The organism is Janibacter melonis (assembly GCF_020567375.1).
In the GTDB taxonomy this organism is placed as follows: Bacteria; Actinomycetota; Actinomycetes; order Actinomycetales; family Dermatophilaceae; genus Marihabitans; species Marihabitans melonis.
On sequence record NZ_JAJBZM010000002.1, the window covers coordinates 171,034 to 227,037 of the forward strand.

At 71.4% G+C, this 56,004-nt stretch carries 54 protein-coding genes and 1 riboswitch (2 of these 55 cut by a window edge); of the genes, 38 read left to right on the forward strand and 16 right to left on the reverse strand.

Annotation, left to right across the window (positions count from 1 at the left end):
- From LIV55_RS06865 to LIV55_RS06900, 8 genes are all read left to right on the forward strand, one after another.
- Positions 1-21 carry the 3' end of a transglycosylase domain-containing protein gene (locus tag LIV55_RS06865; protein ID WP_229299717.1) on the forward strand. It extends 2,340 nt beyond the left edge of the window, so the window shows 21 of its 2,361 coding nt (coding positions 2,341-2,361); its start codon lies beyond the left edge, outside the window; the stop codon is at positions 19-21.
- A gap of 1 nt (position 22) precedes the next feature.
- Complete coding sequence (locus LIV55_RS06870) at positions 23-1,342, forward strand: glycosyltransferase family protein (RefSeq protein WP_229299718.1); 1,320 nt, start codon at positions 23-25, stop codon at positions 1,340-1,342.
- A 145-nt stretch (positions 1,343-1,487) separates the two neighbouring features.
- Positions 1,488-1,775, forward strand: a complete 288-nt coding sequence (rpsF, locus tag LIV55_RS06875; RefSeq protein ID WP_068270775.1) for a 30S ribosomal protein S6 — start codon at positions 1,488-1,490, stop codon at positions 1,773-1,775.
- Positions 1,776-1,854: 79 nt separating this feature from the next.
- Positions 1,855-2,481 carry a single-stranded DNA-binding protein gene (locus tag LIV55_RS06880; RefSeq protein WP_123093498.1) on the forward strand — a complete coding sequence of 209 codons (627 nt, stop codon included), beginning with the start codon at positions 1,855-1,857 and terminating at the stop codon, positions 2,479-2,481.
- 81 nt (positions 2,482-2,562) lie between these two features.
- The gene (gene rpsR / locus LIV55_RS06885; protein ID WP_068270764.1) at positions 2,563-2,799 is read left to right on the forward strand and encodes a 30S ribosomal protein S18; all 237 of its coding nucleotides are present in this window, start codon (positions 2,563-2,565) and stop codon (positions 2,797-2,799) included.
- 33 nt (positions 2,800-2,832) lie between these two features.
- The gene (rplI, locus tag LIV55_RS06890; protein ID WP_191565087.1) at positions 2,833-3,279 is read left to right on the forward strand and encodes a 50S ribosomal protein L9; all 447 of its coding nucleotides are present in this window, start codon (positions 2,833-2,835) and stop codon (positions 3,277-3,279) included.
- Positions 3,280-3,421: 142 nt separating this feature from the next.
- Positions 3,422-5,038: a DUF3352 domain-containing protein gene (locus LIV55_RS06895; protein WP_229299719.1), complete on the forward strand. Its 1,617-nt coding sequence runs from the start codon at positions 3,422-3,424 to the stop codon at positions 5,036-5,038.
- Positions 5,039-5,112: 74 nt separating this feature from the next.
- Positions 5,113-6,645 carry a gamma-glutamyltransferase gene (locus LIV55_RS06900; RefSeq protein ID WP_229299720.1) on the forward strand — a complete coding sequence of 511 codons (1,533 nt, stop codon included), beginning with the start codon at positions 5,113-5,115 and terminating at the stop codon, positions 6,643-6,645.
- A 76-nt stretch (positions 6,646-6,721) separates the two neighbouring features.
- Here the strand turns inward: LIV55_RS06900 and LIV55_RS06905 are convergent, their stop codons facing one another.
- From LIV55_RS06905 to LIV55_RS06940, 9 genes are all read right to left on the reverse strand, one after another.
- On the reverse strand, positions 6,722-7,624 hold the full coding sequence (locus LIV55_RS06905; RefSeq protein ID WP_229299721.1) for a TauD/TfdA dioxygenase family protein: 903 nt from the start codon (positions 7,622-7,624) through the stop codon (positions 6,722-6,724).
- Positions 7,621-8,979, reverse strand: a complete 1,359-nt coding sequence (locus tag LIV55_RS06910; RefSeq protein ID WP_191564510.1) for an LLM class flavin-dependent oxidoreductase — start codon at positions 8,977-8,979, stop codon at positions 7,621-7,623. Before LIV55_RS06910 ends, LIV55_RS06905 begins: the two co-directional genes overlap by 4 nt.
- A gap of 29 nt (positions 8,980-9,008) precedes the next feature.
- Positions 9,009-9,878, reverse strand: coding sequence for an ABC transporter permease (locus LIV55_RS06915; RefSeq protein ID WP_229299722.1), 870 nt, complete (start codon positions 9,876-9,878; stop codon positions 9,009-9,011).
- Entirely contained in the window at positions 9,878-10,723 is an 846-nt protein-coding gene (locus LIV55_RS06920) for an ABC transporter ATP-binding protein (protein ID WP_123093491.1), read from the reverse strand. Before LIV55_RS06920 ends, LIV55_RS06915 begins: the two co-directional genes overlap by 1 nt.
- Complete coding sequence (locus LIV55_RS06925) at positions 10,720-11,760, reverse strand: ABC transporter substrate-binding protein (RefSeq protein WP_372456510.1); 1,041 nt, start codon at positions 11,758-11,760, stop codon at positions 10,720-10,722. The genes LIV55_RS06920 and LIV55_RS06925 overlap by 4 nt, the downstream gene beginning before the upstream one ends.
- Complete coding sequence (gene ssuE, locus LIV55_RS06930) at positions 11,760-12,341, reverse strand: NADPH-dependent FMN reductase (RefSeq protein ID WP_229299723.1); 582 nt, start codon at positions 12,339-12,341, stop codon at positions 11,760-11,762. Before ssuE ends, LIV55_RS06925 begins: the two co-directional genes overlap by 1 nt.
- 170 nt (positions 12,342-12,511) lie before the next feature.
- The gene (locus LIV55_RS17315) at positions 12,512-12,616 is read right to left on the reverse strand and encodes a putative leader peptide (RefSeq protein ID WP_318183129.1); all 105 of its coding nucleotides are present in this window, start codon (positions 12,614-12,616) and stop codon (positions 12,512-12,514) included.
- Positions 12,617-12,647: 31 nt separating this feature from the next.
- A riboswitch (SAM riboswitch) is annotated at positions 12,648-12,763 on the reverse strand.
- Positions 12,764-12,903: 140 nt separating this feature from the next.
- Positions 12,904-14,589 carry an alanine/glycine:cation symporter family protein gene (locus LIV55_RS06935; protein WP_229299724.1) on the reverse strand — a complete coding sequence of 562 codons (1,686 nt, stop codon included), beginning with the start codon at positions 14,587-14,589 and terminating at the stop codon, positions 12,904-12,906.
- 102 nt (positions 14,590-14,691) lie between these two features.
- The gene (locus LIV55_RS06940; RefSeq protein ID WP_229299725.1) at positions 14,692-16,017 is read right to left on the reverse strand and encodes an MATE family efflux transporter; all 1,326 of its coding nucleotides are present in this window, start codon (positions 16,015-16,017) and stop codon (positions 14,692-14,694) included.
- Positions 16,018-16,332: 315 nt separating this feature from the next.
- Between LIV55_RS06940 and LIV55_RS06945 the strand changes: the two genes are divergently transcribed.
- From LIV55_RS06945 to LIV55_RS06970, 6 genes are read left to right on the forward strand one after another with little or no spacing between them, the layout of a single operon-like run.
- Complete coding sequence (locus tag LIV55_RS06945) at positions 16,333-17,325, forward strand: AAA family ATPase (RefSeq protein WP_123093486.1); 993 nt, start codon at positions 16,333-16,335, stop codon at positions 17,323-17,325.
- A 17-nt stretch (positions 17,326-17,342) separates the two neighbouring features.
- Positions 17,343-18,224: a DUF58 domain-containing protein gene (locus tag LIV55_RS06950; RefSeq protein ID WP_191564506.1), complete on the forward strand. Its 882-nt coding sequence runs from the start codon at positions 17,343-17,345 to the stop codon at positions 18,222-18,224.
- On the forward strand, positions 18,214-18,684 hold the full coding sequence (locus tag LIV55_RS06955) for a hypothetical protein (RefSeq protein ID WP_229299726.1): 471 nt from the start codon (positions 18,214-18,216) through the stop codon (positions 18,682-18,684). The genes LIV55_RS06950 and LIV55_RS06955 overlap by 11 nt, the downstream gene beginning before the upstream one ends.
- Positions 18,675-19,655 carry a vWA domain-containing protein gene (locus LIV55_RS06960; protein ID WP_123093484.1) on the forward strand — a complete coding sequence of 327 codons (981 nt, stop codon included), beginning with the start codon at positions 18,675-18,677 and terminating at the stop codon, positions 19,653-19,655. Before LIV55_RS06955 ends, LIV55_RS06960 begins: the two co-directional genes overlap by 10 nt.
- The gene (locus tag LIV55_RS06965) at positions 19,652-20,647 is read left to right on the forward strand and encodes a vWA domain-containing protein (RefSeq protein WP_229299727.1); all 996 of its coding nucleotides are present in this window, start codon (positions 19,652-19,654) and stop codon (positions 20,645-20,647) included. The genes LIV55_RS06960 and LIV55_RS06965 overlap by 4 nt, the downstream gene beginning before the upstream one ends.
- Positions 20,644-21,381: a hypothetical protein gene (locus tag LIV55_RS06970; protein ID WP_229299728.1), complete on the forward strand. Its 738-nt coding sequence runs from the start codon at positions 20,644-20,646 to the stop codon at positions 21,379-21,381. The genes LIV55_RS06965 and LIV55_RS06970 overlap by 4 nt, the downstream gene beginning before the upstream one ends.
- A gap of 20 nt (positions 21,382-21,401) precedes the next feature.
- Here the strand turns inward: LIV55_RS06970 and efeB are convergent, their stop codons facing one another.
- From efeB to LIV55_RS06995, 4 genes are all read right to left on the reverse strand, one after another.
- A complete protein-coding gene (gene efeB / locus LIV55_RS06975) occupies positions 21,402-22,673 on the reverse strand; it encodes an iron uptake transporter deferrochelatase/peroxidase subunit (protein WP_229299729.1) in 1,272 nt (423 codons plus the stop codon).
- Positions 22,674-22,687: 14 nt separating this feature from the next.
- On the reverse strand, positions 22,688-23,824 hold the full coding sequence (gene efeO / locus LIV55_RS06980; protein ID WP_267492672.1) for an iron uptake system protein EfeO: 1,137 nt from the start codon (positions 23,822-23,824) through the stop codon (positions 22,688-22,690).
- A gap of 48 nt (positions 23,825-23,872) precedes the next feature.
- On the reverse strand, positions 23,873-24,718 hold the full coding sequence (efeU, locus tag LIV55_RS06990) for an iron uptake transporter permease EfeU (protein ID WP_229299730.1): 846 nt from the start codon (positions 24,716-24,718) through the stop codon (positions 23,873-23,875).
- 246 nt (positions 24,719-24,964) lie between these two features.
- Positions 24,965-25,705: a GntR family transcriptional regulator gene (locus LIV55_RS06995; RefSeq protein WP_123093480.1), complete on the reverse strand. Its 741-nt coding sequence runs from the start codon at positions 25,703-25,705 to the stop codon at positions 24,965-24,967.
- A 143-nt stretch (positions 25,706-25,848) separates the two neighbouring features.
- Between LIV55_RS06995 and LIV55_RS07000 the strand changes: the two genes are divergently transcribed.
- From LIV55_RS07000 to LIV55_RS07045, 10 genes are read left to right on the forward strand one after another with little or no spacing between them, the layout of a single operon-like run.
- Positions 25,849-26,883, forward strand: a complete 1,035-nt coding sequence (locus tag LIV55_RS07000) for a Gfo/Idh/MocA family protein (protein ID WP_229299731.1) — start codon at positions 25,849-25,851, stop codon at positions 26,881-26,883.
- A gap of 8 nt (positions 26,884-26,891) precedes the next feature.
- Complete coding sequence (locus LIV55_RS07005; protein ID WP_201468082.1) at positions 26,892-27,788, forward strand: TIM barrel protein; 897 nt, start codon at positions 26,892-26,894, stop codon at positions 27,786-27,788.
- Between the two features lie 7 nt (positions 27,789-27,795).
- Complete coding sequence (gene iolC / locus LIV55_RS07010) at positions 27,796-28,761, forward strand: 5-dehydro-2-deoxygluconokinase (protein WP_123093477.1); 966 nt, start codon at positions 27,796-27,798, stop codon at positions 28,759-28,761.
- Complete coding sequence (locus LIV55_RS07015) at positions 28,758-29,660, forward strand: class I fructose-bisphosphate aldolase (RefSeq protein WP_123093476.1); 903 nt, start codon at positions 28,758-28,760, stop codon at positions 29,658-29,660. Before iolC ends, LIV55_RS07015 begins: the two co-directional genes overlap by 4 nt.
- A complete protein-coding gene (gene iolB, locus LIV55_RS07020) occupies positions 29,657-30,616 on the forward strand; it encodes a 5-deoxy-glucuronate isomerase (RefSeq protein ID WP_229299732.1) in 960 nt (319 codons plus the stop codon). Before LIV55_RS07015 ends, iolB begins: the two co-directional genes overlap by 4 nt.
- Entirely contained in the window at positions 30,613-32,553 is a 1,941-nt protein-coding gene (gene iolD, locus LIV55_RS07025) for a 3D-(3,5/4)-trihydroxycyclohexane-1,2-dione acylhydrolase (decyclizing) (protein ID WP_229299733.1), read from the forward strand. Before iolB ends, iolD begins: the two co-directional genes overlap by 4 nt.
- A 34-nt stretch (positions 32,554-32,587) precedes the next feature.
- On the forward strand, positions 32,588-33,568 hold the full coding sequence (locus tag LIV55_RS07030; protein ID WP_198150281.1) for a sugar ABC transporter substrate-binding protein: 981 nt from the start codon (positions 32,588-32,590) through the stop codon (positions 33,566-33,568).
- Position 33,569: 1 nt separating this feature from the next.
- On the forward strand, positions 33,570-34,637 hold the full coding sequence (locus tag LIV55_RS07035; RefSeq protein ID WP_068270704.1) for an ABC transporter permease: 1,068 nt from the start codon (positions 33,570-33,572) through the stop codon (positions 34,635-34,637).
- Positions 34,634-35,521 (forward strand): ATP-binding cassette domain-containing protein, encoded by an 888-nt coding sequence (locus tag LIV55_RS07040; RefSeq protein ID WP_229299734.1) that lies wholly within the window; start codon positions 34,634-34,636, stop codon positions 35,519-35,521. Before LIV55_RS07035 ends, LIV55_RS07040 begins: the two co-directional genes overlap by 4 nt.
- Positions 35,518-37,017: a CoA-acylating methylmalonate-semialdehyde dehydrogenase gene (locus tag LIV55_RS07045; protein WP_201468067.1), complete on the forward strand. Its 1,500-nt coding sequence runs from the start codon at positions 35,518-35,520 to the stop codon at positions 37,015-37,017. Before LIV55_RS07040 ends, LIV55_RS07045 begins: the two co-directional genes overlap by 4 nt.
- Positions 37,018-37,185: 168 nt before the next feature.
- Here LIV55_RS07045 and LIV55_RS07050 read toward each other — a convergent pair whose 3' ends face one another.
- Together LIV55_RS07050 and LIV55_RS07055 are read right to left on the reverse strand one after the other, a co-directional pair.
- Positions 37,186-38,406, reverse strand: coding sequence for an NAD(P)/FAD-dependent oxidoreductase (locus tag LIV55_RS07050; RefSeq protein ID WP_229299735.1), 1,221 nt, complete (start codon positions 38,404-38,406; stop codon positions 37,186-37,188).
- A 50-nt stretch (positions 38,407-38,456) separates the two neighbouring features.
- The gene (locus tag LIV55_RS07055; RefSeq protein ID WP_229299736.1) at positions 38,457-39,482 is read right to left on the reverse strand and encodes a Gfo/Idh/MocA family protein; all 1,026 of its coding nucleotides are present in this window, start codon (positions 39,480-39,482) and stop codon (positions 38,457-38,459) included.
- 264 nt (positions 39,483-39,746) lie between these two features.
- On the opposite strand from LIV55_RS07055, the gene LIV55_RS07060 reads away from it, so the two are divergent.
- From LIV55_RS07060 to LIV55_RS07110, 11 genes are all read left to right on the forward strand, one after another.
- Complete coding sequence (locus tag LIV55_RS07060; RefSeq protein WP_229299737.1) at positions 39,747-40,448, forward strand: FadR/GntR family transcriptional regulator; 702 nt, start codon at positions 39,747-39,749, stop codon at positions 40,446-40,448.
- 185 nt (positions 40,449-40,633) lie between these two features.
- Positions 40,634-42,754, forward strand: a complete 2,121-nt coding sequence (locus tag LIV55_RS07065; protein ID WP_229299738.1) for an acetate--CoA ligase family protein — start codon at positions 40,634-40,636, stop codon at positions 42,752-42,754.
- Positions 42,755-42,756: 2 nt separating this feature from the next.
- Positions 42,757-43,602, forward strand: a complete 846-nt coding sequence (locus LIV55_RS07070) for an enoyl-CoA hydratase/isomerase family protein (RefSeq protein WP_229299739.1) — start codon at positions 42,757-42,759, stop codon at positions 43,600-43,602.
- 8 nt (positions 43,603-43,610) lie between these two features.
- Positions 43,611-44,519 carry an ABC transporter permease gene (locus LIV55_RS07075; RefSeq protein WP_229299740.1) on the forward strand — a complete coding sequence of 303 codons (909 nt, stop codon included), beginning with the start codon at positions 43,611-43,613 and terminating at the stop codon, positions 44,517-44,519.
- Between the two features lie 80 nt (positions 44,520-44,599).
- Positions 44,600-45,406 (forward strand): ABC transporter permease, encoded by an 807-nt coding sequence (locus tag LIV55_RS07080; RefSeq protein ID WP_229299741.1) that lies wholly within the window; start codon positions 44,600-44,602, stop codon positions 45,404-45,406.
- Between the two features lie 29 nt (positions 45,407-45,435).
- Complete coding sequence (locus tag LIV55_RS07085) at positions 45,436-46,986, forward strand: ABC transporter substrate-binding protein (protein WP_229299742.1); 1,551 nt, start codon at positions 45,436-45,438, stop codon at positions 46,984-46,986.
- 31 nt (positions 46,987-47,017) lie between these two features.
- A complete protein-coding gene (locus LIV55_RS07090; RefSeq protein ID WP_229299743.1) occupies positions 47,018-48,148 on the forward strand; it encodes an ABC transporter ATP-binding protein in 1,131 nt (376 codons plus the stop codon).
- Positions 48,141-49,145 carry an ABC transporter ATP-binding protein gene (locus LIV55_RS07095; RefSeq protein ID WP_229299744.1) on the forward strand — a complete coding sequence of 335 codons (1,005 nt, stop codon included), beginning with the start codon at positions 48,141-48,143 and terminating at the stop codon, positions 49,143-49,145. Before LIV55_RS07090 ends, LIV55_RS07095 begins: the two co-directional genes overlap by 8 nt.
- Before the next feature lie 50 nt (positions 49,146-49,195).
- On the forward strand, positions 49,196-49,600 hold the full coding sequence (locus LIV55_RS07100) for a hotdog fold domain-containing protein (protein WP_229299745.1): 405 nt from the start codon (positions 49,196-49,198) through the stop codon (positions 49,598-49,600).
- Between the two features lie 60 nt (positions 49,601-49,660).
- Entirely contained in the window at positions 49,661-50,785 is a 1,125-nt protein-coding gene (gene solA / locus LIV55_RS07105; protein ID WP_229299746.1) for an N-methyl-L-tryptophan oxidase, read from the forward strand.
- Between the two features lie 226 nt (positions 50,786-51,011).
- Positions 51,012-51,245 (forward strand): hypothetical protein, encoded by a 234-nt coding sequence (locus tag LIV55_RS07110; protein WP_229299747.1) that lies wholly within the window; start codon positions 51,012-51,014, stop codon positions 51,243-51,245.
- A gap of 47 nt (positions 51,246-51,292) precedes the next feature.
- Here the strand turns inward: LIV55_RS07110 and LIV55_RS07115 are convergent, their stop codons facing one another.
- The gene (locus tag LIV55_RS07115) at positions 51,293-53,044 is read right to left on the reverse strand and encodes an alkaline phosphatase D family protein (RefSeq protein ID WP_229299748.1); all 1,752 of its coding nucleotides are present in this window, start codon (positions 53,042-53,044) and stop codon (positions 51,293-51,295) included.
- 109 nt (positions 53,045-53,153) lie between these two features.
- Between LIV55_RS07115 and LIV55_RS07120 the strand changes: the two genes are divergently transcribed.
- The 3 genes from LIV55_RS07120 to LIV55_RS07130 form a co-directional block, all read left to right on the forward strand.
- Positions 53,154-53,429 carry a DUF2277 domain-containing protein gene (locus LIV55_RS07120; RefSeq protein ID WP_229299749.1) on the forward strand — a complete coding sequence of 92 codons (276 nt, stop codon included), beginning with the start codon at positions 53,154-53,156 and terminating at the stop codon, positions 53,427-53,429.
- A gap of 315 nt (positions 53,430-53,744) precedes the next feature.
- Entirely contained in the window at positions 53,745-55,127 is a 1,383-nt protein-coding gene (gene dnaB, locus LIV55_RS07125; protein WP_068272272.1) for a replicative DNA helicase, read from the forward strand.
- Between the two features lie 47 nt (positions 55,128-55,174).
- A protein-coding gene (locus LIV55_RS07130) for a serine hydrolase domain-containing protein (RefSeq protein ID WP_229299750.1) crosses the window boundary here: on the forward strand, positions 55,175-56,004 show its 5' portion. 43 nt of this gene lie beyond the right edge of the window; the window shows 830 of its 873 coding nt (coding positions 1-830); the start codon lies at positions 55,175-55,177; its stop codon lies off the right edge, out of view.

Genomic DNA, 56,004 nt, shown 5'->3' on the forward strand with positions numbered 1-56,004 from the left:
ACGAGCGGCACGCAGGACTGACGTGGGGCAGGACCTCCTGCCCGCCCCGGTGAGCGCGATCATCGGCGGGCCCCTCGGCCGGCGCGCGAGCGAGCGCGCCTCGTCGCTGGCCCAGCTGCTCTCGCTCGTCACGGCGATGACGGCGATCCCGCTCGTCCTCGGCGTGGCCCGGCAGGGGCACTGCGTGGCGAAGGGGTGGTCCGGCGACGAGCAGTTCTGGCGCGGCTGCTTCTCCGACCTGCCCGCGCAGTACCAGATCGCCGGCCTCGACCGGGGCGTCGGCGCGTGGGTGCGCGGGGACGTGCCGCTCGAGCCGCTCCCGGTGCTCTCGGGGGCCATGGCGGCGGTCGCGACGCTCGTGCCCGACGGGTCGTGGCTCGCCCAGACCCGGTGGTACTTCGCGCTGTGGGCGGTGCTCGTCGCCGTCCTCGCGATGTCGTGCGTCGTCGCGGTGGGGCTGACCCGTCCGTACCGCCTCGACCTCGCGACCCAGCTCGCCCTCAGCCCGGTCTACGTCGTCGCCGCCTTCCTCAGCCCCGACCTGCTCGCCGTCGCCCTCGTCCTGTGGGCGATGTGGGCCTGGGAGCACGACCGACCGCGTGCCACCGGGGTCCTCCTCGGCGTCGCGCTCCTCGCGCACGGCTACGTCCTCGCGGTGCTGCTCGCGCTCGTGGGCACGGCGCTCGCCCAGCAGCGACGCGCCGAGCTGCGTCGTGCGCTCGTCCCGGCCGCGGTCGTCGCGCTCGTCCTCGGGCTCGCCAGCGCGCTGCTCGCGCCGGGCGTGTGGCGTCGCCCCCTCGAGGTGCTCACCGGCAACGGGTCCGGCTACGGGTCGCCGTGGCACGTGCCGGCCCTGCTCGGGCACCCGCTGCCCGTGTGGTCCGTCCTGGTGCTCGTGGCCCTCGGCTGGCTCGCGGCCCTCGCGCTCGGGCTGTGGTTCCTCAGCGCGGCCTGGCGCACCCCGACGTGGGCCCAGCTGAGCGCCTTCGTCGTGCCGGTCGTCGCCATCACCTCCCGCGCGACGCCGGTCCAGGCGGCCCTGTGGGTCGTGCCGCTGGCGATCCTCGCGGGCGTCTCGTGGCGCACGCACCTCGGGCTCGTCGCCGTCGAGGTGGTCCACGCGAGCGCGCTGTGGCTCTACATCGGCGGCCTGTCCGACGCGGCGAAGGGGTTGCCCGCCGCCTGGTACGTCGTCATCACCCTCGGCCGGGCCCTCACCTGGGGCTTCCTCATGTGGTCGGTCTGGTACACCCCGAACGACACCCGCGGCGAGCGGCACGGGCCGCCCCCGGGCCAGCCGGCCCCGCCCCGCGCCGTGCCGGAGCCGCACTCGGCCCGATGATTTCGGGCCGGATCCCCCTTCGGGCTACCCTGGGGTGTCCCTCGTGCGATCTCGACGTCTCGTCGCGCCCGCACGCGGGTACGCAGCAACCCTCCTGTCACGGAGAGACCGTGACCGTCAAGACCGAAGGAGGCGGGTTATCAGCATGCGTCAGTACGAACTCATGATCATCCTCGACCCGGAGCTCGACGAGCGGGCCGTCACGCCCACGCTCGAGAAGTTCCTCACCGTCGTCACCAAGGACGGCGGCACCGTCGACAACGTCGACGCCTGGGGCCGTCGCCGCCTGGCGTACGAGATCGAGAAGAAGTCCGAGGGCCTCTACGCCGTCGCGACCTTCACCTGCGAGCCGGCCACGAGCAAGGAGCTCGACCGCCAGCTCGGTCTGAACGAGCAGGTCCTGCGGACCAAGCTCATGCGCGTCGAGGCCTGAGCCCCGACTCTCACCAGCGCTGTCGGTGCGAACCGGCACGCTCATCGGACACGATCACCACCAGGGACAAGGGACAGGCATGGCAGGCGACACCGTCATTACGATCATCGGCAACCTCACCGGCGACCCCGAGCTGCGCTTCACGCCCAGCGGTGCGGCCGTCGCGAACTTCACCGTGGCGAGCACGCCGCGGCAGTTCGACCGCCAGAGCAACGAGTGGAAGGACGGGGAGACCCTCTTCATGCGGTGCTCGGTGTGGCGTGAGGCCGCCGAGAACGTCGCGGAGTCGCTGACCCGTGGGTCCCGCGTCGTCGTCCAGGGCCGCCTGGTCTCCCGCTCGTGGGAGGACAAGGAGAGCGGCCAGAAGCGCTCCGTCATGGAGATGCAGGTCGACGAGGTCGGCCCCTCGCTGCGCTACGCCACCGCGAAGGTCACCAAGACCCAGCGCGGCGGCGGCGGTGGCGGCGGCTCCTGGGGCGGCGGCCAGCAGGGCGGCGGCGCTCAGGGTGGCCAGGGCGGCGGCTTCGGCGGCCAGTCCGAGGACCCCTGGGCCACCGGCGGCCAGCAGTCCGGTCAGGGCGGTCAGGGGGGCAACCAGGGCGGCTTCGGCGGCCAGGGCGGCTCCCAGGGCGCTGCCCCGAGCGGCGGCCAGGGCGGCGGCGGTGGCTGGGGCAACGCCCCCAGCTACGACGAGCCCCCCTTCTGACCGGTCGCGTCCACACCCACTGAAACACCCCATCCCGAGGATCACCCTCGGGCTCACCTCAGCTAGAAGGAGAGCACCACGATGGCCAAGCCCGTTGTGCGCAAGCCCAAGAAGAAGGCCAACCCGCTGAAGGCGGCGAAGGTCGAGAACATCGACTACAAGGACGCTGCGCTGCTGCGCAAGTTCATCTCCGACCGCGGCAAGATCCGTGCGCGTCGGGTCACCGGCGTCTCCGTCCAGGAGCAGCGCCTCATCGCCAAGGCGGTCAAGAACGCCCGCGAGATGGCTCTGCTGCCCTACTCGTCCAGCTCGCGCTGAGCCGGCTGCACGAGAACTTCGAAGGAGAACGACATGAAGGTGATCCTCACCCACGAGGTCAGCAACCTCGGTACCGCTGGTGACGTCGTCGACGTCAAGCCGGGCTACGCCCGCAACTTCCTCTTCCGTCGCGGTCTGGCCACCCAGTGGACCAAGGGCGCGCAGAAGCAGGTCGACGCGATCGCGGCCGGTCGCGCCGCCCGCGCCGTGAAGTCGCTCGAGGAGGCCCAGTCGATCAAGGGCAACCTCGAGGCCAACCCGGTGACCGTCACCGCGCACGCCGGTACCGGTGGCCGCCTCTTCGGCGCCATCACGAGCACCGAGATCGCGCAGGCCGTCGCCGACGGCGGTGGCCCGTCCATCGACCGTCGCACGATCGAGATCCCGACGCCGATCAAGGCCGTCGGTCCGGCGCAGGCGCTCGTGCGTCTGCACCCGGAGGTCCAGGCGACCGTCACGCTCGACGTCGTCGCCGGCTGAGCACGACCCAGCAGCACCCCTCGAGGGGCCGACCACCACGGTGGTCGGCCCCTCGTCGTCTGGGTACTCCTCCCCATACCGGCGCGGTCGCATCGCGACCTACCCTGGGCGGCAACGCACTCGTCTAGCAGGGGGTCTCCCGATGTCGTACCCGCCCAACGGTCAGCCCGCCCCGCCCCCCGGTCACGGGGGGCCCGCCGGTGGTGGCTTCGGCCCGCCGCCGCCCCAGGGCTTCGGCCCGCCCGCCCCCCAGGGCTACCAGGGCCACCCCGCCGGCCCGGCGTACAGCCCCGGCTACGGCCAGCCCCCGGTGCCCCCGCGGCGCACGGGGCGCGGTGCGAAGATCGCCGCCTTCGGTGCGGCCGGCGTGCTCGGGCTCGGGCTGCTCGGCGGCGGTGCGGTCTTCGCGTACTCGAAGGTCAACGGCTCGGGCCCACAGCCCGAGGAGGCGCTGCCCGGCAACGCCGTCGCCTTCGCCAAGGTCGACCTCGACCCCAGCGCGGACCAGAAGATCGACGCCTACCGCTTCCTGCGCAAGTTCCCCGACGCCAAGGACGCCGTGGGCAACCCGGCCGACGACGCCGACCTGCGCAAGGTGATCTTCGAGGGCATCCAGAAGGAGGGCGGCCTCGAGGGCCTGAGCTACGACTCCGACGTCGAGCCCTGGCTCGGCGACCGCTTCGGCGTGGCGATGCTCGCCGGTGGCGAGGGCGAGCAGCCCACGGGTGTCGTCGCCCTCGCGGTCACCGACACCGACAAGGCCAAGGCGGGTCTGGCCAAGGTCACCGGGGCCGAGGGCGGGTACTGCAGTGTCGGCGACGCCTTCGCCATCTGCGGCCAGGACCAGGCCGTCGTCGACAAGGCCGTGAACGACGCGGCCTCGGGCAGCCTGGCCGACTCCGCGAACTTCTCCGACGACATGAAGGCCCTCGGCGAGGACGGCCTGATGACCGCCTGGGTCGACGGCGACGCCGCCTCGAAGATCGCCGGCGCGGCCATGATGGGCGGCGGCTCGACCGGCCAGTCCTCGGGCCGCGTCGCCATGGCGCTGCGCTTCGACGGCCCGACCCTCGAGCTCGCCGGGACGGCCTCGGGCCAGCAGGCCGGGATGCTCTCCGACGACGACGTCTCCGTCGACTCGCTGCCGTCCGACGCGACCGGTGTGCTGAGCGTGCGCGGCCTCGGCCCGGCCGTGAAGACGATGTGGGGCGACCTCGAGAAGCAGGCGAAGGGGGTCGTCGGCGACGACCAGTGGCAGTCGGGCCTCGACGAGGCCCGCACCGCCACCGGGCTGTCCCTGCCTGACGACCTCGCCGCGCTCCTCGGCGACGACACCTCGGTCGTCATGGGCGGCCCCGCCGCCGACGGCGTGCCGAAGATCGCCCTGCGCAGCAACGGCGAGAAGGCGAAGGCGGACACGCTCGTCTCGACGCTGAGCGGCCAGAGCGGCTCCCCGCTCCCGCTCGTCACCAAGGACGGCAGCGACGGCACGTACGTCCTGGCGACCGAGGGCGGCTACGCCTCGCACGTGGCGACCGGCTTCGGCCTCGGGGACTCCGACGCCTTCACGGACGCGGTGCCCGACGCCGACGACGCGAACGCCGTCGCCTACGTCGACATCGAGCAGGTCGTCGCCCAGTACGGCCAGGACATGGACGACGAGGCCAAGCGCAACCTCGGCGGGCTCAAGGCCTTCGGCATGAGCGCCAGCAGCGACGGGGACCGCTCCGACTTCCGGGTGCGCCTGACGACCCGCTGACCCCGCGGTCGCGAGGGGGGAGACCACGGCTCGCCGTGGTCTCCCCCCTCGCGCGTCCTCCTACGATGAGCGTCATGACCGTCCCCGCCGCCATCGCGGCCCCCAACCTGGCCGCGGCGCACGCCGGACGTGCGGTCGCGCACGCCGGGGGGAACGCCGTCGACATCGCGCTCGCCGCGATGCTCACGGCGATGACGAACGAGCCGGGCCTCGTCAGCTCGATGGGCAGCGCCTTCATCACCGTGTGGACGGCCGGCGAGGAGCCGGAGGTCATCGACGGCAACGTCGTCATGGCGGGCCTGGGCCGGCCGCGCTCGGCCTTCGGCGGAGGTCTGCACGAGGTCACCTCGACGTACGGCGGAGGCGTGAGGCTCATGGCCGGCCACGGCTCGGTCGCCGTGCCCGGGGCGTGGTCGGGCATGGGCACCGCCCACGAGCGGCACGGGCGCGTCGACTGGTCCGAGGTGCTGGCCCCCGCGATCACGCAGGCGCGCGAGGGCTACCGGCTCGGGCCGGCTGCCGCGACCTACCTCGCGCTCGTCGGGCACGACATCTACGGGTGGTGCGAGGACAGCGCCGCCCTGCTCGTGCCCGGGGGCCGGGTCGTCGAGGCGGGCGAGCTCATCCGCGACGAGCCGCTCGCGCAGACCTACGAGCACATCGCGCGGGTCGGCTGGCGCGACATTTACACCGGGGAGATCGGGCGGCGGATGGTCGCCGACATGGACGCCCACGACGGCCTCGTGTCGACGCAGGACCTCGAGCGCTTCGCGGCCCAGGTGCGCGACCCCCTTCGCCTCGACGTCGGCGAGTGGGACCTCGCGACGAACCCGCCGCCCTCCGTCGGCGGGCCGATGCTGGCCCTCATGCTCGGCGCGCTCACGCGGCGCTCGCGGGCGGACTGGTCGGACATCATCGACATCCAGCGCCGCGTCCTCGGCTACCGCGTCGGGCATCACGACGTGAGCCCCGACCTCGAGGAGGCGGGGTGGCGGGCCCTCGAGGCCGCTCAGCGCTACGGGCTGGCCGGGCTGCCGACCTCGCCGAGCACCGCCCACGTCTCGGTCGTCGACGCCGAGGGCAACGCCTGCGCCTTCACCGCGTCGTCGGGCTACGGCTCGGGGGCGGTCGTGCCGGGCACCGGTCTGCAGCTGAACAACTCGCTCGGCGAGCTCGAGCTCAACCGGCTCGGGGTGCACGCCCTGCCCCCGGGCGCCCCGCTCGCCTCGAACATGGCGCCGACGGTCGGTCGGACCCCCGACGGCCGGGTGCTCGCCATCGGGTCGCCCGGCGCCGACCGGATCACGACCGCGCTCATGCAGGTGCTCGGCCAGGGCTGCCTGCACGAGGCTCCGCTGCAGCAGGCCGTCGACGCCCCCCGCGTGCACGTGCAGGTCGGCGGGGCGCTCGGCGGCACGGTCGTCGTCGACCACGAGAGCGACCCGGGCATCGAGGCCGCGATCGCCGCGAGCGGTCTGCCCGGTCACGACCACGGCCCGCGCTCGATGTACTTCGGCGGGGTGGGCGCCGCCTACCGCCGCGAGGACGGCGCGCTCGAGGCCGCCGGGGACCCCCGGCGCGCCGGCGCCGCGCTCGTCACCGGCTGACCCCCCTTCGCCGCGCACGAGGAGCCGGGTCCCTGGTCAGCCCGGCTCCTCGCCCCGCCGTCTCGGCGGCGTGCCCTCAGTGCTGCGGCACGTAGTGCGACGCGTCGCCGACCAGTGCCCGGCTGGTCGAGCCGTCGACGCCGACCGGCACGTCGCCGGCGACCGTGACCCGGTGGAGGCGACGGGGCAGACCGTCGAAGTTGTCGGGTGCGTAGTGCTGGGTGATCCGGTTGTCGAAGATGACGACCTGGTCGGGCTCCCACGCGACGCGCACGACGTTCTCCGGGCGGGTGACGTAGGCCTGGAGCAGGCGCAGGACGTCACGGCTCTCCGTGGTCGTCAGACCGACGAAGCGCCGGACGAAGCCGCCGAGGTAGAGCCCGCGCTCGCCCGTGTCGGGGTGGACGCGCACGACGGGGTGCTCGGTCTCGAAGGAGATCGACTCGAACTGCGCGCGTCGCTCGGCGTCCTTGTCGTCCTGCTGCTCCGGAGGGGTCGCGTAGTCGTAGGCGTTCGTGTGCACCGCGCGCAGCCCGTCGGCGAGCCGGCGAAGGGGCTCGGGCAGGTCGCGGTAGGCCGCCCCGGTGTTCGCGATGAGGGTCTCGCCGCCGTGCGGGGGGACGACCTTGCTCGCGAGGGTCGTCGCCCTGGGCGGGGTGAGCACGAAGGTGACGTCGGTGTGCCAGGGGTTGGCGACACCGCCGCCGACGTCGACGGGCAGCACCCGCGGCGCGCCCTCGACGGAGCGCACCGTCGGGTGGGCCGTCGTCAGCTCGCCGAAGTGCGCCGCGAAGCGCTCCTGGCCCTCGTCGTCGAGCGGCGCCCCGCGGAAGACGAGCGCCTTGTGCTCGGCGAGCGCAGCGCGCAAGAAGCCGACGGTCTCCTCGTCGAGGGGTCCGGTGATGTCGACGCCGGTGATCTCGGCGCCGATGCGGCCGGTGATCTTGCGGATGTCTCGGTCGGTCGCGATGGTGCTCATGCTGCGTGCTCCTTCTCGGTGAGGGTGGTCGTGCGGGGTGCGGTCCGGGCGGCGCGGCCCGCGGGACGGGCCAGGCCGTAGTGCTCGCGCAGGGTGGCGCCGGTGTACTCGGTGCGGAAGAGGCCCCGGCGCTGCAGCTCGGGGACGACGGTGTCGACGAAGACCTCGAGCCCGCCGGGCAGGGTCGCCGGCATGACGTTGAAGCCGTCCGCCGCGCCCTGGGTGAACCACCGCTCGAGGTCGTCGGCGATCTCGTCGGGCGTGCCCGCGAGGACACGGTGCCCGCGGCCGCCGGCGAGGCGGGTGATGAGCTCGCGCACGGTGAGGTCCTCGCGGCGGGCGAGCTGGGTGACGAGCTCGAAGCGGCTGCGGTTGCCCTCGGTGACGTGGTCGACGTCGGGCAGCCGGTGGTCGAGGTCGGCCTCGGTGAGCTCGACGTCGAGCATCGCGCTCAGCTGGGCCAGCCCGTATGCCGGGACGACGAGCTCGGCGAGCTCGGCCTCGAGGGCACGGGCCTCGGCCCGGGTCGAGCCGATGACCGGGCTGATGCCGGGCAGCACGAGCAGCTCGTCGGGCCCACGGCCGTACCGGGCGAGCCGCGCCTTGAGGTCGGTGTAGAAGGCCTGCCCGTCGGCGAGGGTCTGCTGCGCGGTGAAGACCGCCTCGGCGAAGCGTGCGGCGTACTCCTTGCCGTCCTCGGAGGACCCCGCCTGGACGAGCAGCGGGTAGCCCTGCACCGGTCGGGGCACGTTGAGCGGGCCCTGGACGGAGTAGAACTCGCCCTCGTGCTCGACCGGCGCGATCCGGTCGGTGTCCGCGTAGATCCCGGCGGACCGGTCGGTGACGATCGCGCCGTCGTCCACGCTGTCCCACAGGGCCGTCGCCAGCTCGACGAACTCGGTGGCCCGCTCGTACCGACGCGCGTGGTCCGGGCGGTCGGCCAGGCCGAAGTTGCGGGCCTCGTCGCGCCCCGCCGAGGTGACGATGTTCCACCCGGCCCGCCCACCGCTGAGGTGGTCGAGCGAGGCGAAGGCGCGGGCCAGGCTGTACGGGTGGTTGTACGTCGTCGAGGCCGTCGCGATGAGCCCGACGTGCTCGGTCGACGCCGCGAGCGCGGAGAGCAGCGTCAGCGGCTCGAAGGCGTTGTGCGAGCTGTGCCGCACGGCACCGGACAGCGCGACGTTGTCGGCGAGGAAGACCGAGTCGAGCAGCCCCCGCTCCGCGGTGCGGGCGATGTCGACGTAGTGCTGCAGGGTGAGCGCCTGCTCGGGCCGGGTGGAGGGGTGGCGCCACGCGGCCTCGTGGTGCCCGTTGGGCATGAGGAAGGCGTTGAGGTGGAGCTGTCGTGAGGTCATGGGTAGGTCCTGTCGGTCGAAGGGGGAGGTCAGCTGCCCTGGGGGGTGACGCGCCACCGCGAGAAGCGGCGCTCGAGGCGCACCAGCGCGGTGTTGACGACGAGCCCGAAGACGGAGACGGTGAGGATGCCGGCGTACATCTGCGGGATCTGGAAGCTGCTCTGCGCGTTGACGATGAGGTAGCCCAGTCCCGCCTTCGCCCCGACCATCTCGGCGGCGATGAGCACGAGGATCGAGGCGGTGCCGGCCATGCGGATGCCGGTGAAGATCGTCGGCACGGCCGAGGGCAGGACGACCTTGGCGAAGAGCTGGAGGTTGGACAGGCCGAGGGTGCGCGCGGCCCGCACGAGGAGAGGGTCGACGGTGCACACGCCCGCCACCGTGTTGAGCAGCACGGGGAAGAAGGCCGCGTAGGCGACGATCGAGACCTTGCTCAGCTCGCCGATGCCGAGGAGCAGGGTGAAGACCGGCAGCAGCGCGAGCGCGGCGGTGTTGCGGAAGAGCTCGAGCAGGGGGGTGAGCAGCTCGCGCAGGCCCTCGTACCAGGCGACCGCGATGCCGACGGTGACGCCGACGACCACCGCGAGCCCGAAGCCGATCGCCGAGCGGGTCAGGCTCGCCGTGAGGTGCTCCTGGAGCTGGCCGGTCCGCACGAGGTCCCACAGCGCCTCGAGCACGACGTGCAGCGGCGGGAGGAAGACCGCCCGGCTCGACTCGAGGAGGTACTGGGGGCCGAGCTCCCAGAGCAAGAGGAAGGCCACGACGGCGGCAGAGCGTCGGATGCCCGTGCGGCCGACGCCGGCGGCCCGTCGTGCCGTTGACGGCGCCCGGGGCACCGGGGCGACCGCGGCGGCGTCGTCTGTCGTCGTCGTGGGGGTGGTCAGGGTCGCGGTGCTCATCAGGCCGCCCTCTCGGTGCCGTCGGGCTGGATCTTGCGGTGGCCGGCGCGCTGGGCACGCTCGACCTCGTCGTGGAGCAGGCCCCAGATCTCGTGCCGGTAGGCGACGAAGGCGGGGTCGGAGCGCAGGTCGACGGCACCGGCGCGGTCGCCGAGGTCGACGTCGACGACCTCGGTGAGGCGCCCGGGACGCGAGGAGAGGACAGCGACCCGCTGACCCAGGTAGACCGCCTCCTCGATGCCGTGGGTGATGAAGACCGCGGTCGTGCCGGTGGTGCGCCAGATCCGCAGCAGCTCGTCCTGCAGCTGCTCGCGGGTCTGCGCGTCCAGGGCGGCGAAGGGCTCGTCCATGAGGAGGATCCCGGGCTCGTAGGCCAGGCTGCGGGCGATGGCTACCCGCTGCTTCATCCCCCCGGACAGCTCGTGCGGGAGCCGGTCCTCGAAGCCGGAGAGCCCGACGAGGTCGAGGTGGTGACGAGCCCGCTCGGTGCGCTCGGCGCGGCTGATCGGCAGCTGCTCGAGCCCGAAGGTGACGTTGGCCAGCGCGGTGCGCCACGGGAAGAGGGCGTACTGCTGGAAGACGATGCCTCGGTCCAGGCCCGGACCGGTGACCTCCTCGCCGTCGACGAGGACGCTGCCGCTCGTCGGCGTGCTCAGACCGCCGAGGAGGTCGAGCAGGGTCGTCTTGCCCGACCCGCTCGGGCCGACGAGGGTGAGGAACTCGCCGGCGGGCACGGTGAGGCTGATGTCGTCGAGCGCCCGCAGGACGCTCGCGCGGGGCTGCTCCTTCGTGGGCCGCACGACGAACTCCTTCGTCACGTGGCGCAGCTCGATGCTCGAGGTCACGACGAACCCTCCTTCGCGAGGTCGTTGTACTCGTTGGTGTAGATCTGCGAGGGGTCGAGCTCGCCCGCCGCGACGATGCCGCTGCTCTCCAGCCAGTCCGACCACTGGGTGAAGTCGGTGTCGCTGATGACCCCGCCGCGGGCGGGGATGCCCGTGCTCTTCCAGTACCGCAGGTTGGCGGTCGTCTCGTTGCGGTCGCGCGCCTCGACGATCTTGGTGAAGCGGGCGATGACGTCGGCGCGGGGCGTCGTGCGGGCCCACTCGATGGCCTTGGCGACCCCGGTCGTCAGCTCTCGGGTGGCCTGGGGGTGCTGCGCGATGAAGTCGTCGCGCAGCACGTACTGCCCGCCGTTGATCGGTCCGACGACCTCGGTGTCGCGGAAGAGCTCACGGATGTCGCCCTGGGCCTTCGCGTGGTCCTGGAGGATCCCGCCGAGCGCGCCGGCGTCGACCTGCCCGCGTCGGACGGCCTCCTCGGTGTCGTTGGGCGGCAGGACGACGAGCTGGACCTGGTCGATCTCGCTCTGCGACAGCCCGGACGTCGTCAGCCACGTGTCGATCGCCGCCTCGGCGTGGGCGCCCAGCGTGTTGACCGCGATCTTCTTGCCGACGAGGTCACGGGGCCGGCGGATGGCGCTGTCCTTGCGGACGTAGACCCCCTGGTAGGACCTCGCGTCCGAGCCGTAGTAGTTGACGACGGCGGTGATCGGGGAGCCCGCCTCGACGAGCTTGACGATGGCGCCCGAGAAGGCGCCGCCGATGTCGGTCTGGCCGGTCGCGACGGACTGGATGTCCTGCGGGCCGCTGGTCGTCGCGCCGACGTACTCGAGCTGGACGCGATCGAGGTAGCCGAGGTCGTCGGCGAGCTCGGGCCAGGTGACGGCGTTGGCGCTGCCCTGGTAGCGCACGGTCGTGTGCGCTCCCTCCTCCTGCGACTGCGCGTCGCTCGTGGGCAGGGCGCAGCCGGTGGCCAGGCTCGTCGTCAGGGCGAGGAGCGCGCCGGCGGACAGGACGGAGCGGCGGGTCGTGGTGCGCATCAGGCCACCCGCTCCACGCCGTGCGCGCGGTCGGCGGCCGCGACGAGCGAGCGCCCGGCGACGCCGTCGAGGAAGACCCGGGTGACCTCGCGAAGGGGGGCGGCGGCGGACTCGTCGAGGAGGACCTCACCGCCGTCGAGCAGGTGCACCTCGTCGGCCCGCACGAACCACCCGGGGGTGATCGCGCTCGGCGCCAGGCTGGCCAGCACCGGCCGCAGCGCGTAGTCGACGGATAGGACGTGCGCGGGGCTGCCTCCGGTGGCCACGGGCAGGACGACCTTGCCGCGCAGCGCGTCCTGGGGCAGCAGGTCGAGGAAGGTCTTGAGCAGACCGCTGTAGGCCGCCTTGTAGACCGGGGTGCTCACGACGACGGCGTCGGCGCTCGCGATCGTCGCGACCGCGGCGGCGACGTCGGGGTGGGTGGTGTCGGCTCGCAGGAGCGGCTCGGCGGGCAGGTCGCGCAGGACGAGGGGCAGGGTGAGGTGCCCGGCACGCTGGACCCAGCGCGAGAGGTGGGTGAGCACGCCGTCGGTGCGCGATGTCGTCGACGGACTGCTCGAGATGGTGGCGACGAGAGCCATGGGGATGCCTTCCTGGGCATGGGGGGTCGTCGGACGTCGGCGGGTGCCGGACGGCCGTGGTGCGGTGAGGGTGCGGGCGACCCAGGGCGCTGGGTCAGGGGTGACGGGCACGCCACGCTGACCGGGCCGCGGGGCGACCGGTCGGTGGTGGGGGTGCTACGTCTGCTGCGTCAGCGGCGACAGAGCGCGCTGCTGACGCGGAGCAGGTCGACGTGCCGTCGCTCGACGTGCCGGCAGCTGCGCCGGCCCGCGGTGCGGGTCGTGTCGGTGCTCATGTGGTGCCCGTCCTCGTCTCGAGGCCGTGGGGCCTCGCGCTTGCCCCCGCCACGTCGGCAGGGGCCTGGTCTTCACCCGGAGCACCCCACCGCGAGATGGAGGGTTGCTGTCCAGCGAGCCGGGGCTTGGCGCTGGAGCTCATGACCTGCGAGGAACCTAGCGCGCGATCAAGTCCTATCGCAACAGTAGGGATTCGTGTCTCGCATCTCGGACCGCCTACGGACGCAGGACGACCCGCCGGCGGTGTGCCGGCGGGTCGTCCTCGTCATGACGTGGGTCGGGCGTGTCAGTCCTCGTCGGCCCGGGCCCCGCCGCGGGCGCGCTCCTCCATGCTCAGCCCGCTGTCGTGAGCCGAGTCGGTGCGCATCTGGGGCAGGTCGCCGGTGTTGCCCTGCTCCTCGCGGATGGCGCTCAGCTCGGCCTCGTCGGCGGCGCCGAGCTCGTAGAGACGTCCGCTGCGCCAGTCGGCCAGGTAGTCGCGCATCTCGCTCTTGAGCTCGGGCAGGAGGAAGTACAGCCCGAGGAGGTTGATGAAGCCGCACATGAAGAGGAAGGCGTCGGTGAGGGTGAGCACCGAGCCGAAGGTCAGCACCGTGCCGATGACCGTGAAGGAGACGAAGATCAGCTTGTAGGTGAGCAGGCTCGGCCGCGACGGGCCGAAGAAGTACTCCCAGGCCTTCTCGCCGTAGTAGCTCCACGTGATGAGCGTGGAGAAGGCGAAGAGCGCCACCATGACGGCGAGGATCACCGGGAACTGCGGCAGGAAGGTGGCGAAGGCGTCGCTGGTGAGGAGCACGCCGTCGGGCGCGCCGCCACCCGCCTTGACCTGGTCGATGCCCTCGCGCCACGACGGCGGGTTCGCGATGACGATGGTCAGGGCGGTCATCGTGCACACGATGACCGTGTCGATGAAGGGCTCGAGGAGGGCGACGAAGCCCTCGGAGACGGGGCGGGTGGTCTTCACGGCCGAGTGCGCGATCGGGGCCGAGCCCAGACCGGCCTCGTTGGAGAAGGCCGCGCGCTGGAAGCCGACGATGAGGACGCCGACGAGGCCGCCGAGCCCGGCCTCCGGGGTGAAGGCGCCGCTGACGATGTCGCCGAGGGCGCCGGGGACCTGGCTGATGTTCGAGCCGATGACGAGCAGGCACGCCGCGACGTAGCCGATGCCCATGACCGGGACGAGCTTCGAGGTCACCGCGGCGATCGAGGTGATGCCGCCGAGGATCACCGCGCCGATGAGCGCGGCCAGGGCCAGGCCGAAGACGAGCGCGGACCCGTCGGAGCCGAGGAAGCCGTCGGCGCCACCGGTCACCTCGCGAGCCTGGGCGAAGGTCTGGTTGGCCTGGAACATGTTGCCGCCGCCGACCCCGAAGAAGAAGATCGCGATGGCGAAGGCGCCGGTCATGATCGCGGCGGGGACCCGGCCGAACCGGCCGTACGCGACCGGCAGGTACTTGAAGGGGCCGCCGGAGATCGAGCCGTCGGGGTTGACGGTGCGGTACTTCACGCCGAGCGTGCACTCCGCGAACTTCGTCGCCATGCCGAGCAGACCGCAGACGACCATCCAGAAGGTCGCACCCGCCCCACCGAGGGCGAGAGCCGCGCCGACGCCGGCGATGTTGCCGAGGCCGACGGTGCCGGACAGCGCGGAGGACAGGGCCTGGAAGTGCGTGATCTCACCGGGGTCGTCCGGGCGCGAGAACTTGCCGCGGACCACCTCGAGCGACAGCCGCGCGCCGCGCACCTGCACGACGCCGAGGTAGGCCGTGATGATGACGCCCGCGGCGACGAGCCAGAGGACGACGAGGGGCAGCTCGGAGCCCCCGGGGAGGGGTACGGCGTAGAAGACGACGGAGGACAACCAGTCGGCGAAGGGGCCGACGACGTCGTTGACCGCCTCCTCGAATCCTCGCAGGCCACCGCTGTCAGCGGCAGGGACGGGCAGGACGGACGACGCTTGTGGCGGGGTCATGCCGATCCACGCAATCGCAGTCGTGGCCGCAGATCAACGGGTGAGACCGAGACGTTGTCCGGCTGTGACCCACGGTGCCGGACGTGCCGCGACCGTGGGCGGTCAGCGGCGGGCGCCGGTGACGAGCCAGGCGTCGCTGCGCAGGCGCCACCACAGCGTCGCCCAGCGCACGAGCATGAAGCCGCTGAAGGCGACCCAGAGGACGACCATCGCCGAGGTCGCCGTGTGCCCCTGGCCCAGGTGGCGGGCGAGCAGGACGAGCGGGACGTAGGCGAGCAGGACGACCGTCGAGGCCCCGGCGAGCCAGCGCCCGTCGCCTGCGCCGATGAGGATGCCGTCGGCGGTGAAGACGAGACCGGCGAGCGGCTGGCCGATCGCGACGACGAGCAGGCCCGAGGCGATGGCGGCGCGCACCCCGTCGTCGGTGGTGAAGAGGGTGGGGAGGAGCTGGTGCCCCGCGAGGACGAGCAGCCCGAGGACGACGCCGGTCCACCAGCCCCACCGCATCATGATCGCGCTCGCGTCGCGGACCGCCCGGCGGTCGCCGGCCCCGAGGGCCTGACCGGTGAGGGCCTGGGCGGCGATGGCGATCGCGTCGAGGGCGAAGGCGAGGGCCGACCAGATCGTCATCGTCACCTGGTGCGCCGCGAGGGGCACGTCGCCGAAGCTCGCGGCGGTCCACACGGTGAGCAGGAGGATGGCGCGCAGCGCGAGCGTGCGCACGAGCAGCGGCACCCCCTCGACGGCCGACCGGAGCACCCGGGCGACGTGCGGCCGGGGGGACGCGTCATGCGCACGTCCGTGGCGGGCGACGACGGTGACGAGCGCTAGAGCCATGCCCGCCTGGGCGACGACCGTGCCCCAGGCGGACCCGGCGATGCCCATGCCCAGCCCGTGGACGAGCACGACGTTGAGCACGGCGTTGACGGTGAAGCCCACGCCGGCGACGACGAGCGGTGTGCGGGTGTCGAGAAGCCCGCGCAGGATGCCCGTGGCCGCGAGGACGACGAGCATCGCCGGGAGCCCGAGCGCGCTGATGCGCAGGTAGGTCTCGCCCTGGAGGAGCACCTCTGGCGAGCCCCCGACGGCGGCGACGAGCGGGTGGGCGAAGACCGCGGTGACGACCGCCGCGAGGGCGCCGATGACGAGCGCGAGCCACACCCCGGACCAGCCGCTCTCGATGGCGTCGCGGTGCAGCCCGGCGCCGACCTGGCGCGAGACCGCCGCGGTCGTGCCGTAGGCGAGGAAGACGAAGACGCCGGCCATCGTCAGCAGCACGGCGCTCGCCGCCCCGAGACCGGCGAGCGGCACGACGCCGAGCCGGCCGACGACGGCGGAGTCGACGAGCAGGAAGAGCGGCTCGGCGACGAGGGCGAGGAATGCTGGCACGGCCAGGGAGAGGATCTGGCGGGCTCCGACGGTGCTCATCGGGGGACAGTCTCCCCCTTCGCCCCGGTCGCCCAGCGCGTGGTCTCGCGGAAATGCGCAAACCGGCGCCCGCCGAAGTTACCCCGGCGTACTCTGCAGACGCAGCACTCGCCGGGGGGAGATCGGCGGTGCCGCACGGGACCCTCTTCGCCCCTGAAGAAGGGGGAGGCGCGCCGGGACCACCCGTGGTCCCGGCGCTGTCTCGTCCCCGGCGCGCGGGGTACCGCTCCCCATGGGGGACACGGGTGCTGGGCCATACGATGGCCGCGTCGAGCCGGGGCACGGGTCCCGGAGCCGAGCCACGAAGGGGGCGCCATGACGGCTGCCGCGAGGATCACCACGGACCAGGTCAGCCGGGCCCGGGACCTGGTCAAGGCGGTGGACCGCGGCTTCGAGTCCAAGGTCGTCGGCCAGCGCCGGCTGCGCGAGAGCCTCCTCATCGGTCTGCTCACCGGCGGTCACGTCCTGCTCGAGTCCGTGCCCGGTCTGGCCAAGACGACTGCGGCGCACGCGCTCGCGACGGCGATCGGCGGCTCCTTCAAGCGCATCCAGTGCACCCCCGACCTCCTGCCGAGCGACATCGTCGGCACGCAGATCTACGACGCGAGCCAGGGCGCCTTCGTCACCCAGCTCGGGCCGGTGCACGCGAACTTCGTCCTGCTCGACGAGATCAACCGCTCCTCGGCCAAGACCCAGTCGGCGATGCTCGAGGCGATGCAGGAGCGTCAGACCTCGATCGGCGGCAAGGTCTACAAGGTCCCCGAGCCCTTCCTCGTCCTGGCCACGCAGAACCCCATCGAGCAGGAGGGCACCTACCAGCTGCCCGAGGCCCAGCTCGACCGCTTCATGCTCAAGGACCTGCTCGACTACCCCTCGCCCGGCGAGGAGGCCGAGGTCGTGCGACGCATCGACTCGGGCATCTTCGAGCGGCCCAACCAGGCGATGATCGACATCGCCGACGCCCGCGAGCTGCAGCGCATCGCCGGCTCGGTCTACCTCGACAAGGCCGTCCTCGACTACATCACCTTCATCGTCGCGGCGACGCGGCGGGCGCGCGACGTGCTGCCCCCCGAGCTCGCCCGCTACGTCGAGATCGGCGCCTCGCCGCGTGCGTCCATCGCCTTCGCCAAGGCCGCCCGGGCGAGCGCCCTGCTCCAGGGCCGGGACCACGTCATCCCCGAGGACGTGCGCCACCTCGCGCACCGCGTGCTGCGCCACCGCGTGCTCCTCACCTACGAGGCCACCGCCGACGACGTGCGGGTCGAGACGATCATCGACGCCGTCGTGCGCTCCGTGCGCACCCCGTAGGGCGCCCCGGCACCGACATGTCCTCACTCGTCCAGCAGGTCAAGGGACGGCTCTCGATCCACGTGCGCCGTCGCTCGCTCGCGCTCCTCGAGGGCGGGTATGCCTCGATCCACAAGGGTCGCTCGATGGACTTCGACGACCTGCGCGAGTACACGGCCGGCGACGACGTCCGCGACATCGACTGGCGGGCCTCGGCCCGGCACGGCTCGATGCTCATCAAGCGCTATGTCGCCGAGCGGCACTTCGGGCTCGTCCTCGTCGTGCCCGGCGGGCGCGAGATGGCCGCCGCGACGACCTCGGGGGAGAGCAAGCGCGACGTCGCGGTGCTCGCCGCCGGCGTCATCGGCTGGCTCGCGGTCCGTCACGGCGACGAGGTCGCGATGGTGAGCGGGCGGCCGGGGGCGATCCACCCCACCCGCGCCCGGGCCAGCGAGGGTCATCTCGAGCGCCTGCTCCAGGAGATGCTCGCCCGCAGCGGCGAGACGACGCCCTCGGGCGACCTCCCGGGGCTGCTCCACCACGTCGCCCGTCATGTCACGGGCCGCAAGATCGTCCTCGTCGTCGCCGACGACGGCGTGCACGCCGCCGAGGTCGAGGCGGTGCTGCGCACGCTGCGGCTGCGTCACGAGATCCTCTGGGTCACCGTCGCCGACCTCGACGTCGTCGGGGTCCCCGCGTCGACCCGGGTGCGCGACGTGAGCAGCGGACGGACCCTGCCCGCGCTGATCGAGCTCGCCCCGGAGATCGGGGCGGTCTACGCCGAGCAGGAGCGGGTGCGCCGCGCCGAGCTCGAGACGACCTTCCGCCGGGTCGACGTCGGCGAGGTCCGGGTCGGCTCGCGCGACGAGGTCGTCCCCGCCGTCATCGGCCTGCTCGAGCGGAGGCGTCGTGGACGCTGACCCGAGCTTCCTGCCCCCGGGCAGCTACGGCGTCGTGTGGCCGCTCCTCGGCGGCCTGCTCCTGCTGCTCCTCCTCGTGTGGGCCGGCGTCGTGTGGCTCATGACGCGGCCCCCGCAGGACGAGAGCCACGCGCCCCTGCCGCCGAGCGCGCTCGTGAAGCTGCGCGGCGAGACGCTCGCGCAGATCGACGAGGTCGAGCGCTCCGTGCGCGAGGGCGAGCGCACCGCGCGCGCCGGCCATCACGAGCTGTCGAAGGTCGTGCGCCGCTTCGTCGCCGAGGTGAGCGGCCTGGACGCCGAGAAGATGACCGCCCGCGACCTGCGCAAGCGCGGGCCCGAGCACCTCGCGCGCCTCATCGCCGCGTACTACCCGAGCCAGTTCGGCGCCGCCGAGAGCGCCCCTCCGAGCATCACCAAGGCCGCGAGCGCGGCCCGGGAGGTGGTCGGCGGATGGAGCTGACCTGGTGGTGGCTCGGGGTGCTCGTGCTCCTCGCCGCGGTGCTCGTCGCCGCGACGTCGTGGTGGCGTGCCCGCCAGGAGCGCGTCGGCGAGGTCGTCCTCGCGGCGCACACGCGACGGATGACCGACCTGCCCGTCTACCGGCGGGCCCTGACCCGGCTGCGCGGTCAGCTGCTCGTGCTCACCGCGGTGCTGGCCCTCGTCTTCGTGCCGGCGGCCTGGGCCGCCTCGCGCCCGGCCGACGGCTACCTCGTCGAGCCGGAGAAGCGCAACCGCGACATCATGCTCTGCCTCGACGTCTCGGGCTCGATGTTCGTCACCGACCAGGCGATCCTGCGCTCCTTCGCCGACGTCGTGAAGGGCTTCGAGGGCGAGCGGATCGGTCTCGTCCTCTTCGACAGCCAGGCGGTCACCGCCTTCCCGCTCACCGACGACTACGACCTCGTGACCACCCAGCTCGAGGAGTACGCCAACGGCTTCTCCTCGATCGGCGGCGACGGGCTCGACCCGCAGGCCGGCACGTGGAACCCCAACAGCTCGGGCACCTCGCTCATCCCCGACGGGCTCGCGAGCTGCACCTACGGCTTCGACCGGCGCGAGGAGGACCGTCCCCGGGCGATCATCCTCGGCACCGACAACATGGTCGCCGGGCGGGGCGTGTACACGCAGGAAGAGGCCTTCCGCGCGGCGGAGGACCTCGGCGCGCGGGTCTACGCCATCGACCCCAACGACAGCGGCCGCGCCCACGAGGAGCTCGTCGACGCCACCGAGGGCACCGGCGGCAAGACCTACCCGCTCACCGACGAGGAGGCCGTCACGGGCATCACCGACGAGATCGAGCGGCTCGAGGCGGCCCGTCTGCCCGACACCAAGCCGCAATTCCTGCGCACGGACAAGCCCCGCTGGCCGGTGCTCCTCCTCGTGCTCGGTCTCTTCGCGTACCTGCCCCTGGCCTGGAGGTGGCGTCGATGAAGGGTCTCGGTCTGCACCCCGTCCTGCCCTGGCCGGTCGCGGTCCTGCTCGGGCTCGTGCTCGTCGGCCTGTGCGTCGCCGCCCTGCTCACCCGGCCCGCCCAGCGCCGTCGCTGGGCGCTGCGCACCGGGGCCGCCGCCGCCGTCGCGCTCGCCCTGCTCGGTCCCGGCGTCGCCGGCGCCCAGGCCCCCCAGGCGAGCCGGGCGATCAACGTGTGGTTCGTCGCCGACACGACGAGCTCGGCGATGGCGCGCGACTACCCGGGGGGCAAACCGCGCCTCGACGGCTACCGCGAGGACATCCCGAAGATCGCCGAGGCGCTGCCCGGCGCGCGCTTCTCGCTCGTCACCTTCGACTCCTCGGCGCGGGCGACGATGCCGCTGACGACCGACACGAACGCCCTGCAGACGGCGGTCGACACGATGTCGCAGGAGATCACGCTCTACTCGGCGGGCTCCTCGATCACCGTCGCGGACGAGTACCTGCGCGGCGCGCTGACGAAGAGCAAGGAGCGCTACCCCGAGCGGGCCCGCGTCGTCTTCTACCTCGGCGACGGGGAGCAGACGAACGGCCAGGCCCCGACCCCGTTCGACCTGGGCGACCTCGTCGACGGCGGCGCGGTCCTCGGCTACGGCACGGCGAAGGGGGCGCCGATGGCCAACCTCACCTCGATCGGCGAGAGCGACGGCGACATCACGACGACCGACGGCCAGACCGCGATCTCGAAGGCCAGCGAGGACGACCTGAAGAAGCTCGCCGAGCAGCTCGGGGTGCCCTACGTGCACCGCGAGGGCGGCGACATCGCGCCGGCGCTCGCCCAGGCCGAGCCGGGCGAGCTCGTCGAGGACGCGTCCGCGTCGACCCCGACCCACGTCTCGCTCGTGTGGGTGCTCGCCACCCTCGCCGCCGCGCTGCTCCTCGTCGACCTGTGGCTCGTGTCGCGCGACGTCTCGCGCATCACCCGGGCGGCCCGTGAGATGGAGGCGTCATGAGCACGGCCCCGTGGGTGCGTCGTCGACGCCGGCTGCTCCTCGCCTCCGCGCTGCCCGTCCTGCTCGTGCTGCTCCTCGCGCTCAAGCTGCTCAGCCTGCCGGTGCTCACGAGCAGCGCCGGAGGGGCGCACGAGAGCGGCGACGGCGCCGGCGTGCGGACCGCGGGCGAGCGTCTCGGCGTCGTCAACATCGTGCAGCGCTGGCGCGCGCCGTACGTCGAGGGCACCGGGCGGGCCATGGAGGGCGACCTCGAGGGCGGGCGGCGCGACCTCGAGCTCGCGCTCGGGCGCACCGGCAACCCGCAGGACGACTGCACCGTGCGCACCAACCTCGTGCTGACGATCGAGCGCCAGTCCGACGCCGCGGGCGAGGCCGGCGACACCGAGGGCGAGAAGAAGATCGCCGAGGAGGCCCTCGCCCTCATCGAGGGCGGGCCGGAGGGCTGCCTCGACGGGTCCGCCGACGGCAACGGCGGCGAGGCCGGGCAGAAGCAGCAGGAGTCCAAGCAGCGCCTCGAGGAGAAGACCCAGCCCGAGGAGGGCGACGGCGAGGACGAGGAGCAGGACCCCTCGAAGGACGACTCCGAGGGCGAGGGCGAGGACCCCCAGAAGGACGAGAAGCAGAAGCAGCTCGAGGAGAAGAACAAGGCCGGGCAGGGCGACGCCGAGACGAAGAAGAAGATCGACGAGGCCGAGGAGAGCAACGGCGGGGACTACGCCGAGAAGCCCTGGTGACCCGCGCGGTGCGCTGAGGGTCAGCCGAGCAGCTGCGTGCCCCAGTCCTCCTCCGGCGCGAGCCCGGGCGGGACGACGAAGAGCGCGCTGCCCGTGTGCTCGATGTACTCGTTGAGGAGGTCCGCGCGCGCCAGCGCCCGCTGCATCGGGACGAACTGCCGGTGCGCGTCGCGGCAGAAGGCGACGAAGAAGAGGCCCGCGTCGAGGTGGCCCAGCCCGTCGGTGCCGTCGGTGAAGTTGTAGCCGCGGCGCAGGATGCGCACCCCGTCGAGGTTGTCGGCGTGCGCCAGCCGCACATGGGCGGCGACGTCGATCGCCGGGGCGCCGTCCGCCCCCTTCGCCGCGAAGTCCGGCTCGTCCATCTCGGCCGAGCGGCCGAGGGGCGCGCCGACCCCCTTGTCGCGCCCGATGACGGTCTGCTGCTCCTGCAGGTGGGTGCGGTCCCACACCTCGACGTGCATCCGGATCCGCCGGGCGACGAGGTAGGAGCCGCCCGCCAGCCACGCGGCCTCGCCCGGCACGTCCTGCGGGTCGATCCACACGTGCTCGGCGAGGGCCTGCGGGTCCTCGGCCTTGATGTTGGCCGTGCCGTCCTTGAAGCCGAAGAGGTTGCGCGGGGTGGCCTGGCTCGTCGACGTCGACGAGGTGCGCCCGAAGCCGAGCTGGCTCCAGCGCACCGAGACGGTGCCGAAGCCGAGGCGCACGAGGTTGCGCACGGCGTGCACGGCGACCTGCGGGTCGTCGGCGCACGCCTGGATGCAGATGTCGCCGCCCGAGCGCGCCTCGTCGAGGTCGTCGCCGGCGAAGGGGGGCAGCTCGCGCAGCGCCTCCGGGCGGCGGTCCTCGATGCCGAGCCGCTCGAAGAGGCTCGGGCCGTAGCCGATGGTGATCGTCAGGCTCGACGGCGGCAGGTCCATCGCCTCGCCGGTGTCCTCGGGGACCTTCCACGGCCCGCCGCCGACCACGCCGCCGGGGGCGGCCTCGGCGCCGACCGTCATCCGCTCGGCGGCGCGGGTCCACGCGGTGAGCATGTCGCGCAGCTCGTCGACGTCGTCGGTCGTCACGTCGAGCGCGACGAAGTGCATGCGGTCCTGGGCGGCGGTGGTGATGCCGGCCTGGTGCTCGCCGCGGAATGGGACGACGCCCTCCTCCGGGTCGGCCGCGGGAGCGGCCGGGGGAGCGCTCGCGTGCGCCGCCCGGGAGGTGCCGACCGCGAGACCGGTCGCGAGGACCGCGCCCGCGGCCGACCCGACGAGGGCGCGACGGCCCACCCCTTCGCCCGTGCTGCTCATCTCGTGCTCCCTGCTCACTGCCCGTCGGCGACGACGCCGGCGACCTTCGCGACGTCCTCGCTCAGCGCGTCGAGGGCGTCGGAGAGCTCCTTGACCTCGGCGTCGGACAGGTCGGTGTAGAGGGCCCAGCCGTCGGCGGTCGCGTGCTGCTGCAGGACGGTGTCGAGGGCCTTGGTCTTCTTGTCGATGGAGGTGACGAGGTCGGCGTCGGCCTTCTTGAGGTACGGGCGCAGGCTGCTGATCGCCGACTTGCTGCCCTCGAAGTTCGCGGCGAAGTCGTAGAGGTCGGTGTGGCTGTACCGCTCCTCCTCGCCGGTGATCTTGCCGGTGGCCATCTCGTCGAGGAGGGCCTTGGAGCCGTTGGCGAGCTGGAGCGGGTCGAGCTCGACGGCCTTGGCCTTCGTCACGAGCTCGGCGACATCGCTCTTCAGCTGGTCGGCGATCGCGTCGGAGTCGTCCTGGAGGCCGGTCTTCCACAGGTCGCGCTCGAGGCGGTGGTAGCCGGTGAACTTCATGCCCTCGTCGAGGACGTCGGCGCGCCCGTCGATCTTCGGGTCGAGGTCGCCGAAGGACTCGGCGACGGGCTCGATGCGCTCCCAGTACGAGCGGGCGGTCGGGTAGAGGCGCTTGGCCTGGGCGACGTCGCCCTTCTTCACGGCGGCGACGAACTTGCCGGTCTCGGTCTCGAAGGCGTCGGCCTGGCTCGCGACGTAGCGCTCGTAGCCGTCGGTGGCGGCGACGAGCTGCTCGTCCTGCGACTTCGGGGCGGCGGAGGCGCCGGTGATGGTGAAGTCCGAGCGGATGCCGGCCCCGACCATGCCCGGCTTGCACGCGGTGACGTAGGTGCCCGGCTCGGAGACGTTGACGTGGAAGGTGCGGCTCAGGCCGGGGGCGATGTTCTCGACCTCGCCGACGATGCGGTCGCCCTCGGCGTAGACGTAGAACTCGTTGACCTTCGAGCCGGTGTTCTTCACCTCGAACTCGACGGTGCCGGCCGGTGCCTCGGCCCGGGCGAGCGAGCACTCGGTGTCGCTGGCGGTGACGGCGATCGGGCCGCCGCCTCCGCTCGCGTCCTTCGCGTCCCCGCCGCAGGCGGTGAGGGTGAGGGCCGCGGACAGGCCGAGGGCGGTGGTGGTGACGGTGCGGCGCATCGGGGTCCTTCGGGTCATGACGGTGCAGGTCGAGGTGGGGCGGGTCGGTCAGGCGGACTGCGCGGCGGCGGGGCGCGGGGCGCTCGTCACGCCGCTGGTGGGCCGCAGGAAGAGGGGCAGGACGATCGCGACGTACGCGGTCCAGGCGATGGCCTGCAGCCAGGTCGTCGCGGGGGTGAAGTTGAAGAAGCCCTTGAGCAGGGTGCCGAGCCAGCCGTCGGGGGCGATGACGTGCGAGACGTCGAAGGCGAGGGCGTTGAGGCCGGGCAGGAAGCCGGCCTCCTGCAGGTCGTGGATGCCGTAGGCGAGGATCCCGGCGGCGACGACGACGAGGAAGACGCCGGTCCAGCGGAAGAAGACGGAGAGGTTGATCCGGATCGCGCCGCGGTAGATGAGCACGCCGAGCGCGACGGCGGAGAGCAGGCCGATCGCCCATCCGACGAGAGGCTGGTAGGTGCCCGCGCCGGCGGCCTCGGTCGTCGCGTAGAAGAAGATCGCGGTCTCCAGGCCCTCACGGCCGACGCCGAGGAAGCCGACGAGCGCGATCGCGAGCGGGCCGAGGTCGAGGGCGCGGTCGAGACGGCCCTTGAGCTCGCCGGAGATCGTCCGGGCGGCCGTGCGCATCCAGAAGACCATGACGGTGACGAAGCCGACCGCGAGGATCGAGGCGCTGCCACCGATGAGCTCCTGGGTCTCGAAGCTCAGCTGGCGGGTGCCGAAGGTGAGGACCGCGCCGAGGACGACGGACAGCACGATCGCGGTCGCGACGCCGGCCCAGACCCACTTCGTCGCCCAGGTCCGACCGGTCTTGGCGAGGAAGGCGATGAGGATGACGACGACGAGCGCGGCCTCGAGGCCTTCGCGCAGGCCGATGAGGGCGTTGCTGACGAGCATGGTGGTCTCTCTCGACGTGCTCAGGACGACCTACCAACTTAGGTCGTCCTTAGTAAGCACCCAGGGGGGCTCGTCCGTCAAGTGAGTCCCCCACCGCGGGACGCGCGTTGACCGCGGGGAGGGCACTGTCGGGTGGTCTCGAGGCTCGGGCGCGGGGCGCCCTTCGCACCTCGACCAGCGAAGGAGTCCCCCTTCGCACCTCGACCAGCGAAGGAGTCCCCCTTCGCACCTCGACCAGGGAGGGGGTCAGCGCTCGTCGACCATGAGGTCGATCGTGTAGTCCTCGGCGCGGTAGGCGTGCTCGCCGAGCTCGATGGCGGTGCCGCCGGCGTCGAAGGCGACGCGGGTCATCGTGAGGACGGGCTGGCCGGCGCGCATGTGGAGCGCCTTGCGCTCGGCGGCGGTGGGCATGCGGGCGCCGATGGACTGGCGGGCGACGCTCGGTCGCACGCCCCGGCCGCGCAGCGCCGCGTACAGCCCCGCGCGCTCGAGCTCGTCGCGGCCGATCTCGCCCGAGCTCGGCGGCAGCCAGTTGTGCAGGAGCGCGAGCGGGTCGTCGCCGGCGTAGCGCACGCGGGTGAGCGAGAGCAGCTCGGTCTCGGGCGGCAGGTCGAGCATCGAGGCCGCGCGGGGGTCGACGGCGCGCTCGAGGTCGAGCACCTCGGTGCGCGGCGAGCGGCCGGCCGCGTCGAGGTCGTCCCACAGCGAGGACAGGACGGCCTCGCGGTGCACCTTGCGGTTGGCGACGTGCGTGCCGAGCCCGCGCCGACGCACGAGCAGACCGCGGTCGACCATCTCTTGGATCGCGCGCCGGATCGTCGGGCGCGACACGGAGAGCCGCGTGGCCAGGGCGATCTCGTTCTCGAAGGCGTCGCCCGACTCGAGCCGCCCGTCGTGGATCGCCGCGCTCAGCTGCTCGGCGATCTGGTGGTAGAGCGGCACCGGTGAGTCCCGGTCGAGGGCGACGTCGAGCTCGGTGGCGGCCATGGGACGGATGATAGCGACCTGGCGAATGACATCCCGACGTCAGAATGTCCTGACAAATGCTTGACAGGTCTGCGCGGATCCGGCCAGAGTTGACCCCGCGAGGGCCGACGGGGCCCGACGGACGTCACGAAGGAGTGGCCAGGGTGCGGATCGGCTGTGTCGGGCTCGGACGGATCGGGACCTCCCACGTGCAGACGCTGCGCGCGGTCCCGGGGGTGAGCGAGGTCGTCGTCGCCGACGTCGACGGCCGTCGGGCGCAGGGCCTCCAGGCCGCGGCCGAGGAGCACCTCGCCGCGGTGAGCGCCGTGCCCGTCGAGGCGCTCCTCACCGCCGACCTCGACGGCCTCGTCGTCACCACCGGCTCGGCCGCTCACGGCACGTGGGTGCGTGCGGCCGTCGACGCCGGGCTGCCGACCTTCTGCGAGAAGCCGCTCGCGACCAGCCTCACCGAGATCCTCGAGGTCGCCGAGCACGTCCGCCGCAGCGGCGTCCCCGTCCACGTCGGCTTCCAGCGCCGCTTCGACGCCGGCTACCGCGCGGCGGCCGAGACCGTGCGCTCCGGCGAGCTCGGCTTCGTCCACACCCTGCGCGGCGTCGCGAGCGACATGCTCCCCCCGGCCGCGGACTTCATCCCCGGCAGCGGCGGCATCTTCCGCGACTGCCTCGTGCACGACGCCGACGTCATCCGCTTCGTCACCGGCCGCGAGGTCGTGAGCGTCTACGCGGTCGGCGGCACGAAGGGGGCGGACTTCTTCCCCGCCGCGGGCGACGTCGACACCGGGGCCGCCCTGCTCACCCTCGACGACGGCACCATCGTGATGCTCTCGACGAGCCGCTACAACGGCCAGGGCCAGGACGTGCGCCTCGAGGTCCACGGCGAGCACGGCACCGTCGCCGTCGGTCTCGACGACTCCCTCGCCCTGCGCAGCGTCGAGCCGGGCGCGAGCCAGCCGGCCGGCCCGGTCCACACCGACTTCTACTCCCGCTTCCGCCCCGCCTTCGCCGACGAGCTCGCCGGCTTCGTCGCGATGGTGGGCGGATCCCCTTCGCCCTGCACCGTCGACGACGCCCTCGAGGCCTCGCGCGTCGTCGAGGCCTGCGACCTCTCCCGCCGTGAGGGCCGCCCCGTCCTCATGAGCGAGATCCCTTCCGCCCTGCCCGCCCCCGCCACCTCGTGAGGACGACCATGACCACCCCCGTGCCCGACCGCATCGCCGCCGCCCCCATCTCGTGGGGGGTGTGCGAGGTCCCCGGATGGGGCTGGCAGCACCAGCCGCCGACCGTCCTGGCGCAGATGCGCGAGCTGGGCATCAGCGCCACCGAGTTCGGCCCCGACGGCTTCCTCCCCGACGCCCCGCAGGCCAAGGCCGACACCCTCGCGGGCTACGGCCTGGCCGCGGTCGGGCAGTTCGTCCCCGTCGTCCTGCACGACCCGGCCCACGACCCGCTGCCGGTCGTCGAGAGCGCGATGGAGGGCCTCGTCGCGGCGTCCGCGAGCACCGTCGTCATCGCCGCGGCGACCGGGGTGGACGGCTACGACGACCGCCCGGCGCTCGACGAGCTCGGCTGGAGCACCCTGCTCGCCAACCTCGACCGGATCGACGACGCCGCCCGCGCGCACGGCCTCGTCGCGACGATCCACCCGCACGTCGGCACGATGGTCGAGTCCGGCGAGGAGACCCAGCGGGTCCTCGACGGCTCGCGGATCGGGCTGTGCCTCGACACCGGCCACCTCCTCATCGGCGGCGGTGACCCGGTCGCGGTCGCCACCGAGCACCCCGGCAGGATCGCCCACATGCACCTCAAGGACGTCGACCTCGCCTGGGCCCGCAAGGTCCAGGCCGGCGACGCCACCTACACCGAGGCGGTCGCCGCCGGGATGTACGTGCCGCTCGGCGCCGGCGACGTCGACATCGCCGCGATCGTCACCGCACTCGAGGCCGACGGCTACCAGGGCTGGTACGTCCTCGAGCAGGACACGATCCTCACCGGTGACCCTGCCGACGGCGGTGAGGGGCCCGACCCGGTCGCCGACGTGCGCACCTCGGTCGCGCACCTGCTCTCCGTCGCGAAGGGGGCGTGAGCGCACCGTGGTCTTCGACGTCGTCGCCATCGGCCGCACCGGGGTCGACATCTACCCCCTCGACCACGGGGTCGGGCTGGAGGAGGTGCGCACCTTCGAGAAGTTCCTCGGCGGCAGCGCGACGAACGTCGCCGTCGCCGCGGCCCGCCACGGCCACGACGTCGCCCTCGTCAGCAAGGTCGGCCCGGACGCCTTCGGCCGCTTCGTGCGCGCCGAGGCAGCCCGGCTCGGCGTCGACGCCCGCTACGTCAGCACCCTCGACGGGGAGCCCGGCCGGGTGCCGCCGACGCCGGTGACCTTCTGCGAGGTGCACCCGCCGGACGACTTCCCGCTCTCCTTCTACCGCTACCCGACCGCCCCCGACCTCATGATCGAGCCCGACGAGCTGCCGCTCGAGGCGATCCGCGAGGCGAAGATCTTCTGGGCCACCGTCACCGGGCTGTCGCAGGAGCCCTCGCGCGCCGCGCACCACGCGGCGCTCGCGGCCCGCGACGGCCGCCACCCGAGCGTGCTCGACCTCGACTACCGCCCGATGTTCTGGGAGGACCCGCGGGACGCGGGCGCCGAGATCGCCCGTGCGCTCGAGCACGTGAGCGTGGCCGTCGGCAACCGCGAGGAGTGCGAGGTGGCGGTCGGCGAGAGCGACCCGCACCGTGCGGCCGACGCGCTCCTCGAGCGCGGTCTCGAGCTCGCCGTCGTCAAGCAGGGCCCGAAGGGGGTCCTCGCGGCCACCCGTGACGAGCGCGTCGAGGTCCCCACCCACCCCGTCGACGTCGTCAACGGCCTCGGGGCCGGCGACGCCTTCGGCGGTGCGCTGTGCCACGGGCTGCTCCTCGGCTGGGAGCTCGAGCGCGTCCTGCGCTTCGCCAACGTCGCGGGTGCGATCGTCGCCTCACGGCTCGAGTGCTCGACCGCCATGCCCACCGAGGACGAGGTCCTCGCCGCGCTGCAGACCCAGGAGGTGGCCCGATGACGACCAGCGAGCGCGTCGGGCTCGGCCCCGCCCAGATCACCGACCTGCGGGTCACCGACCCCGGCCTCGTCGCGCGGATGTGGGCCGGCCGGCGGCGCCGCCCGCTCGTCGGCGAGGACGGGCGGATGCTCGTCGTCGCGGCCGACCACCCCGCCCGCGGCGCCCTCGGCGTGCGCGGCGACGCGATGGCCATGGGCAGCCGCAGCGACCTGCTCGACCGCCTCGCGACCGCCCTCTCGCGCCCCGGTGTCGACGGCGTCCTCGGCACGCCCGACGTCCTCGACGACCTGCTGCTCATGGGCGCGCTCGACGACAAGGTCGTCATCGGGTCGATGAACCGCGGCGGTCTGCAGGGCTCGGTCTTCGAGCTCGACGACCGCTTCACCGGGTACACCGCCGACGAGATCGCCGCGCGCGGCCTCGACGGCGGCAAGATGCTCACGCGGATCGCCCTCGACGACCCCGGCACGGTCGCCACCCTCGAGGCGAGCGCGCAGGCCGTCACCGAGCTCGCCCGGCACGAGGTCATGGCCATGGTCGAGCCCTTCCTCTCCCGCCGCCGCGACGGCAAGGTCGAGAACCTCCTCGACCCCGACAGCACGATCCGCTCGATCCACGTCGCCTCCGGCCTCGGCGCGAGCAGCGCGTACACCTGGCTCAAGCTGCCGGTCGTCGACGACCTCGAGCGGGTCATGGACGCGACGACGATGCCGACCCTCCTGCTCGGCGGGGACCCGAAGGGGGACCCCCAGGACAGCTATGACGCGTGGGGCCGCTCGCTCGGGCTGCCCTCGGTGCGCGGTCTCGTCGTCGGGCGCGCCCTGCTCTACCCGCCGGACGGCGACGTCGGCGCGGCCGTCGACATCGCGGCCGGGCTCGTGCACGGGGGCGCTCGGTGAGCGGCCCGCGCACCGGCGCCGACAACGACCGGTGGTTCCACCCCTTCGCCGCCGGTGAGCCCTGGGCGGTCGAGATCACCGACGCCGTCGACGGCTGGCAGCACACGTCGCTGCGCGTGGCCGCGCTGGCCGCGGGCGGCGAGGTGCACCACGACCTCGGTGGCGAGGAGGTCGTCGTCGTGCCGCTCGTCGGAGCGGTCGACGTCGTCGTCGACGGCCAGACCCTCGGCCTGCGCGGTCGGACGAGCGTCTTCGCCGGTCCGAGCGACGTCGCCTACGTGCCCGCCGGGCGCTCCCTGCTCCTTCGTGCCGGTGCCGAGGGCGCCCGTGTCGCCGTGTGCGGCGCCCAGGTCGCCGACCCCACCGGCGGCGGACGGACCCCTCGGGTCGTCACCGCCGACGAGACGCCCGTCGAGCTGCGCGGCGCCGGCAGCTGCAGCCGCGAGGTGCGCGGTCACGGCATGCCCGACACCCTGCCCGAGGCCGAGCAGATCCTCGTCTGCGAGGTCGTCACGCCGGCCGCGGGCTGGTCGTCCTACCCGCCGCACAAGCACGACAGCGACCGCCCCGGCGAGGAGAGCGTGCTCGAGGAGATCTACTACTTCGAGACCCAGGTCGTCGGCGACGCCGACGCCGGGCGAGCGCCCGTCACCCGGGGCACCGAGCGCGGCGACGGCCTCGACCCCGTCGGCTACCAGCAGGTCTACGGCACCGACGAGCGCGCGATCGACGTGCTCGTCGAGGTGAGCACCGGTGACGTCGTCCTCGTGCCGCACGGCTGGCACGGCCCGGCGATGGCCGCGCCCGACGCCGACCTGTACTACCTCAACGTCATGGCCGGTCCCGGCGCCGAGCGGGCCTGGCTCATCTGCGACGACCCCGCGCACGGCCAGGTCCGCGAGAGCTGGACCGGTCAGCGCGTCGACCCCCGCCTGCCGATGGGAGCCACCCGATGAGCCAGACCGTCCGTCTCACCGTCGCCCAGGCGGTCGTACGCTTCCTCGCCGCCCAGCGCAGCGAGCGCGACGGCGAGCAGCAGCGCCTCCTCGAGGGCTGCCTGGGCATCTTCGGGCACGGCAACGTCGCGGGTCTGGGCCAGGCCCTGCTCCAGGACGAGCTCGCCGCGACGCAGGCGGGGGCGCGGCCCGGTCTGCCCTACGTCCTCGCCCGCAACGAGCAGGCGATGGTGCACACCGCCGTCGCCTTCGCCAAGCAGCGTGACCGGCTGCAGACCTGGGCGTGCACCGCCTCCGTCGGCCCCGGCAGCACGAACATGCTCACCGGCGCCGCGCTCGCGACGATCAACCGGCTGCCCGTGCTGCTCCTGCCGTCCTCAACCTTCGCCACCCGCTCGGCCGGACCGCTCCTGCAAGAGCTCGAGCACCCGGTGAGCGCCGACGTCACCGTCAACGACGCCTTCCGACCGCTCTCGCGCTTCTACGACGAGGTGCGCCGCCCCGAGCAGCTGCCCGCGATCCTGCTCCAGGCGATGCGCGTGCTCACCGACCCCGCCGACACCGGCGCCGTGACGATCTCGCTGCCCCAGGACGTGCAGGCGCAGGCCCACGACTGGCCGGTCGAGCTCTTCGACGAGCGGGTCTGGCACGTGCGCCGGCCCCCGGCCGAGCCCGCGGCGATCGCCCGCGCCGCGCAGGTCATCCGCTCCGCGCGGCGGCCCATGGTCGTCGCCGGCGGCGGCGTGCACTACTCCCGTGCCGAGGAGACCCTCGCCGCGCTGTGCGCGGCCACGGGGATGCCCGTCGGCGAGACCCAGGCGGGCAAGGGCTCGCTGCTGCACGGCGACCCCCGGCTGCTCGGCGCCGTCGGGTCGACCGGCACGACCGCGGCCAACGCGGTCGCCGCGCAGGCCGACGTCGTCATCGGCGTCGGCACACGGTGGCAGGACTTCACGACGGCCTCGCGGACCGCCTTCGCCGCCGAGGGGGTGCGCTTCGTCAACCTCAACGTCGCCCCGGTCGACGCGGTGAAGCACTCCGGCGTCATGGTCGTCGGGGACGCCCGCGAGTCCCTCGTCGCGCTCGCGCAGGCCCTCGAGGGCTGGTCGGTCGAGGACGGCTACCGCGAGGAGCAGGAGCGGCTCTGGTCGAGCTGGGACGCCGAGGTCGAGGCCGCCCACCACCCGTCCGCCGAGGTCACCGCCGCCCTCGCGCCTGGTCTGCTCACCCAGGGCGAGGTCCTCGGGCTCGTCAACGAGCTGAGCGACCCGCGCGACGTCGTCCTGTGCGCCGCCGGCTCGATGCCCGGCGACCTCCACAAGTCGTGGCGCGTGCGCGACCGACGCGGGTACCACGTCGAGTACGGCTACTCCTGCATGGGCTACGAGGTGCCCGCCGCCATCGGCGTGCGCCTGGCCGACGAGACCCGCGACGTCTTCGCGATGGTCGGCGACGGCGGCTACCTCATGATGCCGACCGAGCTCGTCACCGCCGTGCAGGAGCGGGTCAAGGTCGTCGTCGTCCTCGTGCAGAACCACGGCTTCCACTCCATCGGCTCGCTCTCGCAGTCGCTCGGCAGCCAGCGCTTCGGCACCTCCTACCGCGCCCGGGGGGCGGACGGGCGTCTCGACGGGCAGGCCCTGCCCGTCGACCTCGCCGCCAACGCCCGCTCCCTCGGCGCCCATGTCGTCGAGGTCGAGGACCGTGACGGCCTCGTCGCCGCGATCCACGAGGCGAAGGGGTGGCCCGCCGACGGCGGTCCCTTCGTCATCCACGTCCAGACCGACCCGCTCGTCCACGGCCCCGACTCCGCGTCGTGGTGGGACGTGCCGGTGAGCGAGGTCTCCGAGCTCACCTCGACCCGCGAGGCGTTCGACGCATATCGCGAGCACAAGACCGGCCAACGGGCCTACCTTCGACCCGGCGACCCGCAGTAGCACCACCCTCACCGTGATGGAAAGAGAGACAACGATGTCCCGACCTCGCCGCACCACCCTCGTCGCCGGCGCCGCCGTGCTCGCCCTCGGCCTCGCCGCCTGCTCCTCCAGCGGGGGCAAGCAGGAGAGCGACGACAGCAGCGGGGCTGCCGGCAACGCCGGCACCCCGACGATGACCGTCGCCCTCATCACCCACTCCGGTCCCGGCGACACCTTCTGGGACCAGGTCCGCGCCGGCGCCGAGGACGCCGCGAAGAAGGACAACGTCAAGCTCGAGTACAGCGCCGACCCCGAGGGATCGGCCCAGGCCAACCTCGTCCAGCAGGCGATCGACAAGAAGGTCGACGCCATCGCGGTCACCCTCGCCAAGCCCGAGGCGATGAAGTCGACGGTCGAGGCCGCGACCGAGGCCGGCATCCCCGTCGTCGCCCTCAACGGCGGCATGGACGACTGGAAGCAGATGGGCGCGCTGTCCTTCTTCGGCCAGGACGACGAGCTCGCCGGCGAGGCCGCCGGGACCCGGCTCAAGGACGAGGGCGCCGGCAAGACCCTCTGCGTCATCCACGAGCAGGGCAACGTCGGTCTCGAGGCCCGCTGCGACGGCGTCGCCAAGACCTTCGGCGACTCCGAGAAGATCTACGTCACCGGCACCGACACGGCGAACGTCCAGTCGACGATCACCGCGAAGCTCCAGCAGGACTCCTCGATCACCAACGTCCTCACCCTCGGCGCCCCCTTCGCCCTCATCGCCGACAAGTCGGTCGACGAGGCCGGGAGCAAGGCGACGATCTCCACCTTCGACCTCAACGACGACGCCCTCAAGGCGATCAAGGAGGGGACGATCACCTGGGCCGTCGACCAGCAGCCCTACGTCCAGGGCTACATGGCCGTCGACTCGCTGTGGCTCAAGGTGCAGCAGGGTGCCGAGGTCGGTGGCGGCCAGCCGGTCTACACCGGTCCCGCCTTCATCGACAAGGACAACGTCGACGCGCTGCTGAAGTCCGAGGGCGAGTGAGATGAGCGCACCCGTCACCGACCAGCAGGCGGGCGGCAGCACGAGCGCCGCCGCCGTCGACGACCGCGTCGCGGCGAAGGGGGGCCTCGGCCTGCTCTTCTCGCGGCCCGAGATCGGGGCGCTCGTCGGGGCCGTCGCCATCGCGGTGATCTTCATCGCGGTGGCGCCGGGCTTCCGGTCGATCGGCAACACCGGGACGATCCTGTACGGGGCCGCCGCCATCGGCGTCATGGCCGTCGGGGTCTCGCTGCTCATGGTCGGTGGCGAGTTCGACCTCTCCACCGGTGTCGCCGCGATCTCCTCGGGGATCTGCGCGTCCCTCACGGCGTGGAACTTCGGGCTCAACGTGTGGATCGGGGTCCTCGCGGCCCTCGTCTTCTCGTTGCTCGTCGGCGCCTTCAACGGGTGGCTGCTCACCAAGACCGGGCTGCCGAGCTTCCTGGTCACCCTCGGCACCTTCTTCGTGCTCCAGGGCGCGAACCTCGCCGTGACACGTCTCGTCGGCGGCTCGGTCGCCACCCCGCGGATCTCGGACATGGCCGGCTTCGAGTCGGCCCGCTCGGTCTTCGCGTGGAGCGTGCAGATCGGACCGGTGACGATCAAGGCGCTCGTCGCGTACTGGGCCGTCCTCGTCGTCATCGGTGCGCTCGTGCTCACCCGGACGCGGGTCGGCAACTGGATCTACGCGGCCGGCGGCGACGCCGACGCGGCGCGGGCCGTCGGCGTGCCGGTGACCCGGGTGAAGATCGGCCTCTTCATGGCCGTCGGCTTCTGCGCCTGGGTCCTCGGGATGCACCTGCTCTTCGAGTACTCGGTCATGCAGTCCGGTGAGGGCGTGGGGCAGGAGTTCATCTACATCATCGCGGCGGTCGTCGGCGGGTGCCTGCTCACCGGCGGGTACGGCTCGGTCGTCGGCGCCGCGCTCGGCGCCCTCATCTACGGCATGACCCAGGCCGGCATCAGCTACGCCGGGTGGAACGTCGACTGGCTCAAGACCTTCCTCGGCGTGATGCTCCTCCTGGCCACCCTCCTCAACGTCTACGTCAAGAAGAAGGCGGACGCACGATGAGCACTGCAACCGAGCCCACCGCGGCTGCGACGCCCGGGAGCCGCGAGCCCCTCGTCGCGATGGCCGACGTGGGCAAGTCCTACGGCAACGTCCACGCGCTGCGCGGGGTCTCGCTCGAGGTCTACCCCGGCGAGGTGACGTGCGTGCTCGGCGACAACGGCGCCGGCAAGTCCACGCTCATCAAGATCATGGCCGGTCTGCACGAGCACAGCGAGGGGACCTTCTCGGTCAACGGCATCTCGCGCAACCTCGCCTCGCCGCGGGCCGCGCAGCAGCTCGGGATCGCGACCGTCTACCAGGACCTCGCGCTCGCGCCGCTCATGTCGGTGTGGCGGAACTTCTTCATGGGCAACGAGATCCGCCGCGGGCTCTTCCTCGACAGCGCGACGATGCGTCGCATCGCCGACGAGGAGCTGCAGAAGATGGGCATCCACATCGGTGACCTCGACCGCCCGGTCGGCGGGCTCTCCGGTGGTCAGAAGCAGTGCATCGCCATCGCGCGGGCCATCTACTTCGGGGCCAAGGTCATCATCCTCGACGAGCCGACGGCGGCGCTCGGCGTCCGCCAGTCCGGTGTCGTGCTCAAGTACATCGCCAAGGCCCGCGACGCCGGCCTCGGCGTCGTCTTCATCACCCACAACCCGCACCACGCCTACCTCGTGGGCAACCACTTCGCCGTCCTCAAGCTCGGCCGGGTCGTCCTTGACGCGCACCGCGACGAGATCACCCTCGACGAGCTGACGGCGGAGATGGCCGGCGGGCAGGAGCTCGCCGAGCTGCAGCACGAGCTGCGCGACGTCGACCCCGACGCGACCGTCGCGCCCGACCACCCCGAGACCGCACCTGCCACACCAGCACGAAGCACCGATGAGAGGCGTCCATGAGCACCCCCACCCGCATCACCCACCTCGTCGCCGGATCCCCGTGGGAGGGGACCGCCGAGCGCACGAGCGAGGTCTACGACCCGGCGACCGGTGAGGTCACCGGCGCGCTCGACCTCGCCTCGGCCGATCTCGTCGGCGAGGTCGTCGAGGGCGCGCACGCCGCGTGGCTGGAGTGGCGCGACACCTCGCTGACCCGCCGCGCGCAGGTCCTCTTCCGCTTCCGCGAGCTGCTCAACGAGGACAAGGAGCGCATCGCTGCGCTCATCACCGCCGAGCACGGCAAGGTGCTCTCCGACGCCCTCGGCGAGGTCGTGCGCGGTCTCGAGGTCGCCGAGTACGCGTGCGGCATCCCCAACCTGCTGCGCGGGGGATTCTCCGAGAACGCCTCGACGGCGGTCGACGTGTACTCGATGCGTCAGCCGCTCGGTGTCGCGGCGATCATCTCGCCCTTCAACTTCCCCGCGATGGTGCCGCTGTGGTTCGTCCCCATCGCCATCGCGTGCGGCAACGCCGTCGTGCTCAAGCCGAGCGAGAAGGACCCGTCGGCGGCCAACGCCGTCGCCGAGCTGTGGCAGCGCGCCGGCCTGCCGGACGGCGTGATGAACGTCGTCCACGGCGACAAGGAGGCCGTCGACGCGCTGCTCACCCACGACAAGGTGCGCTCCGTCTCCTTCGTCGGCTCGACCCCGATCGCGCGGTACGTCTACGAGACGGGGACCGCCGCCGGCAAGCGCGTCCAGGCGCTCGGCGGCGCGAAGAACCACATGCTCGTCCTGCCCGACGCCGACCTCGACCTCGCCGCGGACGCCGCGATCAACGCCGGCTTCGGCTCGGCCGGTGAGCGCTGCATGGCGATCTCCGCGCTCGTCGTCGTCGAGCCGGTCGCCGACGAGCTCGTGAGCAAGATCGTCGACCGCATGGGCAAGCTGCGCACCGGCGACGGGCGCCGCGGCTGCGACATGGGCCCGCTCGTCACCGCCGCCCACCGCGACAAGGTCGCGTCGTACGTCGACGCCGGTGCCCAGGCCGGCGCGAAGGTCGTCGTCGACGGGCGCGACGGGGACTTCGACGCCGACGGCGAGGGCTTCTTCGTCGCCCCGACGCTCATCGACGAGGTGCGTCCGGGGATGAGCGTCTACGACGACGAGATCTTCGGTCCGGTGCTCTCGGTCGTCCGCGTGGCCAGCTACGACGAGGGCCTCGAGCTCATCAACGCCAACCCCTACGGCAACGGCACGGCGATCTTCACCAACGACGGCGGTGCCGCCCGGCGCTTCCAGCACGAGGTCGAGGTCGGCATGGTCGGCATCAACGTGCCGATCCCCGTCCCGGTGTCGTACTACTCCTTCGGCGGCTGGAAGAACAGCCTCTTCGGCGACACCCACGCCCACGGCATGGAGGGCGTGCACTTCTTCACCCGCGGCAAGGTCGTCACGCAGCGCTGGCTCGACCCGAGCCACGGCGGCATCAACCTGGGCTTCCCCCAGACCGACTGACCCGCGCTCTCGTCGGCGAAGGGGGGCGAGGCGCGAGCGCCCGCCCCCCTCGCTGGTCGAGGCACGAGCGCGGCGGCATGGCTGGTCGAGGCGCGAGCGTCAGCTGTCCTTCTCGCTGGTCGAGGTGCGAGCGTCAGCGAGCCTCGAGACCACGTCCCTCGGACGGGCTCAGCCCAGGAGGCTGCGGAGCTGCACGGCGGGGTCGGCGAGCTGGTCGGGGTCGGGGCGGGCGCCCGCGGCGACGAGCCGCTCGGCCATGCGCACGTCCTTCGCGACGGCGGCCCGTCCGGCACCGGCAGCGCACACGAGCACTCCGTCGGCGTCGAGGCCGAGGTGCACGACGGTGCCGTCGGGCCGGGGGCGCTCGACCCACCGCGTGGCCGCCGCCGCCATGCCTGACACCTGCAGGCTGAGGTCGTACTGGTCGGACCAGAACCACGGGACGGCGGTGATCGACACCTCCTCGCCGCGCACCGATGCCGCGGCGACGGCGGCCTGGTCGTGCGCCATCCGCCACGACTCGAGCCGCTGACGCCGCCCGAGCACCGGGACCGGCCCGGCGCAGCAGTCACCCGCGGCCCAGACGCCCGGAGCGCTCGTGCGCATCGCCGCGTCGACGACCACCCCGTCGTCCACCTCGATGCCCGCAGCCTGCGCGAGCCCGGTCTCCGGCATCGACCCCACGGCCTGCAGCACGACGTCCGGGGTGACGACGCTGCCGTCGGAGAGCTCGACCCGCCACCCGCCGGACCCAGCGCCCGCGGACGCGACGGTCGTGCCGAGGCGCAGGTCCACCCCTTCGGCCTCGTGACGCTCGACGAGCACCCGCGCGACGGGCTCGGGGACCGCGCGCCCGAGGGCGCGCTCCGCGGCCTCGACGACCGTGACCTGCGCGCCACGCGTCCGGGCGCTCGCGGCGACCTCGAGGCCGACGAGCCCGGCGCCGACGACGAGCAGGTGCGCCCCCGGCCGCAGGGCGTCGCGCAGCACGAGCGCGTCCTCGAAGGTCCGCAGCGTGAGCGCGGCAGCCGGCAGCCCGGTCAGCCGGCGCGGCTGAGCCCCCGTCGCGAGCACGAGCCGGTCGAAGCCCAGGCGCATGCCGTCGCCGAGCTCGACCGTGCGTCCCACGAGGTCGAGAGAGGTCGCCGTGCGCCCGGCGAGGACCTCGAGCCCCTCGACGTCGAGCCGCCCGTCGCGGTACGGCTCGACCGGCCGCGGGTCGTCGTCGACGAGGACGGACTTCGACAGCGGAGGCCGCTCGTAGGGCGCTCGCGACTCGCGTCCGACGAGCACCACCCGGGCGTCGAGGTCGCTCGTCGCGAGGTCGTGGGCGACGCGGGCACCGCACTCGCCGCCGCCGATGACGACGACCTGGAGCTCAGAGGTCATGCCTCGATCCAACGCCTCGCGCCGGTCAGAGGCAAACCTCGCCCCGCCACTCAGACGAGGGCGCGGTCCTGCACCTCGGCGACCGTGACAGGGCGGCCCTCGATCGCCGAGAGCGTCGCGGCCTCGGCTGCCCAGGCGGTGCCCATCGCGTCGTCGACGGTGCACGGCGAGTCGATCTCGCCGGCGACGACCCGGCAGAAGGTCGCGAGCTCGGCGCGGAAGGCCTGCGCGAGGCGGTCCATGAAAAAGGTGTGCGGCGGCCCGGCCGGCCACGAGACCCCCGGCTGCGTCGGGCGAAGGGGGAGCCCGTCGTCGAGACCGGCGGCGACGGCGTCGGCGACGCCGTGCACCTCGAGGCGCACGTCGTAACCGCGGGCGTTGGTCCGGGTGTTCGACACGACACCGATCGCGCCGTCGCTCATCGTCAGCAGGGTCGAGGCGCTCGTGTGGTCGCCGTGGTCGCGGTACATCTCCGCGGCCGCGTCGGGGTCGGTCGCCCCGACCGCGTAGACGGAGACGACCTCCTGCCCGGTCACCCAGCGCACCGCGTCGAAGTCGTGGACGGCGCAGTCGCGGAAGATGCCCCCGGACACGGCGAGGTAGGCCGCGGGCGGCGGGGCCGGGTCGAGCGTCGTCGAGCGCACGGTGTGGACCCGGCCCAGCGAGCCGTCTCGCACGGCGTCGCGAGCGGCGACGAAGGCGGGGTCGAAGCGCCGGGGGTAGCCGATCTGCACCGGCGCACTCGCCTGGGCGGCGAGCTCCTGCATGCGCACCGCCTCGGCGACCGTGCCGGCGACCGGCTTCTCGCAGAAGGTCGTCACACCCCGGGCGAGGGCGGCCTCGAGCAGCTCGGCGTGGACGTTCGTCGCCGCGGCGATGACGACGCCGTCGACGCCGGCGTCGAGCAGGGCCTGGGGGGAGTCGACGGCGCGAGCCTTCGAGATGCGCCCGGTGACGGCGTCGGCGGCTGCGCGCACCGGGTCGGTGACGACGACCTCCTCGACGACGTCGAGGGCGGCGAGGGTGTCGGCGTGGACGGCGCCCATGCGGCCGAGTCCGATGAGTCCGATACGCATCAGTCGTGTGCTCCTGCAGGGTCTGGTCCCGGTCGAGGCGCGACGGCACGGCCTCGTGCGTGATGTCCGTATGTCAGGACAAATGGACTGTAGCGGAGGTGCAGCGGGGAGGGAAGGGCCGGGTCACCCCCTTCGCTCACCCCGGACGTCGACTGCGTAACTCCGCCGGGTGGCCCGGCGCAGAAAGTGAGGTCGAGTAGCTCTTGACACTGTTTGTCAAATCACCCTACTGTCAGATTGTCGGACAACCCGAGGAGGAACCCTGTGGCTCACATCCAGAAGCTTCGCCGCGGCACGTTGTCTGACGAGATCGTCTCGGACATCCGGCAGAAGATCGCCTCCGGCGAGTTCGGTGTGGGGACGAAACTCCCCAACGAGATCGCTCTGGCAGACGCCTACGGTGTCGGTCGCGGAACGGTGAGGGAGGCGATCAAGGCTCTCACCCTCATGCGTCTCCTGGAACGCAGCACGGCCGGGACCTTCGTCGCGTCCGGCGCTCAGATCCACGCTCCGGATGACCTGCTGATGAACATCAAGACTGCGGACCCCGAGTTCTCGTCTCTCTACGAGTCCCGGATCCTGCTACAGCTGAAGGTCGTCGAGCTCGCCTGCCAGAGGGCGACCCGCGAGGACATCGCCAAGATCAACCAGGCGATCGAGAAGGCTGAGAGGGCCACGACCAACGTGGCGTCGCTCGAAGCTGACCTGGAATACCACCACGCTCTGGCGGAGGCGGCTCATAGCCCCGTCGTCATGTACCTGTACATGGTGACGACGGATGCCATCGCAAGGGCCTACCAGACCTTCTTGCCCCTCTACCAACAGGACAAGTGGGGGACGGCGAACCACAAGCTTGTGGCAGAGGCGGTCGAGGCGAAGGACACCGCACGCGCTCAACGCATAGCTCAGGCTTCGCTCGAGCGCGCCGCAGAGGCCGTCCGAAACATCGTGAGAAGTCAGAAATAAAGCTCTATCGCTGATCTCACGCAGGACCAGCAACTCGTCATTGACACCCAGCCATGATCCGGCGCGATCTTGGCGACCCCTATACCTGACCCGATCTGCGAATTGCCGCTGGCGGCTCGCCGTTGCGGTCGGTGCTGCCCACCTGTCATTTCGATGTGGCAAAGATGCCAAGAAATGGGAAGACCGTGAGTCACTACCTGAATGCGCTGTTCAAGCCTACCAGCGTCGCAGTGCTCGGAGTATCCGAGAATGCAGAGCGCGGCGGGACCAGCATCTTCCGCGCCGCCCTGAAGGAGCCGTTCGGCGGACGGATCTACGCGGTCGGACGAAGTGGCGGTGAGGTCGATGGACAGCAGATCTACCGCTCGATCGCCGATCTCCCGGAGATCCCTGATCTCGTCTTCGGCGCGGTAGGGGTACGTGCCACTCCTTCGGCGATGGTCGAGGCCGCCGAGGCGGGGGTCAAGGTCGGGGTGGTATTCACCGCCGGGTTCGCGGAGATGAGCCCCGAAGGTGCGCGAGCTCAGCAGGCGATGGTCGAGCAGTGCAACCACCTGGGGATGCGCATCGTCGGACCCAACTGCATGGGCGTGTTCGACCGCACCAGCCATCTCAACCTGACCAGCATGAAGGGCGTCCAGGACGGGTCTGTCGGACTGATCTCCCAGAGCGGCAACATCGCACTGACGATGTTCACCCATGCACGTCGTCACGACCTGGGGTTCCACTCCTTCGTGAGCTTCGGCAACCAGGCCGACGTGCCGCTCATCGACTACCTGGAGTACATGGGTCAGGACGACGCGGTCGACGTCGTGCTGATGTACGTCGAGAGCCTCCAGGAGGTGGCGGGCGCAGATTTCGTCCGGCGCGCTCGTGACGTCGCTGCGCACAAGCCGGTCGTCGCGATCAAGGGCGGGGTCACCAACGCCGGACGTCGCGCAGCTGCGTCCCACACGTCACGGCTGTCGGCCGCCGAGACCATCTACAGCGCCGCATTCCGGCAGGCCGGCATCGTCGAGGTCACAGACCTTGATCATCTGCTGGCGGTGACCGAAGCCCTGCTCCGTTGCCCGCCCCTGAAGGGTTCGCGAATCGCGATCGTCGGGTCAGGGGGCGGTCACTCGACGATCGGCACCGACTGCGTCGAGCGGACCGGTCTCGACGTCCCCGCCTTCGACTCTCACCTGCGGACCCAGTTCGGTCAGCACCTGCCACCGTGGGCTCCTGTGACGAACCCCGTCGACATGACGGGGGGGTTCACCGAGGACCTCACGCTCTTCCGTACGCTGATGTGCTACCCACTCAGCACGGACTCCTATGACGGTGGGCTGAGCTACGGGCTTTACGGCAACAGCTTCAAGCCGGGGCTCGTTGATGACGCCGGACTCACCTGGGAGTCGGCGGCGGCAACCCTGGGCGCGCTGCAGGCCGAGCTGGGCAAACCGATCGTGTTCTACACACCCTTCGCCAAGGACACGGCAGCGGAGTTCACCGCCATGAGACGCGCCGGTGTTCCTTGCTACGGATCCCTCGCGGAAGCAGGTGCAGCTCTCGGAGCGCTGCGGGAACGCGGCGAGTTCCTCGCGCGACACGACGGTGCGTCGCGCTCGGTTCTGATGCCGGCATCCACGACGAGCGACGCTGCGCCGGGCGGACTCGTGCTCACGGAGTTCGAGTCTTTGCAGATCTTGGCGACCGCAGGAGTCGAGACTGTCGCGCAGCAGCAGGCCGGCAGCCCGGAGGCGGCGGCCTCGGCTGCCGACGCGATCGGCTACCCCGTCGTGCTGAAGGCTCAGCTGAAGGATGTCGCGCACAAGTCGGACGTCGGCGGCGTACGTCTGGGCCTGTCCACACCGGCCGACGTGCGTGCTGCGTTCGTCGACATGCGCCATCGGCTCGCTGTCGACGAGACCTTCGTCTGCTCGGTGTCGCCCCAGCTGGACGTAGACCGCGAGATCCTCCTCGGCATTCGCAGAGACGAGACCTTCGGCCACACCGTGGTCATCGGGGTTGGCGGGATCCTCACCGAAGTCGCGGCTCGAGTCGCCGTGCTGATCGCCCCGACCTGCTTCGACGAGTTCTGCGCCGCGATCGCACGGTCACCGATCGCCGACTTCATGGGGGAGTGGAGAGGCAAGCCGGCCGTAGACCTGCAGGAGCTCCATCGGCTCGTCAATGGGCTTGTCGAGGCCTGCATCCGTGACACCGGGATCCAGAGCATCGACGTCAACCCACTCGTCACTGTCGGAGCTCGACTCGTGGCACTTGATGGTGCCGTCGTCCGCGACCTGTCGGGGAGTGAGTGATCGTGGATGCCTCCAGATCGGTGCACGCACCTGACGACGACGTGATCTCCGAGCTTGTCGATGGTGTCCTGACCATCTGGCTCAATCGTCCGGACAAGCTCAATGCGTTGACGCACCCGATGTACGACGAGATCGGCCGTCTCGTGGCGGCCGCATCAACCGACACCGAGTGCCGGGTCATCGTCCTGCGGGGCCGCGGGCGTGCGTTCTCGGCGGGGTTCGATCTGGCTCTGCAGGTCGCGCACAAGGGGAGCGAGGAGAAGCTCAGCGGCTTGCGAGATGGTTCGAACCGGGTGCGGTGGGCGATCTGGAACTGCCCGAAACCGGTCGTGGCCGTGCTGCATGGCTTCTGCCTCGCCGGAGCGTTCGAGCTCGTCCTGCCGACAGACTTCACCATCGCGTCGCGGTCCTGCGAGCTGGGTGAGCCGGAGATTCTCTTCGGCGCTGGATCTGCGTTCCTGATGGTGCCGTGGATGATGAACCACAAGCAGGCGAAGCAAGTCCTCCTCCTCGGTGATCGATTCGACGCCGATGAAGCCCATCGCCTTGGTCTGGTCACCGAGGTGGTCGACGACGACCACCTGGACCAGCGCGTGCATGAAGTGGTGGATCGGCTCCGCAAGGTTCCAGCGGGTGCTGCCCGTATGGGGAAGCTGGGGATCAACCGGGCGTACGAGACCGCGGGGATGGTGCCGCACATCGACGGCTGGGTGGACAGCGTCGTCCACCTTGCTGATTTCCCCAACGAGGTCGCCGAGGAGTTCAAGCGGCGGGTTGAGCAGGACGGCCCCAAGCAGGCTGCGCAGTGGCGCGCCAGCTACTACGAGCCGGAGCCGTACCGGTCATGAGACGGCTTGTGGTCAAGCACGTCGGGATCGGTCTTCTCGTCGTCTTCGGAGCACTCACCCTCACCTTCATCTTGGTCCGGATGAGCGGTGATCCCTCGGCGTTGATCCTCCCGCAGGACGCGAGCAGCGAGCAGCGCGAGCTGCTCCGTGAGGAGCTCGGAGTCAACCAGCCCATGGTGCAGCAGTACATCTCCTATCTCGCGGGCGCTGTGCGCGGGGACCTCGGAAACTCGTACTTCGACTCGGATTCGGTCTCGTCGATCGTGCTCCGCTACCTGCCGAACACGGCGATCCTGGCGGCCTCGTCCTTCGTCGTGACGTTGATCTTTGCCGTCCCACTCGGGACGCTCGCTGCGATCCGTCGCGGTGGTCTGCTCGACCGGGCCGTGCAGGCGGTCGCCGTGCTCGGCAATTCCATCCCGTCGTTCTGGTCCGCACTGCTGCTGCTCCAGGTCTTCGCGGTCAAGCTCGGGTGGTTCCCGACCTACGGCACCGCCGGGGCTCTGAGCCTGGTTCTCCCCACAGTGAACCTCGCGCTGTTCCTGTTTCCCACGATGGCGAGACTGACCCGCTCATCGGTGATCGACGTGCTTCCGATGCCCTACGTGGAGACAGCACGCACTCGTGGTGCTTCCGAACCACGGGTGATCACCGTCCACGTGCTGCGCAACGCGCTCCTGCCGGTGCTCGCCCTGGGGGGCCTGCAGATCGGAGGACTGCTCGGAGGGGCCGTGCTCACCGAGACCGTCTTCGCATGGCCGGGGATCGGGAGCCTCGCCGTTCAGTCGATCAGCCGCAGTGACTTCCCTGTCGTGCAGGGGATCGTCGTGTACGTCGCCGTCATCTTCGCGGTGGTGACCGTGATCACCGAGATCATGAGCCGACTCGCGAACCCACGCCTGAGGGGCGAGTCATGACCGATCTGACTGCACTGTCGCCTCGCCCGACCCGGCCACGCCGCACTCATGCCCTGCGGGCCATGCGGGGAGGCGCCGCAGTGACCGTCGCTGCTCTCCTGCTCGTGATCTTCGCGGTCATCACAGCGGTGGGTGACAAGCTCGCGCCGTACGACGCCGGGGCGCAGTCATTGGAGAGCCGGCTGCTAGCGCCCGGAGCGGAGAGCAGCACCGGGAGTCATCTGCTGGGCACGGACGCGCTCGGCCGGGACATGTTCTCGCTGGTTCTGGCCGGCGCTCAGAGCATCGTCGTCCAGGCGACCCTAGGGGTGATGATCGGCGTCGGGGTGGGAACGGTCCTCGGGCTGGTCTGCGGGTACCGCGGCGGTCGACTCGGTGACCTGCTGATCCTCCTGACCAATCTTCAGCTGTCCTTCCCGTTCTTCCTTCTCGCACTCGCCGTCGTCGGCATCCTCGGGGCCAGCTTCTGGCTGGTCGTGGGAGTTGTGGCTCTCGCATCGTGGGTCGAGATCGCTCGAGTCGTCTACGTCGAGACGCGCGAGGTGTGCCAGCTCGAGTACATCCTCGCGGTTCGCGTCATGAGGGGCAGCACGCTCCGAATCATCTTCCGGCATGTGCTCCCCAACGTGCTCTCCTCCATCTTGGTCCTCGGTGCTCTGGCCTTCGGCACCGCCACCGTCATCATCGCGGGCCTCGGATTCATCGGTCTCGCAGCCCCTGCCGCGTCGCCCGGTTGGGGAGAGATGCTCAGCGACGGCCGCGACTACATGGCGTCCGCATGGTGGCTCACCGTCGTACCCGGGGCAGCCATCTTCTTGCTCGTGTTCGCGGTCAACGTCGTCGGAGAAGCAATCCGAGACCGGTTCGATCCGCACGCACGTCCGTGATCCCAGCAACGAACTGAAGGAGCATCACCATGAACAGGTCCACCCGGTTCCGCGCCATGATCGGCGCAGCGCTACTCACAAGTTCTCTGCTCGCCGCTTGCTCCGTCGATGGTGACGAGAACGGGTCTGCAGGCTCTGACTCCATCGACATCGCTCTCAGCGCTGGTATCGACATGCTGGACCCGCAGCGCAGCGCCAACGGACCCGACCTGGCTGTCATGAGCCAGATCTACGAGACCCTCCTCTCCATCGACGCTGAGACGCGCGAGCTCGGCCCGAACCTCGCGACCTCGTACGAGCTCGTCGAGCCCACCAGGTGGCGGTTCGAGCTTCGCGACGACGTCACCTTCACCAACGGCGAGGCGTTCGACGCCGAGGCAGTCAAGTACTCCATCGAACGGATCATCGACCCCGCGACGGTGTCCGTCAGTGCGAGCCAGCTCGACACCGTCAAGAAGGTGGAAGTTGTCGACGACCACACCGTCGACATCGTCACGAAGTCTCCTGACGCGGTTCTCCCACGACGGATGCAACCCATCGGCGGCTCCGGACGTGTCTTCATCGTCCCCCCGAAGTACTTCAGCGAGAGCACACCCGACGAGGTCGCGAACAATCCCGTAGGCACGGGCCCATACAAGATGGAGTCCTGGGACAAGGGTCAATCCATCACTCTGGCGCGCAACGACGACTACTGGGGTGAGCAGCCTGACATCGCCCGGGCGAAGTTCTCGTTCATCACCGAGAACACGACTCGTGTCAACGCGCTTCTGGCGGGCGAGGTCGACCTCATCCAGCGTGTTCCGATCGAAGACGTCGACCGGGTTGGTGACGCCGATGGTGTGCACGTCGAGTCCAGCGAGGACGGCCTGGTCCACACGCTGCTGCTCGACATGCGTTCGGCCCCCTTCGACGACATCAAGGTGAGGCAGGCCTTCGCTCACGCCATCGATGTCCAAGGCTTCGTCGACCAGCTCCTCAAAGGTCACGGGCGCGCGCTTGGCGTCCCCATGAGCCCGACAGTCGCACAGTTCGACGACTCCCTGAGTGCCTACGAGTACGACCCCGCAAAGGCGAAGCGCCTGCTGGCGGAGGCCGGGTACGAGGACGGGCTCCCGTTGGCGACCAAGACCTCTGCGGGTCGATATGTCGCAGACAAGGAGATCTACGACACGATCAACGGTCAGCTCGAAGCGGCTGGCTTCGAGGTCGCGCCCCAGACGGTCGAGTGGGGACGACTGATCAGTCAGATGACGAAGGGGAGTGCGGGTCCCTTCTACATGATCGGCTGGGACTTCGGTGAGGGCGATGCCAGCAAGCAGGACTCGTTCTTGCAGAGCTCGTCGTCGGCGAGCATCGCGAAGCTGCCCGAGTACGACCGCCTCTCCGACGACGCCAGTGCAACCACTGACGAGGACGAGAACCTGCGGCTGTGGCAGGAGGCCCAGAAGAGCGTCCATCGCAGCTACGCCATCGGTGGGATGTGGCAGGCGGACTCGATCTACGGGATGACGGATGCCATCTCGTGGTCCCCGGAGTTCGGCGACAACGTGATCCTCAAGGACATCGAGATCGCGGACTGAGCGTGTGCACGCACAGGTGCAGGGCGCGCGCATGTACGGGATGCCGAGCAAGGAGGAGGGCCTGATGTCGAAGTCTCGAGGCGCGATGCAGGTAGTGAGGAGTTCGAGCCGCGCCCGGTCGACGGGACGCACCCAGGAGGAGACGGCCGTGCGTGACCAGGCGAGAGCCGGCCGGTCCGGTGCACCACTGCTCGACGTCTCGGATCTGTCGGTCGAGTTCGGGACGTCTCGGGGTCCGGTCGCGGCTGTCAACGGATTCGACCTCCGCGTCGATCGGGGCGATTCTGTCGCGATCGTCGGCGAGTCAGGGTCGGGGAAATCCGTGGCGATGAGAGCCGTCTTGGGCCTCTACTCGCAGAGCAGGACGACAAGAGTCGACGGGGAGGTGCTCTTCGACGGCGTCGACCTCCGCTCGGCGTCCCGGAAGACCCTTCGCGGCATCCGAGGAGAACGGCTGGCGTTGATAGCGCAGGATGCGCTGTCATCACTGAATCCGTCGCTCACGGTCGGCTACCAGATCAGCGAGGCGCTGAGGATCCATCGTCGATGGTCGGGACCGGCGTGCCGCAGGCGAGCCGCCGAGCTCCTCGACATGGTGGGGATCCCGTCCGCCTCGGACCGGCTCGGAGATTATCCTCACCAGTTCTCCGGCGGCATGCGACAGCGTGTCCTTATCGCGGCCGGACTCGCGCTGGATCCTGACGTGCTCATCGCTGATGAGCCGACCACGGCCCTCGACGTGACGATCCAGGCGCAGATCCTCCAGCTGCTGCGAGATCTTCGCGCCGAGACCGGCATGGCGCTGGTGATGATCACCCATGACATGGGAGTTGTCGCAGAGACCGCTGACCGTGTCGCGGTCATGTACGCAGGGTCGGTCGTGGAGAGCGGCCGGGTGCGAGATGTCTTCGACTCGCCGCAGCACCCCTACACGACCGGACTTCTCAGGGCGGTGCCGCGTCCGGACCGTCGCCGCGAACGGCTGTCCTCTATCCCAGGTTCGCCCCCGAGTCCGTCGCAGTGGCCGGGTGGCTGTCGTTTCCATCCGCGATGCCCCCATGCGGACGAGGGATGTCGAGTCGGCACGATCAATCTGGAACCTGTGGTGTCGGGGCACAGCACGGCGTGCCGACGGTGGAAGGAGATCGCCTGTGATGAGTGAGTCCACCAGGCCGTCAGCGATCAGCGAGGCACATCCGCCTGTCCTCGAAGCGGAAGATCTGGTGATGTCGTATGTCATCCCGACGGGCGAGAGGCGAGAGGTACGTGCCGTCCGAGGTGTCTCCCTGCGGGTACCCGCAGGGAAGACCGTCGGTGTGGTGGGCGAGTCCGGGTGCGGGAAGTCGACGTTGGCGAGGATGCTCGTCGGGCTCGAGCCTCCGACCTCGGGGACCGTGAAGGTTCGTGGGCAGGTCGCCGAGTCGCTGCCCAGTCGAGAGCGCCACGCGCTGTTGCGACGGGTGCAGATGGTCTTCCAGTCGCCCTTCACCTCGCTGGACCCCCGCATGACGGTGCGTCAGATCATCCGTGAGCCCCTCGACGTCGCCGTCCCGCGCCGGTCCCGTGCCGACCGACGGGCCAGGGTCGATGAGCTGATGGCGGCGGTGGGCCTGGCAGATCATCTGGGTGACCGCCATCCCGTCCAGCTGTCCGGAGGGCAGCAGCAGAGAGTCGGACTGGCGCGAGCACTTGCTGCGGACTCAGAGGTGATCATCTGCGACGAGCCCGTCTCGGCGCTCGACGTATCCATCCAGGCGCAAGTGATCAATCTGCTGAGGGACCTGCAAGACGAGCTGGGCATCGCCTACGTCTTCATCGCACACAACCTCGGTGTTGTGGCGTCGATATCGGACTACGTCGCGGTCATGTACCTGGGCCGGGTCGTCGAGTACGGGTCGACAGACGCCATCTACGACCATCCCAGGCATCCGTATACGAAAGCACTGCTGTCCTCGGCGCCTGTGCCCGAACCAGGTGTCGACTTGGACGAAACCAGGATCGTGCTGGCCGGCGAGCTCCCCTCGCCCGCGAATGTGCCGACGGGCTGCTCGTTCCGAACCCGCTGCTGGAAAGCGCAGGACGTCTGCGCGGCGGTGGACCCCGATCTCGACTCCAGTGACGGCTCGGCCCACGAGGTCGCCTGTCATTTCCCGGAGTGATGACTGACCGGTCCCGTACCACCAGGAATCAACAGGAGAGCAGGAAGATCATGGAAGAGACACACAACATCGCGATCCTTCGGATGCGGTTGCGAGCCGACGACACGCACTACGCGAGCGGTGTCATACCGGCGGCCACTTATCTGGCGTTGATGTCTGACGCGGGGGCGATGCTCGGTCTGCAGCGAGGGGAGACGGCTGGTTACCTGGCTCGCTGGGAGGGGGTGGACTTCACCTCGGTGTGCAGGGTGGGTGACTTCATCGAGGTGCGGGCTGAGACGGTCAAGGTGGGTAACCGATCTCGAAGGGTCAGGGCCCAGGTGCTCAAGCTGATCGCCACATCTTCGGGTGAGCCCGGTCAGACGACCAGTGGTCAGGTGCTCGATCCTCCGGAAGTCGTCGCCAGCGGTGAGTACGTGGGGGTCAAGCCGCGAGCTGACGTCGCCCATGACTGAGACCCCGACAGGGCACGGTGAGGTCGCCGAGCCCGGCGCCTCCACACCAGGGGCCGGCAGGTGAACGTCGCTGTGATCGGCGGCGGGACCATGGGCAGCATGATCGCGTGGCGGCTCGCTGAAAGAGGCGTCTTCGCAACCGTCTTCGAGCAGTTCAGCCCTGGTCACGACCGCTCGGCCGCCGGAGGTGAGAGTCGTGTCTTCCGAATGGCGTATGCAGAGGGAGCGGGCTACACCCCGATCCTTCGGCGAGCGCGCGAGCTGTGGCGCGAGCTCGAGCACATCACGCGCCGGAAGCTCCTGCACGAGGTCGGGATGCTGACCATCACACCGCGTGACTCGGCTGTCCTCGACACCCTCGACGAGGGCATCATGGCTCACGATCTCGACTGCGAGATCTTGGACGGGCGGGAGATCCGACGGCGCTTCCCCCAGCACCGGGTCGCCACCTCGGACGTCGCCGTCCTCGATCACCTGGGTGGCTATCTGAGGCCAGAGCTGGCTGTCGCGACGGCCGCACACCGCGCGGAGATGCTCGGGGCCACGGTTCGGCGGTATGCGCGTGTCGAAGCCGTCGAGCATCGAGGGAGCGACATCGTGGTCGTCGAGGACGGTCACGCTCACCGGTTCGACGCGGCCGTCGTCGCTCCGGGCCCCTGGCTCGCGAGGATGCTTCCTCAGTTCGCGGGCGTGGTTCGAGCGGAGCGCCGGATCGGAGCGTGGTTCGTCCCCAGGTCGCCCGAGCTCTGGTTCGGCCGAGACTGCCCGGTCTTCGCCCGCACGAGTCCTGGAGTCAGCTTCTACGGGATGGCGAGCGTGGACGGGGTGTCGGTGAAGCTGGGCGTCACCAGCGCACGTGAGCCCGCGCTGCCGGATCCAGACCTGCTGGACCGGACGGTCAGCCCCGAGGTGCTCGCGCCATATCGTGAGGTCATATCCGAGCACCTGCCCGACCTTCACCCCGACCCCATCAGGGTAGGTGCGTATCAGGAGTGCTTCACCGACGATCACCATGCGTTGCTCGGCCCCGTCTCAGATAGAGGCAACCTCCTCGTCGCGGGGGGCTTCTCTGGCCACGGCTTCAAGATGGCGCCGGCTGTCGGTGATGTCGTCGCCGACCTGCTCACCTCAGGGGCGCCGTCCCTCGACGTCTCCGCGCTACGGACGGGACGCTTCCGGCCTTGACCCGGTCTGTCGGCGACTCAGCGGTCCCTGGGTGCGGCGAACCCCATCACCCCTCGCATGCCCGGGGAGCGCTCCCCATGGTGGACCCGGTCGGGCGGTCCTAGGGTCGCGGCACGACGCGGTCGAGCGCCCCTCTCCTCCCGGCAGGCGAGAGGAGGCGGGCGCCGGTAGCGTCGCTCGAGACCGGTCCGGACGGGCCGGGCGCAGACGCGAGGGAGCGGTCGAGATGGGCAGGTCACGGGCGGCGACGCACGAGACGCCGTACAGCCAGGTCATCATCAGCGCTGTCCTCGCCGGGGCGGTGGCGCTCGTCGTCTCGATCGTCACCCTCGTCGGGCGCGGCGAGACGATGGTCGACGCCATGGCCACGGGGATGGCCGCCGGGGCCGGTGCCTTCGCGATCAGCGCCGTGCTGCTCCTCGCGATGTACCAGCTGCTCTCCTACGTCCGCCAGCGCTGACCTGACCCGAGCCGGTCCGACCGGTCGGCGGCGAGGCCCCCTTTGAATCAGGTCGCGGCCACCTCGCGGCGCGGCTGAGAGGGTGCGGTCGCGGGCGGGTCCACGGTGATGTCGGCGACCTCGACGAGCGAGGGCAGGTCGTGGTGGCCGTCGACGACCTCGCCTCGAGCCCACCACATGCGCAACCCGCGTCCCTCCACCTCGAGCGTGGCGAGGTTGTTGTCGAACCACGGGCCCTCGACGTAGCCCCAGCGCAGCGGTGCCGGGGGCACCCCGATCGCCAGCGACGCGGCCCGGCCGATGGGTGCGGCGACCCGTCGGGAGAGGAAGGCGGTGCCGACCCGGACGCCGCGCGGGAGGGGGTTGCGGATCGGCGAGCAGACGGCCTGCAGCAGGCGGCTGCGCAGGGCGGGGGCACCCTCGCGCTCCCGGGCACGGGTCGAGAAGGCCTCGGCGACGTAGCTGTGGTGGACGTCGCCGGACAGGAAGGTCACCGTGCCCGGCGCCTCGCCGCGCTGACCCGCGGCGACCTCGATGACCATGTCGGACACCCGGCGGAAGCCCTCCTGGAAGGCCGCCCAGTGCTCCATGTCGACAGCCCGTCGCAGCCGCTCGCCGACCCGGCCGGCCCGCCGGCCCCACCGCCCCGAGGCCAGGGCCTCGTTGAAGGCCTCGAGGTGGTGCAGCCCGGAGGCGAGGAAGAAGGGCAACGAGGTGCCGATGAGCAGGTGGTCGACGTCGCCGCGCAGGCGCTCGTCGAGCCAGGCCAGCTCGCTGTCGTCGACGATCGAGCGACGCTCGGGCTGCAGGACGCGCGCCGCGCGCGAGTCCACGACGACGAGGCGGGCCTGGGTGCCGAAGGTGCGCGAGTAGCTGTAGCGGTAGGCCGTCGGGTCGCCCTGGACGCGCTCGGACAGGCCGTCGAGGACGTCCGTGAGGTCGAGCTCGTCGGGTCCGTCGTGCCGCACGACGTGCTGCCACACGGGGTCGACGTCGCGCTCCTCGCGACCGAGGTTGCCCAGGTGCTGGTAGACCCAGTACGAGGTCAGCCCGGAGACGATCCGCTCGTGCCACCACGACGTCGCCTGCATGTCGCGCAGCCACGACAACGAGGTGTTCCAGTCGTCGCGCACGTCGTGGTCGTCGAAGATCATCGCGCTCGGCAGGGTCGACAGCAGCCACCGCGTCGCCGGGTCGCTCCACGCGAGCCGGTAGAGGTGGGCGTACTCCTCGTAGTCCTTGAGCTCCGTGCCCGGCGGCTCCTCGAGCGAGCGGCGGGAGGCGATGAACTCGCGCATCTGCGGCGAGGTCTCGTCGGCGTAGACCTGGTCGCCGAGGAAGAGCACGAGGTCCGGCCAGCGGATCTCGCCCTCCTCGGGGTCGTCGGTGGAGCGGGCGACCCCCGCCATCCGCAGCCCGTAGGCGCGCAGCGCGTCGATGCCGTGGGTGGAGTTGCCCTCCTCGTCGTGCGGCACGCTCGTGCGGCACGAGCCGAAGGCCATCCGCAGCGGCGTCTCGGGGTCGATCGTCGGCAGGACGGGGGCGGGGTAGGGCGAGTCGGCCAGCGGCCACACGACGGTGTCGTCGAGGCTGAGCTCGTAGGGCGTCGGCTCGCCGACCGGCAGCCCGTCGACGACGACGAGGGCGTAGTGGTGGCCGTGGACGGCGAAGGTGGGGGCGCTCGCCTCGACGTCGCCGGCCCGGACGGTGACGCGGGTGTGGACGTCGGTCTCGACCCAGACGGCGACGGAGGTCGCCTCGGCGCAGCGGACGAGCGGGCCGAGTACGAGTTCAGGCATGGTCTCACTCTGGCACGGCGCGGGGTCCCCCCTTCGCCCCGCGTCCGACCTGTCGAGGGCTGGTGGCGAAGGGGTGGCCGCGTGCGGCCGCCCGGAGGACGATGGGGGCATGTGCCGAAACATCCGACAGCTGCACAACTTCGAGCCCCCGGCCACGTCCGAGGAGGTGCGGGCCGCGGCGCTGCAGTACGTGCGCAAGATCAGCGGCGCGAGCAAGCCGTCGCGGGCCAACGAGGAGGCCTTCGCCCAGGCCGTGCAGGAGGTGGCCGTCGCCACCCAGCACCTGCTCGACCACCTCACGACGAGCGCGGCCCCGAAGGACCGCGAGGTCGAGGCGGCCAAGGCCCGGGAGCGGGCTCGCACGCGGTACGCGACCACCGGCTGAGCCCCTCGACGGGCGGTGCGGTCCACGGCGGGTGTGGATGGTCGCCGCGGACACCTGACTTTGTGCTGTGCACATGGTGTGGGTGACGCGCGGCCCGCTCCTGCGGGGGATGTCAGGCTGTGTCGAGGGTCGACGGATCTCGTCCTCCACAGCGTTGTCCACCGCCTGTGCACAACGTCGTGGCGTGTCCTCCACAGCCCGTCCCCAGGTCGGTCCACAGGCGCATTAGGGGGTTGTCCCCGGCCGGTGCGACAGTGGGCAGATCATGGATGGAGGACGCAGTTGAGCAGTGACCTGGAGTCGATGTTCGCCTCGATGCCCGACGCCGAGCTGTCCTCCGGGGCGCCCGGCGGGGGCCAGCGGGCTGCTGGGTTCCTCGACCGCACCCCGCCGCAGGACCTCGTCGCCGAGCAGTCCGTCATCGGCGGCATGCTGCTCAGCAAGGACGCCATCGCCGACGTCATCGAGACGGTGCGCAGCCCCGACTTCTACAAGCCGGCGCACGAGTCGATCTACGACGCGATCATCGACCTCTACAGCCGCGGCGAGCCGGCCGACGCGATCACCGTCGCCGACGAGCTGAGCAAGCGCGGCGACCTCCAGCGCGTCGGCGGCCAGGCCTACATCCACGACCTCATCCAGTCGGTGCCGACGGCGGCGAACGCCGGCTTCTACGCCCAGATCGTCGCCGAGCGGGCCGTGCTGCGCCGTCTCGTCGACGCGGGCACCCGCATCGCGCAGATGGGCTACGCCCAGGGCGGCGGCGACGTCGAGGAGATCGTCAACGCCGCTCAGGCCGAGGTGTACGGCGTCGCGGAGAAGCGCGGTGGCGAGGACTACGTGCCGCTGTGGAACACGCTCAACGAGACGATGGCCGAGATCGAGGTCGCGGCCGGTCGTACCGACGAGCTCATCGGCGTGCCGACCGGCTTCACCGAGCTCGACGAGCTCACCCACGGCCTCCACCCCGGCCAGATGATCGTCCTCGCGGCCCGACCGGCCGTCGGCAAGTCGACGATGGGCATGGACATCGCCCGGGCCGCCGCGATCCACCACAAGATGGCCACCGCCGTCTTCTCGCTCGAGATGAGCCGCACCGAGATCACCATGCGCATCCTCTCGGCCGAGGCGGCGATCCAGCTGCAGTCGCTGCGCCGTGGTCGCCTGCGCGACGAGGAGTGGGCCAAGCTCAGCCGCGTCATGGGCAAGATCAGCGACAGCCCGCTCTACATCGACGACAGCCCCAACCTCGCGCTCATGGAGATCCGGGCCAAGGCGCGCCGGATGAAGCAGCAGCACAACCTGCGGCTCATCGTCATCGACTACCTCCAGCTGATGACGAGCGGCAAGAAGGTCGAGTCGCGCCAGCAGGAGGTCTCGGAGTTCTCCCGAGCGCTCAAGCTGCTCGCCAAGGAGCTCGAGGTCCCGGTCATCGCGATCAGCCAGCTCAACCGTGGCCCGGAGCAGCGCACCGACAAGCGCCCCGCGATGAGCGACCTGCGTGAGTCCGGCTCGATCGAGCAGGACGCCGACCTCGTCATCCTCCTGCACCGCGACCGCGACCCCAGCTCCGAGCGCGAGGGCGAGGCCGACGTCATCGTCGCCAAGCACCGCAACGGCCCCACCGCCGACATCGTCCTGGGCTTCCAGGGCCACTACGCCCGCTTCTCCAACCTCGAGAAGGACTCGGGCTTCTAGCCCGGGGCGCCCGAGAGGTCGACCCGGCGGCTCGACATACTGCTCGCGTGTCTGGCGCGCAGCAGGTCCTCGACGAGCTCGTCCGTGCGGTGCACGAGGAGGTCTTCGGTGCGCACGCCGTGCACGTGCTCGTCGGCGAGGACTCGGCGGTGCACCACTGGTCACCGGACGTGCGCCGCGACATCCACTCGGTCGCGAAGGGCGTGTGCGTCCTCGCCGCGGGGATGGCCGACGACGAGGGGGTCTTCGAGGTCGACGCCCCGGTGCGCCGCTACCTCCCCGAGCTCCGCGACGACGAGCTCGGCGCGGGGGTCGACGAGGTCACGACCCGCCACCTGCTGAGCATGACGAGCGGGATCGACCTGCCGTGGACCCCGACGTGGATGACCGACTGGCCCGATCTCGCCCACGAGTACCTGTCACGCCCGTCAGCAGGCCGGGTCTTCCAATACTCCACGGCGAGCACGTACACGGCGATGCGTGCGCTCGCCGGGGCCGTCGGCGACGTGCAGGCCTGGCTGACCCCACGGCTCTTCAAGCCGCTCGGCATCGAGGACCCGGTGTGGGTGCGCTGCCCGAAGGGGGCGATCGCCGCGGCCGACGGGCTGCTGCTCACCGTCGACGAGCTCGCCCGCATCGGCCGGCTGATCCGCGACGACGGGCTGTGGCAGGGGTGCCGGCTCGTCGCGCCGCGGTGGCCGGGGGCGATGCGCTCCGACTGGGTCGAGCGCGACGCCTCGCCGGCGTACTCGCGCTACTCGCTCGCCGGGTGGGGCGGCCCGGGCGACGCGTGGCGCCTGCACGGCGCCTACGGCCAGATGCTCATCTTCCGCGGTGACGCCGTCATCACGGTGACCGCCGACGACCACGCCGGCGC

What these genes read in the sequence shown, in the direction of transcription:
- rpsF (WP_068270775.1), top strand. Translation starts at nt 1,488, where the DNA reads ATGCGTCAGTACGAACTCATGATCATCCTCGACCCGGAGCTCGACGAG.
- LIV55_RS06880 (WP_123093498.1), top strand. Translation starts at nt 1,855, where the DNA reads ATGGCAGGCGACACCGTCATTACGATCATCGGCAACCTCACCGGCGAC.
- rpsR (WP_068270764.1), top strand. Translation starts at nt 2,563, where the DNA reads ATGGCCAAGCCCGTTGTGCGCAAGCCCAAGAAGAAGGCCAACCCGCTG.
- rplI (WP_191565087.1), top strand. Translation starts at nt 2,833, where the DNA reads ATGAAGGTGATCCTCACCCACGAGGTCAGCAACCTCGGTACCGCTGGT.
- LIV55_RS06895 (WP_229299719.1), top strand. Translation starts at nt 3,422, where the DNA reads ATGTCGTACCCGCCCAACGGTCAGCCCGCCCCGCCCCCCGGTCACGGG.
- LIV55_RS06900 (WP_229299720.1), top strand. Translation starts at nt 5,113, where the DNA reads ATGACCGTCCCCGCCGCCATCGCGGCCCCCAACCTGGCCGCGGCGCAC.
- LIV55_RS06905 (WP_229299721.1), bottom strand. Translation starts at nt 7,624, where the DNA reads ATGAGCACCATCGCGACCGACCGAGACATCCGCAAGATCACCGGCCGC.
- LIV55_RS06910 (WP_191564510.1), bottom strand. Translation starts at nt 8,979, where the DNA reads ATGACCTCACGACAGCTCCACCTCAACGCCTTCCTCATGCCCAACGGG.
- LIV55_RS06915 (WP_229299722.1), bottom strand. Translation starts at nt 9,878, where the DNA reads ATGAGCACCGCGACCCTGACCACCCCCACGACGACGACAGACGACGCC.
- LIV55_RS06925 (WP_372456510.1), bottom strand. Translation starts at nt 11,760, where the DNA reads ATGCGCACCACGACCCGCCGCTCCGTCCTGTCCGCCGGCGCGCTCCTC.
- ssuE (WP_229299723.1), bottom strand. Translation starts at nt 12,341, where the DNA reads ATGGCTCTCGTCGCCACCATCTCGAGCAGTCCGTCGACGACATCGCGC.
- LIV55_RS17315 (WP_318183129.1), bottom strand. Translation starts at nt 12,616, where the DNA reads ATGAGCACCGACACGACCCGCACCGCGGGCCGGCGCAGCTGCCGGCAC.
- LIV55_RS06935 (WP_229299724.1), bottom strand. Translation starts at nt 14,589, where the DNA reads ATGACCCCGCCACAAGCGTCGTCCGTCCTGCCCGTCCCTGCCGCTGAC.
- LIV55_RS06940 (WP_229299725.1), bottom strand. Translation starts at nt 16,017, where the DNA reads ATGAGCACCGTCGGAGCCCGCCAGATCCTCTCCCTGGCCGTGCCAGCA.
- LIV55_RS06945 (WP_123093486.1), top strand. Translation starts at nt 16,333, where the DNA reads ATGACGGCTGCCGCGAGGATCACCACGGACCAGGTCAGCCGGGCCCGG.
- LIV55_RS06950 (WP_191564506.1), top strand. Translation starts at nt 17,343, where the DNA reads ATGTCCTCACTCGTCCAGCAGGTCAAGGGACGGCTCTCGATCCACGTG.
- LIV55_RS06960 (WP_123093484.1), top strand. Translation starts at nt 18,675, where the DNA reads ATGGAGCTGACCTGGTGGTGGCTCGGGGTGCTCGTGCTCCTCGCCGCG.
- LIV55_RS06965 (WP_229299727.1), top strand. Translation starts at nt 19,652, where the DNA reads ATGAAGGGTCTCGGTCTGCACCCCGTCCTGCCCTGGCCGGTCGCGGTC.
- LIV55_RS06970 (WP_229299728.1), top strand. Translation starts at nt 20,644, where the DNA reads ATGAGCACGGCCCCGTGGGTGCGTCGTCGACGCCGGCTGCTCCTCGCC.
- efeB (WP_229299729.1), bottom strand. Translation starts at nt 22,673, where the DNA reads ATGAGCAGCACGGGCGAAGGGGTGGGCCGTCGCGCCCTCGTCGGGTCG.
- efeO (WP_267492672.1), bottom strand. Translation starts at nt 23,824, where the DNA reads ATGCGCCGCACCGTCACCACCACCGCCCTCGGCCTGTCCGCGGCCCTC.
- efeU (WP_229299730.1), bottom strand. Translation starts at nt 24,718, where the DNA reads ATGCTCGTCAGCAACGCCCTCATCGGCCTGCGCGAAGGCCTCGAGGCC.
- LIV55_RS06995 (WP_123093480.1), bottom strand. Translation starts at nt 25,705, where the DNA reads ATGGCCGCCACCGAGCTCGACGTCGCCCTCGACCGGGACTCACCGGTG.
- LIV55_RS07005 (WP_201468082.1), top strand. Translation starts at nt 26,892, where the DNA reads ATGACCACCCCCGTGCCCGACCGCATCGCCGCCGCCCCCATCTCGTGG.
- LIV55_RS07015 (WP_123093476.1), top strand. Translation starts at nt 28,758, where the DNA reads ATGACGACCAGCGAGCGCGTCGGGCTCGGCCCCGCCCAGATCACCGAC.
- iolD (WP_229299733.1), top strand. Translation starts at nt 30,613, where the DNA reads ATGAGCCAGACCGTCCGTCTCACCGTCGCCCAGGCGGTCGTACGCTTC.
- LIV55_RS07030 (WP_198150281.1), top strand. Translation starts at nt 32,588, where the DNA reads ATGTCCCGACCTCGCCGCACCACCCTCGTCGCCGGCGCCGCCGTGCTC.
- LIV55_RS07035 (WP_068270704.1), top strand. Translation starts at nt 33,570, where the DNA reads ATGAGCGCACCCGTCACCGACCAGCAGGCGGGCGGCAGCACGAGCGCC.
- LIV55_RS07040 (WP_229299734.1), top strand. Translation starts at nt 34,634, where the DNA reads ATGAGCACTGCAACCGAGCCCACCGCGGCTGCGACGCCCGGGAGCCGC.
- LIV55_RS07045 (WP_201468067.1), top strand. Translation starts at nt 35,518, where the DNA reads ATGAGCACCCCCACCCGCATCACCCACCTCGTCGCCGGATCCCCGTGG.
- LIV55_RS07050 (WP_229299735.1), bottom strand. Translation starts at nt 38,406, where the DNA reads ATGACCTCTGAGCTCCAGGTCGTCGTCATCGGCGGCGGCGAGTGCGGT.
- LIV55_RS07055 (WP_229299736.1), bottom strand. Translation starts at nt 39,482, where the DNA reads ATGCGTATCGGACTCATCGGACTCGGCCGCATGGGCGCCGTCCACGCC.
- LIV55_RS07085 (WP_229299742.1), top strand. Translation starts at nt 45,436, where the DNA reads ATGAACAGGTCCACCCGGTTCCGCGCCATGATCGGCGCAGCGCTACTC.
- LIV55_RS07090 (WP_229299743.1), top strand. Translation starts at nt 47,018, where the DNA reads ATGTACGGGATGCCGAGCAAGGAGGAGGGCCTGATGTCGAAGTCTCGA.
- LIV55_RS07095 (WP_229299744.1), top strand. Translation starts at nt 48,141, where the DNA reads ATGAGTGAGTCCACCAGGCCGTCAGCGATCAGCGAGGCACATCCGCCT.
- LIV55_RS07100 (WP_229299745.1), top strand. Translation starts at nt 49,196, where the DNA reads ATGGAAGAGACACACAACATCGCGATCCTTCGGATGCGGTTGCGAGCC.
- LIV55_RS07110 (WP_229299747.1), top strand. Translation starts at nt 51,012, where the DNA reads ATGGGCAGGTCACGGGCGGCGACGCACGAGACGCCGTACAGCCAGGTC.
- LIV55_RS07115 (WP_229299748.1), bottom strand. Translation starts at nt 53,044, where the DNA reads ATGCCTGAACTCGTACTCGGCCCGCTCGTCCGCTGCGCCGAGGCGACC.
- LIV55_RS07120 (WP_229299749.1), top strand. Translation starts at nt 53,154, where the DNA reads ATGTGCCGAAACATCCGACAGCTGCACAACTTCGAGCCCCCGGCCACG.
- dnaB (WP_068272272.1), top strand. Translation starts at nt 53,745, where the DNA reads ATGCCCGACGCCGAGCTGTCCTCCGGGGCGCCCGGCGGGGGCCAGCGG.